The 45,880-nt window shown below is 71.2% G+C and carries 45 protein-coding genes; 18 read left to right on the top strand and 27 right to left on the bottom strand.

Annotation, left to right across the window (positions count from 1 at the left end; genetic code table 11):
- On the top strand, positions 1 to 2,010 hold a 2,010-nt coding region (locus tag JWQ91_RS00735), incomplete at its 5' end, for a vitamin B12 dependent-methionine synthase activation domain-containing protein (protein WP_297779467.1).
- Between the two features lie 165 nt (positions 2,011 to 2,175).
- On the top strand, positions 2,176 to 3,027 hold the full coding sequence (locus JWQ91_RS00730) for a PAC2 family protein (RefSeq protein ID WP_297779466.1): 852 nt from the start codon (positions 2,176 to 2,178) through the stop codon (positions 3,025 to 3,027).
- Positions 3,028 to 3,064: 37 nt separating this feature from the next.
- Here the strand turns inward: JWQ91_RS00730 and mshC are convergent, their stop codons facing one another.
- On the bottom strand, positions 3,065 to 4,291 hold the full coding sequence (mshC, locus tag JWQ91_RS00725; RefSeq protein ID WP_297779465.1) for a cysteine--1-D-myo-inosityl 2-amino-2-deoxy-alpha-D-glucopyranoside ligase: 1,227 nt from the start codon (positions 4,289 to 4,291) through the stop codon (positions 3,065 to 3,067).
- 74 nt (positions 4,292 to 4,365) lie between these two features.
- Between mshC and corA the strand changes: the two genes are divergently transcribed.
- Positions 4,366 to 5,325, top strand: coding sequence for a magnesium/cobalt transporter CorA (corA, locus tag JWQ91_RS00720; RefSeq protein WP_297779464.1), 960 nt, complete (start codon positions 4,366 to 4,368; stop codon positions 5,323 to 5,325).
- A gap of 1 nt (position 5,326) precedes the next feature.
- Here corA and JWQ91_RS00715 read toward each other — a convergent pair whose 3' ends face one another.
- A complete protein-coding gene (locus JWQ91_RS00715; RefSeq protein ID WP_297779462.1) occupies positions 5,327 to 6,163 on the bottom strand; it encodes an undecaprenyl-diphosphate phosphatase in 837 nt (278 codons plus the stop codon).
- Positions 6,164 to 6,211: 48 nt separating this feature from the next.
- Between JWQ91_RS00715 and JWQ91_RS00710 the strand changes: the two genes are divergently transcribed.
- Positions 6,212 to 7,168: an aldo/keto reductase gene (locus JWQ91_RS00710; protein WP_297779460.1), complete on the top strand. Its 957-nt coding sequence runs from the start codon at positions 6,212 to 6,214 to the stop codon at positions 7,166 to 7,168.
- 19 nt (positions 7,169 to 7,187) lie between these two features.
- The gene (locus JWQ91_RS00705) at positions 7,188 to 7,373 is read left to right on the top strand and encodes a DUF5703 family protein (protein WP_129184837.1); all 186 of its coding nucleotides are present in this window, start codon (positions 7,188 to 7,190) and stop codon (positions 7,371 to 7,373) included.
- 107 nt (positions 7,374 to 7,480) lie between these two features.
- On the opposite strand, the gene JWQ91_RS00700 is transcribed toward JWQ91_RS00705, so the two are convergent.
- On the bottom strand, positions 7,481 to 8,773 hold the full coding sequence (locus tag JWQ91_RS00700; RefSeq protein WP_297779455.1) for a M20/M25/M40 family metallo-hydrolase: 1,293 nt from the start codon (positions 8,771 to 8,773) through the stop codon (positions 7,481 to 7,483).
- Between the two features lie 23 nt (positions 8,774 to 8,796).
- Entirely contained in the window at positions 8,797 to 9,192 is a 396-nt protein-coding gene (locus JWQ91_RS00695; protein ID WP_297779453.1) for an SRPBCC family protein, read from the bottom strand.
- Positions 9,193 to 9,207: 15 nt separating this feature from the next.
- Here JWQ91_RS00695 and JWQ91_RS00690 point away from each other — a divergent pair, with 15 nt between their 5' ends.
- From JWQ91_RS00690 to JWQ91_RS00680, 3 genes are all read left to right on the top strand, one after another.
- Entirely contained in the window at positions 9,208 to 10,089 is an 882-nt protein-coding gene (locus JWQ91_RS00690; protein WP_297779450.1) for a MoxR family ATPase, read from the top strand.
- A gap of 7 nt (positions 10,090 to 10,096) precedes the next feature.
- A complete protein-coding gene (locus tag JWQ91_RS00685; RefSeq protein ID WP_297779448.1) occupies positions 10,097 to 11,509 on the top strand; it encodes a VWA domain-containing protein in 1,413 nt (470 codons plus the stop codon).
- Positions 11,510 to 11,620: 111 nt separating this feature from the next.
- Positions 11,621 to 13,120, top strand: a complete 1,500-nt coding sequence (locus JWQ91_RS00680) for a glycoside hydrolase family 16 protein (RefSeq protein ID WP_297779446.1) — start codon at positions 11,621 to 11,623, stop codon at positions 13,118 to 13,120.
- Here the strand turns inward: JWQ91_RS00680 and JWQ91_RS00675 are convergent.
- Positions 13,075 to 13,887 (bottom strand): phosphatase PAP2 family protein, encoded by an 813-nt coding sequence (locus tag JWQ91_RS00675; protein ID WP_297779443.1) that lies wholly within the window; start codon positions 13,885 to 13,887, stop codon positions 13,075 to 13,077. The genes JWQ91_RS00680 and JWQ91_RS00675 overlap by 46 nt on opposite strands.
- Positions 13,888 to 13,968: 81 nt before the next feature.
- Positions 13,969 to 14,748: a CPBP family intramembrane glutamic endopeptidase gene (locus JWQ91_RS00670; RefSeq protein ID WP_297779441.1), complete on the bottom strand. Its 780-nt coding sequence runs from the start codon at positions 14,746 to 14,748 to the stop codon at positions 13,969 to 13,971.
- A 119-nt stretch (positions 14,749 to 14,867) separates the two neighbouring features.
- On the opposite strand from JWQ91_RS00670, the gene JWQ91_RS00665 reads away from it, so the two are divergent.
- A complete protein-coding gene (locus JWQ91_RS00665; protein WP_297779439.1) occupies positions 14,868 to 15,629 on the top strand; it encodes a hypothetical protein in 762 nt (253 codons plus the stop codon).
- 10 nt (positions 15,630 to 15,639) lie between these two features.
- Here JWQ91_RS00665 and JWQ91_RS00660 read toward each other — a convergent pair whose 3' ends face one another.
- Positions 15,640 to 17,157: an MFS transporter gene (locus JWQ91_RS00660; protein ID WP_297779437.1), complete on the bottom strand. Its 1,518-nt coding sequence runs from the start codon at positions 17,155 to 17,157 to the stop codon at positions 15,640 to 15,642.
- Positions 17,158 to 17,279: 122 nt separating this feature from the next.
- Entirely contained in the window at positions 17,280 to 18,002 is a 723-nt protein-coding gene (locus tag JWQ91_RS00655; protein ID WP_297779434.1) for a hypothetical protein, read from the bottom strand.
- A 72-nt stretch (positions 18,003 to 18,074) separates the two neighbouring features.
- Here JWQ91_RS00655 and JWQ91_RS00650 point away from each other — a divergent pair, with 72 nt between their 5' ends.
- The gene (locus tag JWQ91_RS00650) at positions 18,075 to 18,500 is read left to right on the top strand and encodes a hypothetical protein (RefSeq protein WP_297779468.1); all 426 of its coding nucleotides are present in this window, start codon (positions 18,075 to 18,077) and stop codon (positions 18,498 to 18,500) included.
- A 21-nt stretch (positions 18,501 to 18,521) separates the two neighbouring features.
- Here JWQ91_RS00650 and JWQ91_RS00645 read toward each other — a convergent pair whose 3' ends face one another.
- From JWQ91_RS00645 to JWQ91_RS00625, 5 genes are all read right to left on the bottom strand, one after another.
- Complete coding sequence (locus JWQ91_RS00645) at positions 18,522 to 20,117, bottom strand: glycosyltransferase family 39 protein (RefSeq protein ID WP_297779431.1); 1,596 nt, start codon at positions 20,115 to 20,117, stop codon at positions 18,522 to 18,524.
- Positions 20,114 to 21,154 (bottom strand): phosphatase PAP2 family protein, encoded by a 1,041-nt coding sequence (locus JWQ91_RS00640; RefSeq protein WP_297779429.1) that lies wholly within the window; start codon positions 21,152 to 21,154, stop codon positions 20,114 to 20,116. Before JWQ91_RS00640 ends, JWQ91_RS00645 begins: the two co-directional genes overlap by 4 nt.
- Before the next feature lie 143 nt (positions 21,155 to 21,297).
- Complete coding sequence (locus tag JWQ91_RS00635) at positions 21,298 to 21,825, bottom strand: ribonuclease H (RefSeq protein WP_297779426.1); 528 nt, start codon at positions 21,823 to 21,825, stop codon at positions 21,298 to 21,300.
- 87 nt (positions 21,826 to 21,912) lie between these two features.
- On the bottom strand, positions 21,913 to 23,955 hold the full coding sequence (locus JWQ91_RS00630) for a VWA domain-containing protein (RefSeq protein ID WP_297779423.1): 2,043 nt from the start codon (positions 23,953 to 23,955) through the stop codon (positions 21,913 to 21,915).
- Positions 23,948 to 25,333 carry a magnesium chelatase gene (locus JWQ91_RS00625; protein WP_297779420.1) on the bottom strand — a complete coding sequence of 462 codons (1,386 nt, stop codon included), beginning with the start codon at positions 25,331 to 25,333 and terminating at the stop codon, positions 23,948 to 23,950. Before JWQ91_RS00625 ends, JWQ91_RS00630 begins: the two co-directional genes overlap by 8 nt.
- Before the next feature lie 57 nt (positions 25,334 to 25,390).
- Between JWQ91_RS00625 and JWQ91_RS00620 the strand changes: the two genes are divergently transcribed.
- Complete coding sequence (locus JWQ91_RS00620) at positions 25,391 to 26,407, top strand: phosphatase domain-containing protein (protein ID WP_297779417.1); 1,017 nt, start codon at positions 25,391 to 25,393, stop codon at positions 26,405 to 26,407.
- Between the two features lie 33 nt (positions 26,408 to 26,440).
- On the opposite strand, the gene JWQ91_RS00615 is transcribed toward JWQ91_RS00620, so the two are convergent.
- From JWQ91_RS00615 to JWQ91_RS00600, 4 genes are all read right to left on the bottom strand, one after another.
- The gene (locus JWQ91_RS00615) at positions 26,441 to 28,150 is read right to left on the bottom strand and encodes an AMP-binding protein (RefSeq protein WP_297779414.1); all 1,710 of its coding nucleotides are present in this window, start codon (positions 28,148 to 28,150) and stop codon (positions 26,441 to 26,443) included.
- Between the two features lie 100 nt (positions 28,151 to 28,250).
- Positions 28,251 to 29,078: a LuxR C-terminal-related transcriptional regulator gene (locus JWQ91_RS00610; protein WP_297779411.1), complete on the bottom strand. Its 828-nt coding sequence runs from the start codon at positions 29,076 to 29,078 to the stop codon at positions 28,251 to 28,253.
- A gap of 54 nt (positions 29,079 to 29,132) precedes the next feature.
- A complete protein-coding gene (locus JWQ91_RS00605) occupies positions 29,133 to 29,657 on the bottom strand; it encodes a flavodoxin domain-containing protein (RefSeq protein WP_297779408.1) in 525 nt (174 codons plus the stop codon).
- A gap of 1 nt (position 29,658) precedes the next feature.
- Entirely contained in the window at positions 29,659 to 30,504 is an 846-nt protein-coding gene (locus JWQ91_RS00600; RefSeq protein WP_297779406.1) for a universal stress protein, read from the bottom strand.
- A 174-nt stretch (positions 30,505 to 30,678) separates the two neighbouring features.
- Between JWQ91_RS00600 and JWQ91_RS00595 the strand changes: the two genes are divergently transcribed.
- The gene (locus JWQ91_RS00595) at positions 30,679 to 32,364 is read left to right on the top strand and encodes a GAF domain-containing protein (protein WP_297779403.1); all 1,686 of its coding nucleotides are present in this window, start codon (positions 30,679 to 30,681) and stop codon (positions 32,362 to 32,364) included.
- A 65-nt stretch (positions 32,365 to 32,429) separates the two neighbouring features.
- Here JWQ91_RS00595 and JWQ91_RS00590 read toward each other — a convergent pair whose 3' ends face one another.
- Positions 32,430 to 33,068, bottom strand: coding sequence for a response regulator transcription factor (locus JWQ91_RS00590; RefSeq protein ID WP_297779401.1), 639 nt, complete (start codon positions 33,066 to 33,068; stop codon positions 32,430 to 32,432).
- 165 nt (positions 33,069 to 33,233) lie between these two features.
- Here JWQ91_RS00590 and JWQ91_RS00585 point away from each other — a divergent pair, with 165 nt between their 5' ends.
- Entirely contained in the window at positions 33,234 to 33,941 is a 708-nt protein-coding gene (locus JWQ91_RS00585; RefSeq protein WP_297779399.1) for a DUF4389 domain-containing protein, read from the top strand.
- Positions 33,942 to 33,944: 3 nt separating this feature from the next.
- On the opposite strand, the gene JWQ91_RS00580 is transcribed toward JWQ91_RS00585, so the two are convergent.
- From JWQ91_RS00580 to JWQ91_RS00550, 7 genes are all read right to left on the bottom strand, one after another.
- Positions 33,945 to 34,787, bottom strand: coding sequence for a universal stress protein (locus JWQ91_RS00580; RefSeq protein ID WP_297779396.1), 843 nt, complete (start codon positions 34,785 to 34,787; stop codon positions 33,945 to 33,947).
- A gap of 88 nt (positions 34,788 to 34,875) precedes the next feature.
- Positions 34,876 to 36,150, bottom strand: coding sequence for a divalent metal cation transporter (locus tag JWQ91_RS00575; RefSeq protein ID WP_297779395.1), 1,275 nt, complete (start codon positions 36,148 to 36,150; stop codon positions 34,876 to 34,878).
- Complete coding sequence (locus JWQ91_RS00570; RefSeq protein WP_297779392.1) at positions 36,147 to 37,025, bottom strand: PRC-barrel domain-containing protein; 879 nt, start codon at positions 37,023 to 37,025, stop codon at positions 36,147 to 36,149. The genes JWQ91_RS00575 and JWQ91_RS00570 overlap by 4 nt, the downstream gene beginning before the upstream one ends.
- Positions 37,022 to 37,846 (bottom strand): universal stress protein, encoded by an 825-nt coding sequence (locus JWQ91_RS00565; protein WP_297779389.1) that lies wholly within the window; start codon positions 37,844 to 37,846, stop codon positions 37,022 to 37,024. The genes JWQ91_RS00570 and JWQ91_RS00565 overlap by 4 nt, the downstream gene beginning before the upstream one ends.
- Positions 37,847 to 37,989: 143 nt before the next feature.
- Positions 37,990 to 38,469 carry a universal stress protein gene (locus JWQ91_RS00560; RefSeq protein ID WP_297779386.1) on the bottom strand — a complete coding sequence of 160 codons (480 nt, stop codon included), beginning with the start codon at positions 38,467 to 38,469 and terminating at the stop codon, positions 37,990 to 37,992.
- 1 nt (position 38,470) lies between these two features.
- The gene (adhP, locus tag JWQ91_RS00555) at positions 38,471 to 39,481 is read right to left on the bottom strand and encodes an alcohol dehydrogenase AdhP (RefSeq protein WP_297779384.1); all 1,011 of its coding nucleotides are present in this window, start codon (positions 39,479 to 39,481) and stop codon (positions 38,471 to 38,473) included.
- Between the two features lie 25 nt (positions 39,482 to 39,506).
- Positions 39,507 to 40,121: a universal stress protein gene (locus JWQ91_RS00550; RefSeq protein WP_297779382.1), complete on the bottom strand. Its 615-nt coding sequence runs from the start codon at positions 40,119 to 40,121 to the stop codon at positions 39,507 to 39,509.
- A gap of 138 nt (positions 40,122 to 40,259) precedes the next feature.
- Here JWQ91_RS00550 and JWQ91_RS00545 point away from each other — a divergent pair, with 138 nt between their 5' ends.
- The 3 genes from JWQ91_RS00545 (at position 40,260) to JWQ91_RS00535 (ending at position 44,373) form a co-directional block, all read left to right on the top strand.
- Positions 40,260 to 40,475: a hypothetical protein gene (locus JWQ91_RS00545; RefSeq protein WP_297779379.1), complete on the top strand. Its 216-nt coding sequence runs from the start codon at positions 40,260 to 40,262 to the stop codon at positions 40,473 to 40,475.
- A gap of 331 nt (positions 40,476 to 40,806) precedes the next feature.
- Positions 40,807 to 42,909: a LuxR C-terminal-related transcriptional regulator gene (locus JWQ91_RS00540; protein ID WP_297779378.1), complete on the top strand. Its 2,103-nt coding sequence runs from the start codon at positions 40,807 to 40,809 to the stop codon at positions 42,907 to 42,909.
- A 99-nt stretch (positions 42,910 to 43,008) separates the two neighbouring features.
- Positions 43,009 to 44,373: a LuxR family transcriptional regulator gene (locus JWQ91_RS00535; RefSeq protein WP_297779375.1), complete on the top strand. Its 1,365-nt coding sequence runs from the start codon at positions 43,009 to 43,011 to the stop codon at positions 44,371 to 44,373.
- On the opposite strand, the gene JWQ91_RS00530 is transcribed toward JWQ91_RS00535, so the two are convergent.
- A complete protein-coding gene (locus tag JWQ91_RS00530; RefSeq protein WP_297779373.1) occupies positions 44,321 to 44,800 on the bottom strand; it encodes a hypothetical protein in 480 nt (159 codons plus the stop codon). The genes JWQ91_RS00535 and JWQ91_RS00530 overlap by 53 nt on opposite strands.
- A 202-nt stretch (positions 44,801 to 45,002) precedes the next feature.
- Here JWQ91_RS00530 and JWQ91_RS00525 point away from each other — a divergent pair, with 202 nt between their 5' ends.
- Positions 45,003 to 45,389 carry an SHOCT domain-containing protein gene (locus tag JWQ91_RS00525; RefSeq protein ID WP_297779370.1) on the top strand — a complete coding sequence of 129 codons (387 nt, stop codon included), beginning with the start codon at positions 45,003 to 45,005 and terminating at the stop codon, positions 45,387 to 45,389.
- Positions 45,390 to 45,433: 44 nt separating this feature from the next.
- Here JWQ91_RS00525 and JWQ91_RS00520 read toward each other — a convergent pair whose 3' ends face one another.
- Complete coding sequence (locus JWQ91_RS00520; protein ID WP_297779367.1) at positions 45,434 to 45,577, bottom strand: hypothetical protein; 144 nt, start codon at positions 45,575 to 45,577, stop codon at positions 45,434 to 45,436.
- A 116-nt stretch (positions 45,578 to 45,693) separates the two neighbouring features.
- On the opposite strand from JWQ91_RS00520, the gene JWQ91_RS00515 reads away from it, so the two are divergent.
- Positions 45,694 to 45,880, top strand: a 187-nt coding sequence (locus JWQ91_RS00515; protein ID WP_297779365.1) for a hypothetical protein, incomplete at its 3' end; no start/stop codon positions are given.

The raw sequence follows: 45,880 nt of genomic DNA, 5'->3' as shown, positions 1-45,880 counted from the left end.
GGCATGGACATGGGCATCGTCAACGCCGGCGCGCTCGAGGTCTACGACGAGGTGCCCGAGCTGCTGCGCGAGCGCATCGAGGACGTCATCCTCAACCGCCGCCCCGACAGCACCGAGCGGCTGCTCGAGATCGCGGCGGACTTCGCCGGCGACGGCTCGGTCAAGGAGGTCGCGACCGAGGAGTGGCGCTCCCTGCCGGTCGGCGAGCGGATCACGCACGCGCTGGTCAAGGGCATCGACGAGTTCGCCGAGTCCGACACCGAGGAGCTCCGCGCCGAGATCAGCGCGCGCGGCGGCCGGCCGATCGAGGTCATCGAGGGCCCGCTGATGGACGGCATGAACGTCGTCGGCGACCTGTTCGGCGAGGGCAAGATGTTCCTCCCGCAGGTCGTGAAGTCGGCGCGAGTCATGAAGAAGGCCGTGGCCTACCTCATCCCTTTCATCGAGGCCGAGAAGCAGCCCGGTGACAAGGAGCGCAGCAACGGCAAGGTCATCATGGCGACGGTCAAGGGCGACGTCCACGACATCGGCAAGAACATCGTCGGCGTCGTGCTGCAGTGCAACAACTACGACGTCGTCGACCTCGGCGTCATGGTCCCCGCGCAGAAGATCCTCGACGCCGCCAAGGCCGAGGGCGCCGACGTCATCGGACTGTCCGGGCTCATCACGCCCTCGCTCGACGAGATGGTCAACTTCGCCGTCGAGATGGAGCGACAGGGCTTCGACATCCCGCTGATGATCGGCGGCGCCACGACGTCGCGCGCCCACACCGCGGTCAAGGTCGCGCAGAAGTACCACGGCCCCGTGATCTGGGTGAAGGACGCGTCCCGGTCCGTCCCCGTCGTCGCGGCGCTGCTGTCGGACGAGCAGCGGCCCAAGCTGCTGGCCGAGACCGCCGCCGACTACGAGGCCCTCCGGGAGCGGCACGCCGCCCGCCAGGACACCCGGTCGCTGCTGACGATCAAGGCCGCGCGCGAGAAGGCGACGCCGATCGACTGGACCGGCTACCAGCCGCCCCGTCCCCGGCTGCTCGCCCAGCAGGCGCGCGACCTGTGCTCCGGGCCCGGCTGCGACCACCGCCACGGCGCGGCGACGCAGTTCGTCAAGACGTTCACGGACTACTCCCTGGAGGAGCTGCGGCCCTACATCGACTGGCAGCCGTTCTTCAACGCGTGGGAGATGAAGGGCAAGTTCCCCGACATCCTCAACAACCCCACCAGCGGTGAGGCGGCCCGCAAGCTCTACGAGGACGGGCAGGCGATGCTCGACCAGCTCATCGAGGGCAAGTGGATCCGCGCCAACGGTGTGTTCGGCCTGTTCCCGGCGAGCCAGGTCGCGGGCGACGACATCGAGGTCTACGCCGACGAGTCGCGCTCGACGGTCCTGACGACGCTGCACCAGCTGCGCCAGCAGGGCGAGGGGCGCGAGGGCTCGGCCCGCAAGTCGCTGGCCGACTTCGTCGCCCCCAAGGACACCGGCCTGCGGGACTACGTCGGCGCGTTCGCGGTCACTGCGGGCGTCGGCATCGAGGACAAGATCGGCGAGTTCAAGAAGAACCTCGACGACTACAGCGCGATCCTGCTCGAGTCGCTGGCCGACCGGCTGGCCGAGGCCTTCGCCGAGCGCCTGCACGAGCGGGTCCGCAAGGAGTTCTGGGCGTACGTCCCCAACGAGGCCCTCAGCAACGAGGACCTGATCAAGGAGAAGTACGACGGGATCCGTCCCGCGCCGGGCTACCCGGCGTGCCCCGAGCACACCGAGAAGCAGACGATCTGGGAGCTGCTCGACGTCGAGGCCAACACCGGCATCGAGCTGACCGAGAGCATGGCCATGTGGCCCGGTGCCGCCGTCAGCGGGCTCTACTTCTCGCACCCGGAGTCGCAGTACTTCGTCCTCGGGCGCATCGGCCGCGACCAGGTCGAGGACTACGCCGAGCGCAAGGGCTGGAGCGTCGACGAGGCCGAGAAGTGGCTCTCGCCCAACCTCGGCTACCGGACCGAGAACGAATAAGCCGGACGCGGTTCCTTCGTCGCCGCTCACTCCCGCTACTCCCCCGCAGGCGGGAGGTGCCCCCAGCTGGCGCTCGCACCGGGCCGGCCTCGCTCGCTCCGCTCGCGCATGGTCACGTTCGCGTGCTCACGTGGGTCTGGAGCGTTGCGGCTATAGGCTGGTGGAGTGACAGCTTCTTCTGAGATCCCGCAGCTCCGCGACCCATGGATGGTGGCCGCGTTCGAGGGCTGGAACGATGCCGCCGACGCGGCGTCGGGGACGGTCGACCACCTCATCGAGGAGTGGGACGCCGAGCTGCTGATCGAGCTCGACCCGGAGGAGTACTACGACTTCCAGATGCACCGTCCGCACGTGCTCGCGGGCGACGACGGCGAGCGACTCATCACGTGGCCCGCGCCGCAGGTCTTCCACGCCCGTCCGCCCCGCGGTGATCGCGACGTGTTGCTGCTGCGCGCGCCCGAGCCCAACTTCCGCTGGAAGGCCTTCTGCTCGACCGTCATCGGCGTCGCGAAGCTGGCCGGGGTCACCGAGCTGGTGACGCTCGGCGCGCTGCTGGCCGACTCGCCCCACACCCGCCCCGTGCCGGTCACCGGGTCGACCAACGATGCGGCGCTGATGGAGCGCATGTCGCTGCAGCCGTCGCGCTACCACGGCCCCATCGGGATCACCTCGGTGCTCAACGAGATCGCCGTGCAGGAGGGCATCGCCGCGGCCTCGCTGTGGGCCGCCGTGCCGCACTACCTCGCCGAGCCGCCATGCCCCAAGGCGACGCTGGCCCTGCTCCACGCGCTCGAGGACGCCATGGGCATGCCGCTCCCCCAGGGCGTCCTGGCCGAGATGACCGACGCGTGGCAGCGCGGCGCCGAGGACCTCACGTCCCGCGACGACGAGATCGCCGAGTACGTCGAGGCGCTCGAGAACGAGCGGGACACCAGCGAGCTCCCCGAGGCCAGCGGTGACGCGATCGCCCGGGAGTTCGAGCGCTACCTGCGCCGCCGCAACGTCGACCCGGAGTAGCCCCTGCGCTCGCGGACCCAGTGGCCGCGGTGAACTCCTACAGGGCGATGCCGAGCAGCGCGTCCAGCGCGCTGTGGATCGTCCGGTTGGCCTGCGGGTCCTCACCGGAGTCGTCGGCGGCCCAGGCGTCGACCGCCGCGAGGGCGGCCGGTGCGTCCAGGTCGTCGGCCATGGCGGCGCGGATCCGCTCCAGCACGGCATCGCCGGACGGGGCGATCGTGCGGGTCAGGGCGTCGCGCCACCGGGCGAGCCTGGCTTCGGCGGTCGTGATGTCGTCGTGCGTCCACTCCCAGTCGCTGCGGTAGTGGTGGGCCAGCAGCGCCAGCCGGATCGCCATGGGATCGTGCCCGTCCGCGCGCAGGCGGGAGACCAGCACGAGGTTGCCCTTGGACTTGGACATCTTCTCGCCCTGGTAGCCGACCATGCCGGCGTGCACGTAGGACCGGGCGAACGGCTGGTGCGTCGCGACGGTCGCCTCCGAGGCGGACATCTCGTGGTGCGGGAAGACCAGGTCCGAGCCGCCGCCCTGCACGTCGAACGCCGTGCCGAGGTGGTGCAGCGCGATCGCGGCACACTCGACGTGCCAGCCGGGACGCCCACTGCCGAGCCGGGTCTCCCAGGACGGGTCGTCCGGCCGCTCGGCCTGCCACAGCAGGCAGTCGAGCGGGTGCTTCTTGCCCGGCCGGTCGGGGTCTCCCCCGCGCTCCGGGAAGATCGTGAGCATGACGTCCTCGTCCAGGCCGGACACGAGACCGAAGCCCGCGTCGGCGTGGACGTCGAAGTAGAGGTCGTCGTCGACCAGGTAGACCGCGCCGGCCCGCTGGAGCTTCTCGACCAGGTCGACCACCAGGTCGATCGACTCGACCGCCCCGACGTAGTGCGCCGGCGGGATGATGCGCAGCGCCGTCATGTCCTGGCGGAACAGCTCGGTCTCCCGCTCGGCCAGCTCGACCCAGTCCATGCCGGTCGCGAGCGCCCGCTCGAGCAGCGGGTCGTCGACATCGGTCACGTTCTGCGTGTAGGTCACGTCGAGCCCACGGTCGCGCCAGGCGCGCTGCAGCAGGTCGAAGGCGAGGTACGTCGCGGCGTGCCCCATGTGCGTCGCGTCGTACGGCGTGATCCCGCAGACGTACAGGCGGGCCTGGCCCTCCGGGTCGACCGTGCGCACCGCCCCGGCGGACGTGTCGTGGACCGTGACGGCGGGCCCGTTGCCGAGCCCCAGCTCGCCGAGTGACGGGATCTCGGGACCGGACCAGCTGCGCATGGCTCGAGCGTATCTGCTGGCCGGTTGCGGCCTGTCGACGGCCGGGGTTCGTCAGGGGGAGGCAGAATGTCGATGTGATCATCGACTGCGCCGTCTATCGCGACGGCGTCCGCGAGACGACCGAGCACGACACCTCCTCGATCGAGGCCGCGCTGGCGGGGCTCGGCGACGCCGACTTCCTGTGGATCGGCATCGGCAACCCCACGGCGGACGAGCTGCACCGGGTCGCGGACTCGCTGCACCTGCACCCGTTGGCGGTCGAGGACGCCCTGGAGGCCCACCAGCGGCCCAAGGTCGAGCGCTACCGCGACCACACGTTCATCTCGATCCGCACGGTGACATATGACGACGACGACATCACGACCCACGAGATCAACATCTTCCTGGGCGAGAACTACCTCCTGACGGTGCGTCACGGCGGACCGACCCTCACGGGGGCCCGCAAGGCCGCCGAGCGCATGATCGAGCCGCTGTCGCACGGCCCCACCGCGGCGCTGTACGCCGTGGTCGACTCGATCGTGGACCACTACGAGGACGTCGCCGCGGAGCTCGAGGTCGACGTCCAGGAGGTCGAGACCTCGGTGTTCTCGGCCGAGCGCTCGAACGACTCGAGCCGCATCTACCGGCTCAAGCGGGAGACGCTCGAGTTCCGTCGGGCCGTGCTGCCGCTGCGCGAGCCCGTCACCCGGCTGGCGACGTCGGCCCAGCCCGAGGACGCCCGACCGTACTTCCGCGACATCGCCGACCACCTCTCCCGTGCCGCGGAGGCGATCGACTCGATCGATCACCTGCTCGACAACGCCCTGCAGGCGCACCTGGCGCAGCTCAGCGTGCAGCAGAACGAGGACATGCGGAAGCTGACCGCCGGCGCCACGATCTTCGCGGTGCCGACGGCGATCGCCGGGATCTACGGCATGAACTTCGACCACATGCCGGAGCTGTCCTGGACGTACGGCTATCCGGCCTGTCTCGCGGTCATCGGCGGCCTGTGCCTCTACATCTACTGGCGGTTCAAGCGCTCCGGCTGGCTCTGAGTCAGCTGACGGCGACAGTGGACGTGAGCGCCCCGGTGCCGACCAGGACCAGCACGAGCACGCCCAGCGCCACGCGGTAGATCACGAACGGCGCGTACGACTTCTTGCTGACGTACTCCAGCAGCCAGTGGATGATCGCGAGTCCGACGATGAACGACACGACCGTCGCGACGATCGTCGGGCCGGTGCCGTAGGCGTTCTCCCCGCCGGGGATGTCCTTGAGGTTGAAGATGCCGGCGCCCAGCACGGCCGGGATCGCGAGCAGGAAGGCGTAGCGCGTCGCGGCGCGGCGCTCGTAGCCCAGGAACAGGCCCATGCTGATCGTGCCGCCGGAGCGTGACACGCCCGGGAACAGGGCGCAGGCCTGGGCGAGGCCGAACAGGACCGCGTGACGCAGCGTCAGCTCCTCGATCGCGCGCGTCTTGCGGCCGACCCGCTCGGCGAGACCGAGGACCAGGCCGAACACGATCAGCGCGACCGCGATGAGGGCGACCCGGCGGAACTCGTGCTTGATGGTGTCCTGGAACAGCAGCCCGAGGATCACGATCGGCACCGATCCGATGATGACGAACCAGCCCATGCGCCACTCGAGCGCCGTCCGGGCGTCGGCGCTGACGAGCCCGCGGAGCCAGCCCGAGGCGATCGTGACGATGTCCCGCCAGAAGTAGATCAGGACCGCGAGCTCCGTGCCGATCTGGATCACCGCGGTGAACGACGCGCCGGGATCGTCCCAGCCGAAGAACCGCGGGAAGATCGCGAGGTGTGCGCTGCTGGAGATGGGAAGGAACTCAGTCAGGCCCTGGATCACTCCAAGGACGACAGCTCGGAAGAAATCCACCGTGCGAGCCTACCGGGCGGACTTCCCCCGCCCGACTAGCCTTGCCGCATGCAGTATCGCCGGGTCGGTCGCTCAGGGCTCGAGGTCTCCAGGTTGGCGCTCGGCACCATGACCTGGGGCAGTGCCGTGGACTCCTACGACGCCGAGGAGCAGCTCGCGACCTTCCTCGACGCCGGCGGGACGCTCGTCGACACCGCGCCGATCTATGGCGACGGGGCGTGCGAGGAGCTGCTCGGGACGCTGGTCGCCAAGGCCGGGGTCCGCGACCGGATCGTGCTGGCCGGCAAGGCCGGCTTCGGTCGTCGTGGCGGCCACGTCGTCCGGGACGGCTCGCGCCGCGCCCTCCTCGACCAGCTCGACGTGTCGCTGCGTCAGCTCGGCACCGATCACCTCGACCTGTGGCAGATCCACACGCCGGACCCCGACGTGCCCCTCGAGGAGACGCTGGCAGCCCTCGAGCACGCCGTGCGTACGGGCCGGACCCGCTACGTCGGCCTGTCCAACTTCACCGGCTGGCAGACCGGCATCGCCCAGACGTGGCTCGCGGCCCGCGCCGAGGCGGTGCCGCTGGTCAGCACGCAGGTCGAGTACTCGTTGGTCAACCGCGACCCCGAGGCCGAGGTCGTCCCGGCCGCCGCCCACCTGGGCATGGGCGTCCTCGCCTGGTCGCCGCTGGGCCGCGGCGTGCTGTCGGGCAAGTACCGCGGCGGTGGCGTGCCGACCGGGTCGCGCGCCGCGACGCCGGGATGGGACGGCTTCGTCGGTGAGTACCTCACCCCCGCCAAGGCGGGTGTCGTCGAGGCGCTCGCGCGGGCGTCGGAGGGGCTCGGCGTGACGATCGCCCACGTCGCCCTGTCGTGGCTGCTCGGCCGCCCCCAGCTCTCCGCAGCGATCATCGGGGCACGCACGACCGCCCAGCTGCAGGAGAATCTGGCCGCGGAGGACGTCGAGCTGCCGGCCGAGATCGTCCAGGCGCTCGACGACGTGTCGGATGCAGCGCGCTAGTCAGGGAAAGGTGAGTCCGATGTTGGAGTACGAGTTCTGGAACCTCACGATCGACCGGACCAAGTCCCGCTCGGCCGTGTGCCGCATGCTGACCGACGCCGCCGAGTACCAGGGCTGGGAGCTCGACCGCCTGCGCAAGGACGGGACGGGTCAGCGCACCGTGACCCTGCGCCGCAAGATCATCCGCATGCGCAGCACCCTCTGACCCCACCCCAACGCTGACGCGTGGGTTGCACCCGCTGACGAGTGGGTTACGACCGGGCACAACCCGCGCGTCACGGGGCGCAACCCACGCGTCACCGGGTGGGGGGCTCAGGCGAGGTTGAGGAACTCGTCGAAGACCCGGGCGCCGAACTCGAGGGACTCGACCGGGACGCGCTCGTCGACGCCGTGGAACAGCGCCGTGAAGTCCAGGTCGGCGGGCAGCCGGAGCGGGACGAAGCCGTAGGACGTGATGCCCAGCTTGCTCCAGGCCTTGGCGTCGGTGCCGCCTGACATCAGGAACGGGGCGATATGGGCGTCGGGGTCCTGGCTGTGCAGGGCGACCGTCATGGCGTCGACGAGGTCGCCCTCGAAGCCGTACTCCAGCGCGGTCTGGCTCATGTAGGGCTCGACCGCGATCCGGTCGCCGACGATGTCCTGGACGGCCGGGGTGAACGTGTCGGTGTGGCCCGGCAGGAAGCGGCCGTCGACGTACGCGATCGCCTCGCCGGGGATGACGTTGTGCTTGTAGCCGGCCTGCAGCATCGTCGCGTTGGTCGTGTTGCGCATGCCGGCGCCGATCATCCGGATCGCGGGACCGAAGTGGGCCAGCACCTCGTCGGGGGTGCCGTCGGACCCGGTCAGCTCGCGGACCTTGGCCAGCAGGAGCTGCATCGACGGTCCCGGCTCGGCGGGCCACTCGTGCTCACCCAGCGCCAGGAGCCCGCCGGCGAGGTGCGTCAGCGCGTTGTCCTTGTTGCCCATCGATCCGTGGCCCGCCGTGCCGCGGGCCCGGAGCCGCATCCACGAGATGCCCTTCTCGCCGGTCTCGATGAGGTAGAGCCGCTGCCCGCCGACCTCGGTCGAGAAGCCACCGACCTCGCCGATCGCCTCGGTGCACCCCTCGAGCAGGTCGGGGTGGTGCTCGACGAGCCAGTGGGCACCGAGGACTCCCCCGGCTTCCTCGTCCGCGGTGAAGACCAGCGTGATCGGGCGATCGGGGATCGAGCCGGCGCGCTGCCGGGCCCGGACGACCGACAGCAGCATGCCGTCGAAGTCCTTCATGTCGACAGCACCCCGGCCGATCAGGTAGCCGTCGACGACCTCGGCGGCGAAGGGGTCGACCCGCCAGTCCGCGGCTTGTGCGGGCACGACGTCGAGGTGGCCGTGGATCAGCAGTCCCGGGCGGGGAGAGTCCTGGTTGCCCCAGCGGGCCACGACGCTGGCCCGGCCGGGCTCGGACTCCAGGATCTGCGACTCGATGCCGACCTCGGCGAGCAGACCGGCGACGTGCTCGGCGGCCTTGCGCTCCCCCGGCCCCGAGGCGTCACCGAAGTTGCTGGTGTCGATCCGGATCAGGTCGCGGCAGATCTCGAGTGCTTCGGTCTCCGGTGCGTAGCCCATGGGGCGAGCATACGTGCCGGTCGTCAGGCCAGCAGCCCGTCGATGACGCGGGAGAACAGGGCCCGGCTGGAGGCCCGGGTGAGGCCGTCGGCGAGGCGGGGGGTGCCCCGGACGTGGATGTCCTCGCGCCACGTCACGCGGCTGCCGCTCGGGATCGGCTCGACCTGGAGCTCGGCCCACCCGGTGACGACCCGGCCCCGCTTCTCCAGGCGGCAGAACGACTCGTCGTCCCACCGGACGATCTCCATCGGGTCGTGGAAGCCGAGCCGTCCGATCCCGGTGAACGCGTCGAAGCCGGTCGGCGTGACCGTGATCCGGGTCAGCGGCACGAAACGTCCGTGCTGGTCCCAGGCGGTCAGGCGGCGCCAGGACTCGGCGGGGGTCAGACGTACCTCGCGGACGATCTCGATCAGGGCCACGGCATCATCGTAGGCATGCGCACCATGCCGTTCGACTCGATCCACGACGTCAAGATCAAGCTCGCCTCCGCGGGCTACCTCGCGTCGGACGCGATCGCGACCACCGTCTTCCTCGCCAGCGAGCTCGGCAAGCCCCTGCTCGTGGAGGGCCCGGCGGGCGTCGGCAAGACCGCCCTGTCGAGCGCCGTCGCGGAGTCGTGCGGCGCCGAGCTGATCCGCCTGCAGTGCTACGAGGGCGTCGACGAGGCGCGGGCCCTGTACGAGTGGAACCACGCCAAGCAGCTCCTGCGGATCACGGCCGGCCAGGGCGAGTCGTGGGACGAGGCGCGCAATGACATCTTCTCGGAGGAGTTCCTGCTCCCCCGCCCGCTCCTCACGGCGATCCGCAGCGAGGTCCCGACGGTGCTGCTGGTCGACGAGACCGACAAGGCCGACGTCGAGATCGAGGGTCTCCTGCTCGAGGTCCTCGGCGAGTTCCAGGTGACGGTCCCCGAGCTCGGCACGATCACGGCGCGGCACCGCCCGTTCGTCGTCCTCACCTCCAACGCGACGCGCGAGCTGTCGGAGGCCCTGCGACGCCGGTGCCTGTTCCTCCACGTCGACTTCCCCGAGGCCGAGCTCGAGCAGGAGATCGTCCGGCTCAAGGTCCCCGAGCTCGACGCGACACTGGGTGAGTCCCTCGTGCGGGTCATCAACGCGCTGCGGGCCATGCCGCTGCGCAAGGCCCCATCCGTCTCCGAGACGATCGACTGGGCCCGGACGCTCGTGGCGCTGGGCGCCGACATCCTGGACGACGACGTCGTCAAGGAGAGCCTCGGCGTGATCCTCAAGCACCAGGACGACCTGGAGAAGGCTCGCACCCGGCTCGACCTGGACGAGGTCCTGAGCCAGTCATGAGCCCGTCATGAGCCCAGGACCCGCGCCACAGGGGCAGGATCTCGCCGGGCGGCTCGTCGAGCTGGTCACGGCACTGCGCAGCAAGGGCATCCCCGCCGGCACCAGCGAGACCGTGGACGCGGCGGCGGTGATCGAGGTCCTCGGGCTGAGCGACCGCGCGCAGCTGCGGGAGGGCCTGGCCGCGGCGCTGGTACGTCGAGGGGGTCAGCGCGACGTCTTCGACATGACGTTCGACATCTACTTCCCCGCGGGGATCGGCACGCCCCAGTCGGCGCTGGAGACCGACGAGGACTTCGATCTCGAGGATCTGCGAGACCTGCTTGCCATGGCGCTGGCCGAGAACGACCTGCGCACGCTCGACCAGGTCGCCGAGATCGCGGTCGACCTGCTCGGCCAGGTCGGCACGCCGGCCACGGCGTCGGGCGCGTTCTCCGCCTACCAGACGCTGGAGCGCCTGCGCCCGCAGACACTGGTCGTGCAGGCCCTGGAGCAACGGGGCCAGGGCGGCGGTGGCCAGGGCCAGGGCTTCGGCCAGGGCTCCGGTGGCGAGTTCACCGATCGTCTCGAGCGCGACGAGATCCGGCAGAACGTCGAACGGTTCCGGGCGATGGTCGCGAGCGAGGCGAGACGCCGGACCGCCGAGATCCGCGGCCGTGACGTCGTGACCCGGCACGCGGTCCGCACCGGCAGCGACCGGATCGACTTCCTGAGCGCCAGCAAGCAGCAGCTCGAGGAGCTGGCCCGCACCGTCAAGCCCCTGTCGCGCAAGCTCGCGACGCGGCTCGCGGCCCGACGACGCAAGGCGAGCCGTGGACGCATCGACATCCGCCGCACGCTGCGGCGCTCGATGTCCACCGGCGGGGTCCCGATGCACCCCGTCCTCGCCAAGCCCCACCCGTCGCGGCCCGAGCTCGTCCTGCTGTGCGACGTGTCGGGATCGGTCTCGGGGTTCTCGAGCTTCACGATGCACCTGGTGCAGGCGCTCAGCAGCCAGTTCAGCAAGGTGCGTGTCTTCGCCTTCGTCAACGCGATGGACGAGGTGACCGACATGGTCAAGGAGGACAGTGACGACCTGGCCGCCCGCATCGCGAGGGACGCCCACATCACGAAGTGGCACACCAGCAGCGACTACGGCGAGGCGTTCGCCGACTTCCACGCCGACCACATGTCCGCGATCGGTCCGCGCACCGCGGTCCTGATCCTCGGCGACGCCCGCAACAACAATCAGGACCCCAACCTCTCGGCGCTGCACGAGATCAGCCAGCGCGCCCGGCGGACGTTCTGGCTCAACCCCGAGGCGTCGATGCGGTGGGGCCTGGGCGACTCGGTCGCGCCGCTGTACGCCGAGGTCGTCGAGATGCATGAGTGCTGCAACGTCGACCAGCTCACCAGGTTCATCACCCGGCTCCTCCCGGTGTGACGCGGCCCCGGCACACCGCTGCGTCGGGCCACCGTCCCCGGCCTTGACACGCTGTCATGATTTTTTGTGGCCCGTGGGACGACAGAGGTTTCCTGGCCCTACGGTGGACACGTGAAGAGATCGTCGGGCCTGCCGGGCCGCGCCCGAGCCGTCGTGGGCCTCGTGGTGTGCTGCGTCGTCCTCGCGACCGTCTCGGGAGCCGACGCCTCCGACGCACCGAGCACGGCGGGCCCCGGGCCGGAGGTCTTCCAAGCCGCCGCACACACCTGGAAGCCCTCCGCCAACGCGCGCGTCAGCGCCGTGAAGGTCACCGGTGGAAAGCTTGCCGGTCAGGTCACCCCGCGGCGGTCGGGCGGTCGCAAGTCGATCGCGCTGCGCTCCGCCTCCTCGGCGATCAGCGTGCCGGTGGCGGGCTCGACGGCGCTGGTCACGGCCCGGGTCAAGACCTCGCAGCCCGGCCGCCGGCTCCGGCTGCGCGTCGTCGAGGTCAACGACGGACGCACGGTGGCGAGCCGGTCCGCCAGCGTCGTGCCGTCGAGCCGTGCGTGGCGGACCCTCCGGGTGACGATGCGGACCCAGCGACCCGGCAGCCACCTGCGGCTGGAGGCCAGCGCCACGCGGGTCAGCCGCAAGAACTTCCTGCGAGTCAGCTCGGTCGACGTGTCCGTGACCCGGCCCGAGGGCGGAACCGGACCGACCGACCCGCCGACCGGCACCCCGGCCGCGTGCCGCGACCTCGACTACTCCGATCCGGACCAAGGCGTGCTGACGTTCGCCGACGAGTTCGACACCGGCACCCTCGACCCGCGCAGGTGGCGGGTCCGCGACGACACGTTCCTCAACCAGGACCAGGCTTGGATCTCCAGGGACAACGTCTCGGTCCACCCCCAGGAGGGCACCGACGGCGTCCTGGACATCGCCGGGCGCAAGCTGGACCCCGCGGCGTACCGGAGCAACGCGAACGCGCTCTACCCCGGAGAGAACACGATCCGTGACTACTCGACCGGATACGTCGACAGCATCGACACGGCCGGCTACGGCAACGCCGCCGGAGACCGGTTCGGCCAGAAGTACGGATACTTCGAGGTACGCGCGTGGGTGCCGTCGGAGGCGACGATGTCGCGCGGGATCTGGCCGGCGTTCTGGCTGCGCGCGGACCACCGGGCCGGCGAGATCGACCCCATGGAGTCGTACGGCGGACCGACGATCCGGTCGTTCGACCCGTCGAGCTCGTACGAGTGGAACAGCTGGGCCGACACCGCCGAGGGCTCCATGACCGGCATCGAGAAGCAGCAGACGCACGGCCGGGCCGACGTCGGGACCGACAAGATCTGGCAGGGCTGGCACCGATACGCGGTCAACTGGTCGCCGACGTGCCTGCGCTACCTGTACGACGGCAGGACCGTCGGCTTCGTCGACTTCACCGATCCGGCCACCCGGTCGTACTTCACCGGCCCGTCGTTCGACGACACGTTCCACATCCGGCTCAACATGCAGATCGGCTCGAAGTACTGGGGCTGGGCCGACGACGCGCACACCCGCCAGGACTTCCACTACCTGGTCGACTACGTCCGCGTGTACCAGGGCGTCGGGGCGTACTCGCCGAACTGACGGTCCTCGGACGCCGCCGTCGTGCGTCGCCGCAGCCGGCCGTCCAGGACCAGTCCGCCGAGCAGGAGCAGCACCGCGACGACACCGTCGAGCCACCAGTGGTGACCTGTCGCCGCAACGACGAGGACCGTGACCGGCAGGTGCAGCAGGACGATCCAGCGCCACGGGCTCCGCGTCATCGCGAACGTGCCGAGGGCGACGACGGCTGCCCACCCCACGTGGATCGACGGCATCGCCGCGAACTGGTCCGACACCCCGGAGCCGACGGGGCCGTAGACGCCCAGCCCGTACTGCTGCGAGAGGTCGACGAAGTGCAGCTCGCCGAGGAAGCGCGGCGGAGCGACCCGGATGAAGCGGATGACCAGGCAGCCGGCCGTCACCGCCACGAGCCCGTTGCGCCAGTGCGGGTAGGCATCGCGGTGGCGGACGAAGGCCCACACCAGGAACACCAGGAGGGCCGGGACGTGCAGGATCGCGTAGTAGTCGTTGCAGAGCTCGGCCAGCCAGTCGTGCCGGACCACGAGGTGCTGGACCGAGATCTCGCTCGGCAGGTGCAACGCCTGTTGGAAGTCGTTGATCTCCCGAGCCCGGCCGAGCGCGCCCGCCTCGTGGGTGACCGGCAGCATCCGGGCGAGCCGCCACACGCCGTAGAGCCCCGAGATGAGGGCCAGCTCGTGGAACGCCGGCAACAGCGCGTCGCCGATCCGGCTGTGGGGCAGCAGACGGACGACCAACCACGCAGCGATGCTGATGAGACAGGCGGACAAGGCTTGCTCCCAGGTCGGCCACGGCACCGAACCATTGTGTCCGATGCCGCCGACAGGCACTCACCGAACCGTACGCAAGCCTCAGGTCTGCGGGGGCATCCCCTGCTGCACCTCGGTGCTGCCGCGGGTGCGGAACAGTGGCGGCATGAACCGCAGCATCAGGCCTGACCACGTCAGGTGGGTCAGCATCGGCGCCTGGATCCCGCCGGTGGCTCGGCGTTGCAGGCCGAACAACGCCCCCATGACACCGCTGGCGAGCACGAGGGCAGGGTTGCGGGTGGCTGTCGTCGCCAGGGCGTAGACCGCGGTCGACTTCGCGACGGGCTGGTTGGTCCCGGCCGCGGCGTACAGCGCGCCACGGAAGAAGACCTCCTCGGCGGCACCGTTGGCGAAGGTCGTGAGCGTCACCAGCGGCGCCGATCCCTGGTCGGCGTAGGCGAGGATGTCGGTCAGCGCGCGGTTGAGCACCGGGATCCTGCGGGCGACGAGCGCGGCACCGTAGAACAGGCCGAACGCCCCGACACCCATCGCGACCGGCGTCAGGAGCGGGCGGCGAAGTCGGTGCTGCTCGCCCTCCTCCCAGCCCAGGTGCAGCGGCCCGGAGGCGAAGGCGCCCGCAGTGTACGTCCCGGCGACGCCCAACGTCATCCCGTAGAACGCCTTCGAGCCCGGCTCGGTCGACAGCGACGTGCCGAGCATGCCGGCGCCGAGGACGCTGACGCCGCCGACCACGCGGCGCCGACGGCGGAACGCGGCATCGCTCTCCCAGTGGTCGCGCTCGACCTTGTCGCGGAGCGCCCTCGGCACGGCGGCGAGGAGTTCGGACCTGAGGGCGTCGGTGCGCCGGGAGGCGCGCCTCATCGGACGGCTCCGGGCCGAGGGGGACGGGTGGTCTGCAGGATCAGGGACATCACCCACGACGCTACTGGTCTCGCGGCGAGACCGCCGCTCGACGAGGTCCGTCCGGTAGCGTCGCGACCATGGTGGCGACGTTCCGGATCGGGCTCAAGAACGTCCTGGGGTCCAACTGGACCCGCACGCACCACCGTTGGCCCGGCCGGGCGGTCATGCTCGGGCGGGAGATGAACGGGCCCGACGGGATGCTCGCGAGCGTCTACTTCCTCGTGGAGGTCAATCGACGCGCCGAGCGCCGCAGCCTCGCGGAGATCCTCCCGGGCTGGGACGTGGCCCGGTCGCCGCACGGGTGCAACGACGTCTACAGCGACCCGACGGTCCACCGCCTGGTGGACTGGACCGAGGTCGCGCTGGGGACGAGGACCCGCCAGCAGCGGTACGTCACGATCGCCCGCTACGAGCACCTCGCGTCCGGCGTCGAGTGGACCGGCGCGACGACCCACCTGTCGTCGTCGGTGCACACCACGCCGGAGAAGGCCGCCGAGTCGCGCGCCGTGCAGGGCCGCCGCCTCGCCGAGCTCGGTGCCGAGCACGGCATCGACATCCTGACCGGGGACATCAACAACACCGTCGTCCGCGAAGACACTCCGCGGGGGATCCTCGAGGCCGCCGGCTACACCGACTGGCGGGTCGCGACCGAGGTCGAGAACGTCGGCTACGACACGCACCGACCCATCGGGGAGCCGCCGCGCCAGGGCGGCAAGCACCTCGACGCGATCTACCTCGGTCCCCGCGCCAGTGCCCTCGAGGGCCGCGTCCAGATCACCGAGCCGGACAGCTCGGACCACCTCGGCCTGGCCTGCACCGTGGCGATCCGAGCCGACTGAGGCGCGGTCCTCACACGGCGGCGCCGACCCCCGGCTCGCTCGGCACGTCGTCCTTCTTGGCCGTGACCAGCACGATCGCGGCGAGCAGGGCGGCGATCAGCAGCATCGCGCCCCAGAAGAACGCCACGTGGTAGCCGTGGACGAAGGCATCCGCCTGGACCGCCTTCGGATCGGCGCCCCCGCGCAGGTTGTCGGTCAGGTACGCCGTGACGGCACCGGCGTACAGCGTGTTGAGCAGCGCGGTGCCGAGCGATCCGCCGACCTGCTGCGAGGTGTTGAGCAGGGCGCTGGCGACGCCGGCATCGTGCGAGCCGACCCCGATCAGGGCCGTGCTGGACGCCGGGACGAAGACCGCGGCCATGCCGAGGCTCATCAGCACGATCGCCGGCAGCACGTGGGTCCAGTAGGACGTGTCCGCCGTGACCTGGGTCAGCAGCAGCATGCCGATCGAGGCGCTCACCAGGCCGGGCACCATGATCGGCTTGGGACCGATCCTGGGCAACAGCTGCGAGACCACGCCTGCCCCGAGGATGATCCCGATGCTGAACGGCAGGAAGGCGAAGCCCGACTTCAGCGGGCTGTAGCCGAGGGTCAGCTGGAAGTAGAAGGTCAGGAACAGGAACATCGCGAACAGCCCGGCACCGACGAACAGGAAGACCAGGTAGGAGCCGCCGCGGTTGCGGTCGAGCGCCACCCGGAGCGGGAGCAGCGGGTGCTTGGTGCGGCTCTCCCAGACCACGAACGCGATGAGCAGGACGACGGCCACGCCGAGGAAGGTCAGCGTGCTGCTGTCGGTCCACCCCAGCACCTCGGTGCTCTTGCCGGGATCCTTGAGCTTCGCCGCCTCGGTGAAGCCGTAGACCAGCGAGGTCAGGCCCAGCGTCACCAGGACCGCGCCCGGGATGTCGTACTTGGTGTTGCCCTGGGCCTTGCTCTCCCGGACCACCCGGGCGGCGGCCGCCGCCGCGAGCAGCGCGATCGGCACGTTAACCCCGAGGCACCAGCGCCACGAGGCGTACTCGGTCAGCACACCGCCGACGATCAGCCCGATCGCGGCACCGCCGCCCGAGATCGCGCCGAACACGCCGAATGCCGTGGCGCGTTCCTTGCTCTCGGTGAACGTCACCGAGATCAGCGACAGCGCAGCAGGTGCCAGGAGGGCTGCGAACGCGCCCTGGAGACCGCGGGCTGCGAACAACAGGCCGGCGGTCGACGCGACGCCGCCGAGGGCGGATGCGGCGGCGAAGCCGATCAGGCCGACGATGAACATCCGTTTGCGCCCGGCGAAGTCGGCGATGCGGCCGCCCAGCAGGAGCAGGCCACCGAAGGCGAGCGTGTAGGCCGTCACGACCCATTGGCGGTCGGCATCACTGATGCCGAGGTCCTCCTGCGCCGAGGGCAGCGCGATGTTCACGATCGAGGCGTCGAGCACGATCATGAGCTGGGCGACGGCGATGACGCCGAGCGCGAGCCAGCGTCGGGGGTCGGGTGTGGTGGAGCCTGGAGTCGAAGATGGGGCTGTGGTCATGGGAATCGTCCTCAGGACTGGTCAGCGGGTGGCGGCTCTGCAGGCGGACCGGGTGTCCGCGCCGCTCGAAGGGGTCAGCACTACCGACCATGCTCGTATTCCGCACTGACAGAATATGTCGGTCAGCCGGTCAGCGAGCCGACGGCGCGGGCGATGACCAGCAACGAGGTCAGCAGCGCGGCCGTGGCCTCGACGCCCATCAGGATCTTGGCGCGCGACGACAGCGGCATCGTGTCGGTGGGGCTGAACGCGCTCGAGTTGGTCAGTGAGACGTACAGGTAGTCGACGAACGTCGGGACCCAACCGGCCGCCTTGCTCGACGTCATGGCGACCTCGTCGATCGTGTCGTGGTTCTCGTCCTGGGAGAAGCGCCAGTCGGCGGCCTGCATCCTGGTGCGCGGCACGGAGTGACGGGCCACCGGTCCACCGCGGTCGAGCTCCCAGAACAGCAGGCCGAAGCCGATGACGTTCGTGAGCCACACCTGCATCGCGGCGACCAGCAGCGGTCCGCCCGGGGTCGAGGAGTGGGTCAGAGCCTCCACCAGCATGCCCAGCGCGACCAGGTTGGTGCCGATCAGGATCGTGGCGACGGCGATCGACAACTGGCGCGACCAGCGCGTCTGCCGGGTCATCCGCCGCGGGTTGGTCGCGACGAGCGCCAGCAGGAGGGCCACCTCGATCACGGGGATGACGAACCGGGGCACGAACAGGAGCTCGCTGGGCAGCAGGGCGTACGTCAGCACCGCCACCAGCACCGCGGACGCCGGCGGGAGACGGTGCTCGCCCTGGGCGGTCCGCCGGCCACTGACCTCGCGCTTCTCGGGTCCGCTGAGATGGTCACCCATGTCCGGGAACGTACCGCGGATCGATGCCCGCCGCAGTCGGGGCGCGTCTGACAGACTGCGGGCATGTCGCCCATGGAGACGCACCGCTCCCCCGTCGCCCGCACCGCCGGTCGCGTCCTGCTCGGCGCGGGCCTGGTGCTTGCCGGCGTGAGCCACCTGACGTGGGCGCGCCAAGAGTTCCAGGCTCAGGTCCCCGACTGGCTGCCGCTCGGTGAGGATCCCGTTGTCCTGGCCTCGGGTGTCGTCGAGGTCGCGCTGGGCAGCGCCCTGGTCGCGCTACCCCGTCAACGGGTCGCCGTGGGCTGGGTCGTCGCGGCATTCTTCGTCGCAATCTTCCCCGGCAACATCAACCAGACCGTCAACCACATCGACGCCTTCGGTCTCGACACCGACCGAGCCCGGTGGCTGCGCCTGCCGTTCCAGCCGGCTCTGGTGGCTCTCGCCCTCTGGTCGACCGAGGCCTGGCGCCGCCGCGACGAGCTCCGTCCCCACCGCTGACGAGTCTGCACGTCCAGCGGGCTACTGCCAGAGGTAGTCGGCGCTGTCCTCGGGGCTGCGGGAGTTGTTGGGGCCCAGCTTCCTGGGCAGGTTGAGCGTCGCACACTCGACGTCGGGCGCCGGGACGAGGTCGCGGTCGGCCTCGTCCTTGCGGATGAGGATCGGCTTGTCGCAGATCTCACCGGTCTGCACGTAGTGCCGTGCGACCAGCCGCCGAGTCTCCCCCGAGGCGTCCATGCCGAACAGCGTGGCCGGCTGCCACTCCACGATCCACGTGGGCCGCTCGGTGCTCGACCGCAGCATCGTGCGCAGGCGTGCCTCCGCGTCGGGCACCGTACGCACCATCTGGCTCCACGAGTAGGGGTAGGGCGTCCTCATCCGGGCGTAGTAGAGCAGGTTGGCCCGGGCGTACAGGACGTAGAGGCTGTCATCGGTCTCGGCGTTGCTGCGCAGGTAGTCGGCGACCGCGAGCGTGCGCTGCTGGGGCGGGTTGACGCTCTTCATCGTGGCGCCGACGGCGACATTGCCCACCGCGAGGACGGCCAGGAGACCGGCGGTCGCGGCGAAGAGGCGGCGGCGTGTCGTGACCGCGAGGGCGCAGCCGGTCAGCACGGCCAGGGCGGCGAGGGGCTGGATGAAGTAGTGCGGGTAGTAGTTGCCGCCCCCGGCGACGCCCACGAACCCAACCGCGAGCCACGCCGCGAGCGGGAGGACGAGTCGTGGGTCGGCGCGGTGCCGCAGGAGCCACGACACCGACCACGGCACGAGGAACAGGCAGCCCGAGGCGATCGCGATCGGCAGGCCGAGGTGCACCAGCATGTAGCCGGCGCCGTGCGGCGACGCGTGCAGCTGGTTGAGGCTGTCGACGCGGAAGCCCGCGATGGCGTAGACGAAGCGCTGGGCCCCCACCGAGTAGACCTCGAACCAGGCGAACGTGATAGCGACGGGAGCGGCCGTGCCGACGACCCACCAGGTGACCCACCGGCTGCGGAACCCGGACCCGACCCGCGTCACCCAGCTCACGGCGAGGAACACCACGCCGGCGACCAGCGCCTCGCCGAACGACTGCTTGATCAGCAGCGCGCACGTGGCCAGGAAGCCCGAGGCGAACAGCCAGGCGCGGGGGTCGACGGCGTCACGGGCGCGGACGAGCATCAGGATCGACAGCGTCGCCGGCACCGTGGCCAGCAGCTCGTTGTCGGTGAACACCGCGCCGAGCACGACGGACGACGTCATCACGGCGGTGATGACCCCGGCGATCCGCGCCGCGTGGGGCCCGCTGATGCGGTGGGCGATCGCCATCGTGCCCGCCACCAGGACGAGCGCGGCGGCCATGCCCAGCAGGCGTACGCCGAGGTCACCGCCGAGCACCCCCAGCTTGTAGACCATGACCAGCAACGGCGGTCGGTCGAGCCACGAGTTGCCGTACATCGAGCCCTCGGTCGTGCCCCAGGCACGGGCGACGAAGGAGTCTCCGCCCTCGTCGATGCCGAGCGGGACGCCGAGGAAGGGCGCCCGGAGCGCGACCACGATCGTCGCGCACAGGAGCCACCACCGGCCCATGGAACCCCGCAGGCGGGTCGTGAACACCTCGACGCGGTCGTCGAGGAGCGTCATGCTGCTCGCCTGGCGCGGCCGTAGACCGTGAGCCGTCCCAGCTGGACGGCCGCGACGGCCAGGATGATGCCGGCGATGTCGTCAAGCACGAAGTGCCAGCCGAGATAGATCGTCGAGACCATGACCGCCGCGAGATAGACCGTCATGACCCGCACCCACCGGGTGAAGCCGTAGTAGTGCAGCATCAGCAGGATCATGCAGGTGAAGCCGGTGTGCAGGCTCGCGAAGGCGCCGATGCTGGCGAACGAGTCGCCCCACGCCGGATGCTCGAGCAGCTGCTCGCGCTGGGCCATGTACTTGGCCTGCGTCGCGGTCACGCTGGTCGGGTCGAGACCGGCGAAGTCGCTCGGAAAGGAGTGGAACGGGCCGATCGCGGGGATCAGGTAGTAGGACCCGACACCCAGGATCCACACCCACATCGCCGAGGTCAGGAAGACGTAGCCCTCGCGGATGCGGGTCGCGAGCACGAGTGCGGCGACGAACGAGATCGGCACCATGATCGAGAAGGACTCGTAGATCGCTCGGAACACGTGCGGCGCGATGTCCTCCCCGAACATGTCGTGCAGCAGCACGGCGGGGCTGTTGCCGAAGAACAGCCACGAGTCGACGCGCTGCAGGCCGACGTCGTGCTGGTCCCGGAAGGCGTTCCAGCTCTTGAGGTTGCGGTAGCAGCTGTAGACCACGTGGTAGGCCAGCAACCCGGTCACCAGCAGCGCGAGCCGGTGCAACGGCCAGCGTGCGCGCAGCACACCCGACGCCTTGCGTAGCGTCCAGCCACGACGGCCCGTACGGATCGCTGCATCGAGCAGGATCAGCGCGACCGCGATGCCGAACGACAAAGCGATCCTTCCGCTGAAGATCGACCCACGAGGATCCCTCAACGGCAGGTCGACCTGGGCGGCGCGCACCGCCGTGACGACAGCGAACACCGCGACGACGGCCCACGTCGCCGCGACCCAGCCGTACGTCGTGCGGGTGTCGGTCTCACGCCCATCGTGGCCGCGCTCGAACACCTGGGGGGACGGAATGTTTGTCACCTCGATGCAGGTCGGGCGCCCAGTGTCGGGGCGCTCGGTGGATAACGGCCGGGATGCCGGACACCACGATACGGCGTCGGGGTGCGGCGAGGCACGACCGGAGGACCCGGCCGTGGCGGGACGTCGGTCATCCGGCTGGCATTTCAGCCGACGGGGGTGGACCGCCGCGAGGCGACGTCACCACGGGCGGCGCGGGCCGAGGCCCGGCCGGCGAGCTCGTCAGCGGCGACGTTGAGGGGCCAGACCGACACGTCGGCGAGGTGCGCCTTGACCTTCTGGAAGTGCACCGGGACGTCCGCGTCGCGTCGCGCCTGCATCAGGGCGTAGATCGCCTGGACGATCTCGACGTTGGCCACGATCTCCTTCTTGGAGTTCTTCCAGCCGTTGCGGGCCCATCCGGCGGCCCACGTCGTCGCGCACCCGATCGTGTAGGACGAGTCGGCCTGGATCACGAGGGGGCGGTCGGCGAAGTCCCGGAGGGCCTCGAGCACGGCGGTGAGCTCGCCGATGTTGTTGGTGCCCTGCACGAAGCCGCCGCTCGCCGAGCTGCCGTCGTCCCCGACGTACGCCCACCCGGTCGGGCCGGGGTTCGTGATGCAGGAGCCATCCGTGCCGACCACGACGGCCCCGGGCAGGCCGGTGATGTCGGTGTGGTTCCTGACGAGTGTCACGTGTGCTCCCGGTGGTGTGTGCGGCGCGCGTCGCCGCGGGCCGACGATACCTGCCCGCGGCACCGCCCCCGGGCCGCCGGGCCGGGGTCACCCCCAGAAGCCCCGTCCGCCGAACACGTCTCCGTAGTCCCCGCCCGCCCCGCTCGACCCGCGCCGGGATCCCAGGTAGGACCCGACGACGGCGGCCCCGAGGTCGTCGAGCTCGGGGGCCACGACGGTGCCCCCGACCCGTCGCGCCATCGACTCGATGAACCGTGCCAGCCCCGGGTCCTCACCGAGGCGGAAGAACGTCGTCTGGGCGCCGAGGCGCATGGAGCCGTCGAGCTCCCGCACGGCGTGGGCGACCGTCACGGGGTGCGGTGGATAGCTGAAGAACACGTCACCGCTGGACTCCAGGTGAGACGTCGGCTCGCCGTCCGTCACGATCAGCAGCACGGGCTGAGCGGTCGGGTGCTTGCGAAAGTGCCGGTTGGCCAGCAGCAGGGCGTGGTGCAGGTTGGTGCCCTTGTCCCATCTCGCGTCGAGGCCCGTGAGCTGCTCGATGTCCATGACCTCGGCGTGCCGACCGAAGCCGATGAGCTGCAGGTCGTCGCCCCGGAACCGGCTCGTGATCAGGGTGTGCAACGCCAGCGCGGTGCGCTTCATCGGCACCCACCGACCGTCCATCGCCATCGAGAACGACGTGTCGACGAGCAGCGCGACACACGCCTGGGTCCGCGCCTCGGTCTCCTGGACCTCGACGTCGCCGATCTTCATCCGGACCCCGTCAGCGGTCGAGCCGCCCTCGCCGGCCGTGCGGGTCACGGCGTTGGTGATCGTGCGGGTCACGTCCCACGGCTCGGTGTCGCCGAACTCCCACTCGCGGGTCGCGCCGGACCGCTCCCCCGCGGCGCCGGCCTGGCGGAGGTCACGACTGCCCTGCCGGCCCGACATCTTGTCGGCGACATCGCGCAGCAGGGCCTTGCCGAGCTGCCGCATGGCCTTCGGCGTGAGCCTGAGCTGTCCGTCGGTGCCCCGCTTGACCGTCCCGGAGTCGCGGAGGGCCTTCTCGAGCGCCTGCAGCGTGCGGGCGTCGACGGCGGCCTCGTCACCCAGCTGCCGGGTGAGCTTCTCGAGATCCAGGTCGTCCATGCGGGAGCCCGAGTACGACTGCGAGAGCTGCTCGGACAGCTCGTCGAGATCGGCGATGTCCTGGAACACCCCGGTGCCGTCGCCGAGGCCGAGCCCCTCCTCGCCGTCCATCCGCTCCGAGCCGCCCCAGTCCTCCCCGGGCCGCAGGGCCTGCAGGTTGCCGTCCAGCTGCGCGAGCGACTGCATCAGCTCGGGCGAGCCGAACGCCTGCTGGGCCAGGGCGTCGAGCTCGTCACGCTGTGCCTGCGTCATGGAGTTGCGCATCCGCTGCGCCGCGGCGGCCCGTTGGGCCAGGGCGTCGAGCAGCTCGTCGATGTCCTTCGGCTGTTCGGGGAAGAACTCCCCGTGCTGGTCCATGAACGCGTCGAACTGCTCCTGCGTGTCCTCGCCGCGGCGGTGCGAGTCGAGCAGCGTGTTGAGGTCCTCGAGCATCTGGTTGATCGCGGCCCGGTCCTCGTCGGTCGCGTTCTCGAGCGCGTCCTTGATCCCGGCGAACCGCTGGTCGAGCATCTCCCGGCCCAGCAGGTCCTTGATCTTCTCGTAGTCCTCGCGGGCCTCCCGGCTCTGCCAGTCGTAGCCGGCCAGCTCGCTGACCGCGGCGGCCGGGGATGTGGGCAGGTTGTCGAGCTGCATCTCGGCCAGTGCCCGGTCGGCGTCGTCCAGCTCCACGTCACGGGCGAGCTGCTTGCGCTCGGCCAGGACGGCTCGGTCGAGCAGCTCCTTGACTTCCTGCAGGGTGCCGTCGAGGTTGTGCCGCTGCGCGAGCTCCCGTCGGCGCTCGGCGACGCGGCGGGCGAGGTCGTCGAGGCCGGCCTGGTCCCTGCCGCCACGGCGGAGGAACTCGCGCATCGCGCGCTCGGGCGAGTATCCGGCCATGACGTCCTCACCGATCGCGTCGAGCGCCTCGGACAGGTCGACGGGCGGGGCGAGCGGGTCGGGCCCGTCGACGTACCGGCCGTAGCGGGCGTCGTGGGTCAGCCGGCGGTTGGGCCTAGCCATAGATCGTCTCGCCGCCCCCGCTGTCCTTGCTGACCCGGCGGGCCAGGTAGAGGCCCTCCAGCGCGAGCTCGATCGCACCGGCGCGCTGTCCGTCGTTGGTGGCCCCGAGCCGGTCGCACACCTCGTCGTACAGCTCGGACTCGCCCAGGACCGGCAAGCCCGACAGGAAGTCGCGCGCCGTGACCTGCTCCCCCGTCGAGACCATCGCACCGGCCTCGATCGCGTCCACCAGCACCGCGAAGTCGATGCCACGGAAGTGGGCGCGAACTGTCTCGGCCGTCGCGGTCCGAAGCAGGTGGTCCAGGATCTGGTCCTCGCGGCCCTCCTCCCCGGACTCGAACTCGATCTTGCCGCCCAGCACGTCGACCGCGGTCTCGAGGTCGACCGGGCGCGCGACGGCCCGGTCCTCGCCCTGGCGGGTCGCCCGGTGGATCGCCGCGGCGGCGATGGTCTCCGCGCCGGCGATCGCGAAACGGGCGCTGACGCCGCTGCGCTGGTCGACCGCCGACGACTCCCGCAGCGCGCGGGTGAACCGGGCGAGGATCTCCACCAGGTGGTCCGGCACCTCGGCGACCAGCTCGGCCTCCTGGCGGATCACCGCGACCTCGTCGACCAGCTCGGTCGGGTAGTGCGTGCGGATCTCGGCGCCGAAGCGATCCTTCAGCGGGGTGATGATCCGGCCCCGGTTGGTGTAGTCCTCGGGGTTGGCGCTCGCCACGACGAGGACGTCGAGCGGGAGCCGCAGGACGTAGCCGCGGATCTGGATGTCCCGCTCCTCCATGACGTTGAGCATCGCGACCTGGATGCGCTCGGCGAGGTCGGGCAGCTCGTTGATCGCCACGATCCCCCGGTGGCTGCGCGGGATCAGGCCGAAGTGGATCGTCTCCGGATCACCCAGGCTCCGGCCCTCCGCGACCTTCATGGGGTCGACGTCGCCGATCAGGTCCGCGACGCTCGTGTCGGGGGTCGCGAGCTTCTCGGCGTACCGCTCGTCGCGGTGCCGCCACGCGATCGGCAGCGCGTCGCCGAGCTCGGCCGCGCGACGCAGGCTCGTGGTCGTGATGGGCTCGTAGGGGTGCTCGCCGAGCTCGGACCCCGCGACGACCGGGGACCACTCGTCGAGCAGCCCGCTCAACGTGCGGAGCAGACGGGTCTTGCCCTGCCCGCGCTCCCCCAGCAGCACGATGTCGTGGCCCGCGATGAGGGCGCGCTCGAGCTGCGGGATGACGGTCGACTCGAAGCCGTGGAGCCCCGGCCAGGGGTCGCGGCCCTCGCGGAGGGCATCGAGCAGGTTGTCGCGGATCTCGGCGCGCAGCGTCTTCTGGACGTGTCCGGAGGATCGGAGCTCGCCGACGGTTGCCAGGGTGGGAGAGGTCACGTCGTCAACGCTACTGCGGCACGCAACACCCCGCTGGGCCTCGCTACGGTGAGCCACATGGGCATGGGGCGCTGGATCACGAACGTCGAGGCGGCCTTGGAGAAGGCGCATCTGCGCAGCGCCAGGGGCTCCACGCCCACCCGCTTCCGGATCGACTCGTACGGCGGGCACGGTGGCCCGGGGGGCGTCGTGGTCCGCGGACGGGTGCTCGACAACACCCTCCCGACCACGGCCGCCGAGGGCGAGGGCGTCGGCGCGACGGTACGTCGCAGCGTGCGGTCCTTCCTCACCCGCGAGCTCGCCGGTGTCCCGCTGCGGGTCGAGCTCGCCGGCGCCCACGTCGACACGGTCTCGGACGAGGAGGGCTACTTCCGGGTCCGGCTCCCTGCGACGGACGACCTCGAGTCGCCCTGGACGGCCGGGACGGTCGCGCTCGCGGGCGACTACCGCGGCCTGACGGCGCCGCACACGACACCGGTGCTGGCCCGGGTGCCGGCCGGGTCCGCCGCGTTCGGGATCATCTCCGACCTCGACGACACCGTGATCAGGACCGGCGTCCAGCGGGTGGGCCAGATGGTGCTGCACACACTCACCCGGTCCGAGCTCACCCGCTCCCCGTTCCCGGGGGCCGCCGAGCTCTACCGGGACCTCGTCGCCGGGGTGAACCCGGTCTTCTATGTCTCGTCCAGCCCGTGGAACCTCCACACGTTCCTGACCGCCTTCCTCGAGCACCACGGATTCCCCCGCGGGCCCCTGCTGCTGCGCGACCTGCTCGGCACCGCAGCGGGCCGCGAGCAGAAGCACGGGCGGATCCGGGAGATCCTCGACCTGCACCCGGGGCTCCGATTCGTCCTGATCGGCGACTCCGGCGAGAAGGACCCGGAGATCTACGCCGACATCGTCCGCACCCACCCCGACCAGGTCATCGCGGTCTACATCCGCGAGGTCCGGCTCGACCCCGACGACGGCCGCGTCGAGGACGTCGTCAGCACCTGGGCCCGGGACGTGCCGTTCGTGCTGGCCGCCGACAGCCAGGTCGTGCGGCGGCACGCGCAGTCGCTGGGCCTGCTCTGAGCCGCCCGCTACGCCCGGACCGCTGAGCCGCCGCTACGACGTCAGCTCGGGGAACATGTCCACGCGCCACTCGGTGGCGATGTCCTCGTGCGCCAGCTCTTCCTCCCGCTCCCGCAGCTCGACGCGGCGGATCTTGCCCGAGATGGTCTTGGGCAGGTCGTAGAACTCGATCCGCCGGACCCGCAGGTACGGCGCCAGGTTGGCCCGGGCGTGCGCGAGGATCGCCAGGGCCGTCTGCCGCGTCGGCTCGTGCCCCGGGGACAGCTGGATGTACGCCTTGGGGACCGCGAGGCGCACCGGATCGGGTGCCGGCACGACGGCGGACTCGGCCACCGCGGGGTGCTCGATCAGGACGCTCTCGAGCTCGAACGGGCTGATCTTGTAGTCGCTCGCCTTGAACACGTCGTCGGTGCGCCCGATGTAGGTGATGTAGCCCTCGGCGTCGATCGACGCGACGTCCCCGGTGTGGAAGTAGCCGCCCTCCATCGCGGCCGCGTTGCGCTCCGCGTCGTCCTGGTAGCCCGTCATCAGGGTCAGCGGCCGGTCGGCGAGGTCGAGGCAGATCTCCCCCTCCGCGTCGCCCGCGGTCGGGTCGACAGGTCGGCCCGTGGCGACGTCGACCAGCACGACCGGCACGCCGGGCAGGGCGCGACCCATCGAGCCGGCCTTGACCGGCTGACCCGGGGTGTTGGCGATCGTCGCGGTCATCTCGGTCTGCCCGAACCCGTCGCGGATCGTCAGGCCCCAGGCCCGCTCGACCTGGCTGATGACCTCGGGATTGAGGGGCTCACCCGCCGCGATCGCCTCGCGCAGCGACCCCGGGCCGCCGGTGAGGTCGGCGTTGATCAGCATGCGCCACACCGTGGGTGGTGCGCAGAAGCTCGTGACGTGCTCGGCGCGCAGCTGCTCGAGCAGCGCGCCGGCGTCGAACCTGCCGTAGTTGTAGATGAAGATCGTCGCCTCGGCGAGCCATGGCGCGAAGAAGTTGGACCACGCGTGCTTGGCCCAGCCCGGTGACGAGATGTTGAGGTGCACGCCGCCGGGGTGCAGCCCGAGCCAGTACATCGTGGTCAGGTGGCCCACCGGGTAGGACGTGTGCGTGTGCTCGACGAGCTTGGGCCGACTGGTGGTCCCGGACGTGAAGTAGAGGAGCAGCCGATCGGTCGAGGCGTTGCGCGGGTGCTCCGGGCGCACGTCCCCCAGCCCCTCCGCGGCCGCCAGGTCGAGCCAGCCCTCGGGGGCGTTGACGGAGATGCGGGTGTAGTCCCCCGGCACGTCGTCGAACTTGCCGGTGTCGACGGCGTTGCAGATGACGTGCCTGGCGCCGCCCCGGGCGAGCCGGTCGCCCAGCTCGGCGCTGCCGACGGCCATGGTGGTCGGCATCAGGACCGCGCCGATCTTCATCACCGCGAGCATCGAGACCCACAGCTCGACCTGGTTGCCCAGCATCAGGATGACGCTCTCGCCGGGACGCACCCCCTGAAGCTGCAGCCAGACCGCCAACCGGTCCGAACGCTCGACCAGCTCGTCGAACGAGTAGGACCGGCGGGTGCCGTCCTCCTCGACGATGACCAGGGCGTCGGCGGCGTTGCCGCGGGCGAAGGCGTCGAACCAGTCGTGCGCGAAGTTGAAGCTGTCGCCGACGTCGGGCCAGTCGAACCTGTCGACGGCGGACGCGTGCTCGGCGCGCAGGTGGAGCAGCAGGTCGCGAGCCTCGCGGAGCGCAACAGTCGGGTGGGTCATGATCTTCCTCACGGTCGGGTCGGGACCATGATGTGTCGGCCGTCACGCACCGACCATCCCCCGATGGGGGTGTCGCGGTCGCCGCGGTGCCGGCGGTGCGTCAGAGCAGCAGGCCGAGCCGGCGCGCGACCACGACGGCCTCGTGCCGACCACTGACCTGCAGGCGGCCGCAGATGTCACGCATGTACGTCTTGACGGTCTGCGGGCTGAGGCCCAGCCGTCGGCCGACCTCGGCATAGGAGCACCCCAGGGCGACCAGCGCCAGCACGTCGACGTCCCGCGAGGACAGGCGGACGTCGGGGCGGGAAGGGCGGGGCTGCAGGAGGTCGGCGACGGTCCGGAGCCGGCCCTGCAGGAGCGGGTCGGCCACCGCCGACATCACCACGCGGAGCTCGGCCTGGGCCTCCCGCATCCGGTCGATCGCGACGCGTCCGGCGTCGTCGGCCAGGTGCTGGGCCGTGAGCACCGAGGCGTGGCGCTCGATCTCGTCCCACCGGGCGAGATCATCGGCCAGCCGGGCCGCCGCACCGGCGAGCACGTCCTCCGCCCGGGCGCCGAACACCGTGCGCTCGCGCACCGCGACGTACAGGACGCCCCGGGGACGCCCGGCCACGATCACCGGGACCGCCGCGGTCGACGCGATGCCCTCGGTCAGGACCGGCTGGTCGTACTCGTGGCTGATCGAGCGCGCCGAGCGGTAGTCGTCGACCGCGATCATGCGGGCCGTCGCGGCGGCGCGTCCGCCGACGCCCGAGCCGTGCTCGACGGCCAGGCCCTTCAGCAGGTCGGTCGTCGTGCCGGAGAAGTGCTCCAGGGTCAGCACCCCCTGGTCGACGGGGCCGCCGAAGGCGATCGGTGCGCGGGTCGACCGGCGTACGGTCCGCAGTGCGCGGTCCCACGCGGCCCCTCGCGAGTCGGCCGGTCGCATCGTCGCCTCCTGGGACTGCTGGGATCTCGGTGGGACCAGACTAGTCGCGCGCCGTCATGCGACCCTGCTGCGCAGCTCCTCGGCAATGTGCTCGGCCCACGCGTCGACCTGCGACCAGTCCCGGTGATCCCCCGGGAGGACGTGCAGCGCCCTCGCCACGATGCGCTCGACGACGCCCAGGTCGGCGGTCCGCAGGTTGCCGCCGAAGACCATGTGCCCGTCGGCCTCCCCGAGGTCGGCCATGGCGTCCGCCGAGATGACCTGCGCGTTCTCGGTCTCCTCCTCCGAGATCGGGCCGCTGCTGAAGAGCCAGAGCCGCAGCGGAACGGTGTCGCGCAGGAACTCCAGCGCCCGAGCCCCCTGCCTCATCCAGTGGCCGTAGTAGATCGCGCTGCCGAGCACCACGACGTCCGCGTCGTCGAGGACGCGGAGGTCCGTCAGGTCCTCGCGGACGACCGACCACGGGACGGGCAGCTCGACCGCCAGCGTCGTCGCGATCCGGTCGGCGATCTCGCGGGTCGAGCCGTGGCGGCTGGCCGCGGCCACGACCAGCCGCCTGACAGCGGCGGGACGCGACATGTCAGACCCCTCGGTACGTCGGCGGGACGACGGCCACCGGGCAGTGTGCCCGGCGCAGGACGTCGGTCGCGAGCGGACGGGACACCGCGAACGGGATGACGCGCCCGTGCGGCCGGCCGACGACGACCAGCGCGGCGCTCTCGGTGGCATGGGCGACGGCCTTCTTCGGGTCGCCGGTCGTGATGGCGGTCAGGACGAGGACGTCGGGGAACGTGTCACGCCATCCGGCCACGACCTCGGCGAGATTGGCCCGGATCTCCTCGGCGTCGGACACGATCGTCCCGGGCGGGGTGGCGTGCAGGACGTGGAGGACCGCGTCCCGTGCGTCGGCCTCCTCGAACGCGAGCTGGAGGGGACCGTCCGCGGAGGTGTCCCCGTCGAGGGTGAGGACCACGTCGCCGTCCCGGGCCCAGGGGTACGCCTGCTCGGGCACCACCACCACGGGGCACGCGGCGTGCAGCGCCAGGTGGCCCGCCACGTCGGTGCGCATCAGTCGGTCGAACCAGGGGACGTCGTCGGACCCCACGACGAGCAGACGGGCACTCGGCACGGCGTGCTCGAGGGCATGTCTGGGCCCCTCGCTCGTCAGGACGTACTCGACCTCGAGCTCCGGCGCCTCCTCCTCGACGAACCGCCGGGCATCGTCGAGGACGGCCTGTCCGGTGCGGCTGAGCTCGTCGAGCAGGTCGAAGCCGCCGTAGTAGTCGCCGGGCTGGGGTGGCCTGCCGGTCGAGTGGACGACCCACAGCGAGCTGTGGGCGGCGCGTGCCTCGCCGACGGCGAAGCCCAGGACGCTGGGCTGCTTGTCGACGATGCCGACGACGACGGGATGGGAGCTGGTGGTCATGACACCTCCTGGTCAGGGGCTGTCGCTCCACCGTGGGGCATCCCCGAGCGGGTGACCACGGGCGCGTGACCATGATCGGCGGGACCAAGGTCACACGCGTGCGCGACAGGCAGCCTTCGCCCGGCGTCGCAGGCGTATCGTGGACTGATCACCCCGACAAGCACGGGGAGGGACATGGAACCTGGGAGCGGCGACACGGGTGGTCCGACGCTCGAGTCCGAGGTGCTGCTGGCCCAGCTCGTCGAGCGCGCCGAGCAGATGCGCGACTCACAGTCGCGCCTGCGCGAGCTGATCCGCGTCAACAACGAGCTGACCAGCAACCTCGACCTCCCCACCGTCCTGCGGCGGATCGTCGAGATCGGTGTCGAGCTCATCCGGGCGCGCTACGGAGCGATGGGTGTCGTCGGCGAGGAGCGACGCCTCGAGCAGTTCATCCACGTCGGGATGGAGCCCGAGGTCGCCGATCGCATCGACCACCTGCCCGAGGGCAAGGGCCTGCTCGGGGTCCTGATCGACGATCCCCGCCCCGTCCGGCTCAGCACGATCGGGGCGCACCCCCGGTCGAGCGGCTTCCCCGAGCACCATCCGCCGATGCAGAGCTTCATCGGCGTGCCGATCAGGGTCCGCGACGAGATCTTCGGCAATCTCTACCTCACCGACAGCATGGTCGGGGAGTTCTCCCCCGACGACGAGGAGCTGGCCCAGGCGCTGGCGGCCACCGCCGGCATCGTGATCGAGAACGCCCGGCTGTTCGAGGACTCCGAGTACCGCGCACGCTGGTCGACCGCCCTGGTCGACGTCTCCCGTCGGCTCATGACGGTCGACGACTCCGACGAGGTGGACACCCTGATCGGCCGGGTCCTCGAGCTCGCGGCGGCGGACCTGGTGAGTGTCGCGATGATCGACCCGAAGCACGAGGAGGTCACGGTCAACCACGCCGTCGGCACGGGGGCCGAGGAGCTGCTGGGGATGTCGTTCCTGATGAGCGAGACCCTCGCCGGCGGCGCCATCCGGGCAGGGGAACCCATCCTCGTCAGCAGCCTCGGCGAGTACGGCCGTCAGACCTTCGACAAGCAGTCCCTGCTCGGCAATGCGATGCTCGTCCCCTTCGGGGCCGGCGAGAAGACGTCGGGCGTCCTGATGATCGCGCGGGCACGGGGCAAGCCGGCGTTCGCGCCCCGGGACCTCGACATGGGCGTGTCGTTCGCCGGCCACCTGACGGTCCTGCTCGACCGGTTCGAGGCGCGTACGGCCCGGCGCCGGGTGGCCCTGCTGGAGGATCGCAGTCGCATCGCCCGGGACCTGCACGACCACGTGATCCAGCGGCTCTTCGCCACGGGGCTCAACCTGCAGGCCGTCGCGTCGGCGGCCGATCCGGCGCTGGCCGAGCGCATCACGGACCAGATCCGGGAGATCGACTCGGCGATCGCCCAGATCCGGCAGAGCATCTTCGGCATCAAGCGGGACGGCGACAGCACCCACGTCAGCCTCCGGGCCCGCATCCTCGAGATCGTCGACCACGCAGCCGAACACATGCGGGACAAGCCACGGGTCACGTTCCTCGGTCCCGTCGACCTGATGGCCGACGCCGCACTGATCGACGACATCTCCGCGGTCGTGACCGAGGCGCTGACCAACGCGGTCCGTCACGCGCACGCCCGGAGCATCGAGATCACCGTGTCGGCGGTGTCCGGCCAGATCCGCGTCGAGGTCACCGATGACGGGACGGGCCCCGGGGACACACCGCGGCTGAGCGGTCTGGCCAACCTGCGTGACCGCGCGGAAGCGCGCCACGGACAGTTCGAGATCGGGCAGTCGGGATCGGGCGGCACGCGGGTCGAGTGGACGGTCCCCGTCTGAGCCGCGGTGGACGGTCCCCGTCTGAGCCACGACAGTCCCGACACTCCGTCGACGTGGTCCTCGTCCTAGTGGTCCTCGAGCAACCGGGACGCGAACACCGCCGCCTGTGTACGCCGCTCGAGACCCAGCTTCGCGAGGACGTTGGACATGTAGTTCTTGACGGTCTTCTCGGCGAGGAACAGCCGCTCCCCGATCTGCCGGTTGGTGAGGCCCTCGGCGACCAGCTCGAGGATGCGACGCTCCTGTGCCGTCAGCGACTTCAGCTCCTCGGGCTCGCCGGGGGCACCGTCACGCAGGCGGTCCATGACCTTGGCGGTCACGCTGGGGTCCAGCAGCGAGCCCCCGTCCGCGACGTGGTGGACCGCCGCGATCAGGTCCTGACCGGTGACCTGCTTGAGGACGTAGCCGGCGGCACCAGCCATGATCGAGGCGAACAGCGCCTCGTCGTCGTCGAACGACGTCAGGATGATGACCTTGATGTCGGGGTACGACGAACGGATCGCCCGACACACCTCGATGCCGCTGCCGTCGGGAAGGCGGGCGTCCAGGACCGCGACATCGGGCCGCAACGCCGGGATCCGGGCCAGGGCCGCGGACGCGGTGTCCGCGTCGCCCACCACCTCGATGCCACCGCTGCTCTCGAGCAGCTGGCGGAGGCCCGCACGGACGACCTCGTGGTCGTCGAGCAGGAAGACCCGGGTCATGACGGCCCTCCTCCCCATGCACGATGCACCCCAGTGTGATGGCAGGACCCGCCGTGGGGCGAGAGTCCAAGGTCCCTCCGCGCGTGCGGCGACGTTGCTGAAGGTCCCTGCAGGCAGGGACCATCGCATCTGTGACGCCGTGCCCCCGAGCGCGACCGTGACGGCATGACACAAACCGATGGCTCCGCCCCGCTCCGGCCGTACCCGTTGCGTGTCGATGCGTCCCTCGACCCCGGACTCAGCCGATGGATGTGGCTGGTCAAGTGGCTCCTCGCGATCCCGCACTTCATCATCCTGATCTTCCTGTGGATCGCCTTCTTCCTCGTGAGCGTCGCGGCTTTCTTCGCGATCCTGTTCACGGGTCGCTACCCGAAGGGACTCTTCGACTTCAACGTCGGGGTGATGCGGTGGTCCTGGCGTGTCTCGGTGTATGCGCACGGGGTCCTGTCCACCGACCGCTACCCGCCGTTCACCCTGGCCGACGTCCCGGACTATCCCGCCCACCTCGAGGTCGAGCACCCCGGCGAGCTCTCGCGCGGGCTCGTGCTGGTCAAGTGGTGGCTGCTGGCCATCCCGCACTACCTGGTCGTCGGCGTGCTCGTGGCGGGTGGTGGTGTCACCGGCTCGCACGACCGATACGGCGCGCAGTTCAGTGCCGGCCTGATCACGGTGCTGGTGCTGATCGCCGTGGTGGCCCTCCTGTTCACCGGCCGCTATCCACGCACGTTGTTCGACCTGATCGTCGGTCTGCAGCGCTGGGTCATGCGCGTCCTGGCCTACGCGGCGCTCATGACGGACCAGTACCCGCCGTTCCGGCTCGACCAGGGCGGGACGGAGGCGCCTCCCGCCCGCACGCCCGGCGACGTCCGGTAGCGCTCACCGCGCAGACGCCGACGGGACGACCACGACGGGGCAGTCGGACACCGAGATGATGTCCCGCGCCAGCGAGTCCCCCAGCAGGCTGCCCGCCCCGTGGCAGCGGCTCCTGCCCACGACGAGCAGGCCGGCACCGTTGCCGGCGCTGACGGCCTCCGCATGCACGTCCCTCGTCACGATGTGGCTGGACTCCCGGACGTCGGGGAACCGTTCCTGCCAGGTATCGACGATCCACTTCATCGAGGACCACTCGCCGTCGGGCTCGTCCTGCATCTTGGCGGCGACGTGCAGGATCCTGAGCTCGACGTGGCGGAGCTCGGCCGTCCCGAACGCGAACGCCAGCGCGCCCTGGGCCAGGGGCTCGTCGTCGATGATGACGACGACGGGTGACGCGTCGCGCGACGGCTCCCACGTGTCGGAGACGACGGCGACCGGGCACTCGGCGTGGTCCACCAGGTGCCGGGCGACCCGCCCCTCCAGGATCCGGGCGACCCACGGCTTGGACTCGTCGGGCCCGATCACCATCAGTCGGGCCTTGCGCGACTCCGACTCCAGGACCGCGGGCGCGAAACCCCTGACGAGCACGCTGTGCACGGGGCTCGTCGTGGCCATCGCGGTCAGCTCGTGGCGAGCCTCGGTCAGCACCTCGTGGCCTCCGGCCTTGTACGCCTCGGGGACGTCGAGCCCGTAGAGGTTGCCCATCGCCGACGGCGGGACGGTGTAGGCGTGCACCAGCGTGATGGCGCAGCCGGCGCGCTCGGCCTCCTGCCGGGCGTACTGCAGGACCACGACGTGACGCCCGGCCACGCCGACCACGACAGGGCGGGACTCGTCATGGCTCATGCGGACTCCTTCGGTGGCGTCCATCGTGCGCCCGGTGATCCGCGCATGCACCGGCCCGACGACCCCTCGCGGGAGGACCGAGGTCCCGTCATGGGACCGGGACGGACAGCAGGCCGAGCGCGCCGACGCACAGGGCGACCAGGAGGATCGCTGCGACGTGCACGGGCCACCACGACGCCGTGATGACGTGCTCGGCCATCACGTCGGGATCCCGGCCGAGCCCGCACATGATGATCATCAACGGCAGGAGCAGGACCACGTTGAGGACCTGCGTCAGGACCAGGACCGGGATCAGCGAGACGCCCGGCAGCAGCACCAGGCCGGCGGCGAGCCCCATCACGACGAGATAGGTGCCGTAGAACACGGGGGCGCGACGCATCCCGTCGTCCAGGGCGCCCTCGTGGCCCGTGAACTCGCACACCGAGTACGCCGTGGACAGCGGCAGGATCGCGGCCGCCAGCACCGCGGCGCCGACGAGCCCGACCGCGAACAGGAGCCGGGCCTGCCCTCCCGCCAGGGGCTCGAGTGCCGAGGCGGCGTCCGCGGCGGACTCGATCGACGTGCCCCTGACGTGCAGCGTCGCGGCGCACGTCACGATGACGAACAGGCCGATCACGCCGGTCAGCACCGAGCCGAGGACGACATCGATGCGCTCGTAGCGCAGGTCGGCCGGGGTCAGCCGCTTGTCGACGGCGTACGACTGGATGAAGCTCAGGCCCCACGGTGCCAGCGTCGTCCCGACCGTGGCGCTGACCAGGACCGCCGCGTGCTGGGTCATCGGCATCGACGGGGTCACCAGTCCGTGGGCCGCGAGCCCCCAGTCGGGGCCGGCCTCGAGCCCCGCCACGATGTAGCAGACGAAGGCGGCCGCGAGACCCATCAGGACGTGCTCGACCCGGTGGAAGGCACCCCTCAGGACGAGCAGCGACACCGCCACCGCCGCGAGGGGCACGGAGACCCGGCGGTCGACCCCGAACAGCTCGAAGCCGGCCGCGACGCCCGCGAGCTCCGCGCAGGTCGTGCCGAGGTTGGCCACCACCAGCACCAGCAGGGTGAGCGCGCCGACCCGCGGTCCGTGGCGGTCACGGACCAGGCCGATCACGCCCTGCCCGGTCACGACCCCCATGCGGACGGCGAGCGAGTGGAACAGGATCAGCACGAATGTCGCGAGCAGCAGCACCCACGACAGCCGGTAGCCGTAGTCGGTGCCCACCACGGAGTACGTCGTGATGCCCGCGGGGTCGTCGTCCGAGAGCCCGGCCAGGAGACCCGGACCGATGACGGCGGCCAGGGCCATGAGCCGGATCCGCCACCGGCCGCGATCGCTCCGGGCGCGCGGGGGACGATCCGCCAGCTCGCTCACGGCTCCCCCGCTCCCGGCCGGTGGGCGCGCCAGCCGGACGTCCGCCGGAACCGGCGCCGCCGCAGGGCCGGCACCGGCCGCGCAAGATCACGCGCCAGCCACTCAGGCCCGGCCTCGACGACGGCCGCGGCGTCGGCGGACGGCAGGGACCGGAGCAGGCGGTGACGGAGCTGGTCGTGGCTCGCGGCCAGCGCGGTCGCGGCGTGCGCCGGGGCGACCGCCCGGAGCACGTCGGTCGCGTGCTCGGTCCGCAGGCGCGCCACGATCTCGGCGAGGTCGCCGGGGTCGAGGCGTCGCAGATGATCCGCAGGGACCGACATCTGGACCTGGTGACCGCGTGACGAGGCCACATAGACGTCGCTCCACCGGACGACGACCTCGTCCATCCGCCGACCGAGGATGCCGAGTCCCACCCGGGCGAGCAGGGCGCCGAGCCCCAGGTCCAGGCCCAGCACCTCGAGCCCCCCGTCGCCGCGGGGAGCCAGGAGCACCTCCGAGACCCGGGTCAACCGTCGTCCGGTCAGGTCGACGACCTGGGAGTCCAGGACGTCACGTCCCAGCAGCAGCTCGTGGTCGGCAACGACGTCCGGGAGGTGGGCGCTGCCGGGTAGCTCGTGCGCCGCGACCTCCGGCCCGGCGATGGCCAGCCGGAGATCCCTGTCCGTCGCCCGACCCACGACGCTCCACGGCACGAGGTGGCGCGCCCCGCCGTGATCCCCGACGGCGACGTGGTGCACCACCGGGGTCGCCGCCGGGAGCTGCACGGTCAGGTCGACGACCCGGCCCACCCGGGTCCCGTCGCTGCTGAGCACCGGGAGGCCGACGACCCGGCTCAGCAGCAGCACCACGGTGCCGGACGGCTCAGGCCGCGTCATGCACGGCGCTCGTCCAAGGGGACGACACCGACCGGGCACGCCACGTGCCGCAGGACGCTGACGGCGAGGGGGCGGCGGAAGCCGTGGTGCCGCGAACGCCCCACCAGCACCAGCTCGGCACCCTGGGTCGCGGTCCGGCACACCTCGTCGGGAGCCCCGACGACGACGTGCTGCTGGACCCGGACCTCGGGATAGGCCTCCCGCCACCCGGCAAGCACCTCGCCCAGGACGACCCGGGTGTCGTCGATGTCGTCGGGGGTCGAGCCCTCCGGGATGACCGTGAGGGCGTGCGCGGGGCACCGCCGATGCCTGGCCAGGTCGAAGGCGAGCCGCAGCAGCTGGTCCGAGGCGCGGGTGCAGTCGAGCGCGACGACCACTCCCTCGTGCCGCGAACGGTCGTCGCGCACCTGCGGTACCGCGACCATCGGGCACGGGGCCAGACGGGCCAGATGGCCCGCCACCGCGCCACCGAGCACCCGGTCGCACCACGGGATGTCCTCGATCCCGATCACGAGCAGCTGCGCCGTCGCGCCCTCCTCGACGAGCAGGTCGACCGGTGTGCGGGTCGAGAGCTCGTACTCGGTGGGCACGTCGGGGGCCTCCTCCCGCACGAGACCCGCGGCCTCGTCGAGGACGCGCTGGCCCGCGGCCAGCATCTCGCGACAGCTCAGCTCACTGACGTACATCTCCATCTGCTCGAACGGCATCGCGGCGCAGTGCAGGACGCGCAGGGGCGCCCCGCGCCGCCTGGCCTCGTCGATCGCGAACCGCAGCGGTGCGTCGTCCCGCCCGGCGACCCCGACCACGACCGGTCTGGTCACGGCCCCTCATCGCCTCGAGCCACGGCCGGATCGTGACGCATGCCCCACGCCAGCAGTCCCAGGGCCGGCACGGCGTGGGAGCGATCCGGTCCCGGGTGTGGTCGCGACCACGACCACGGGCACCCGATGGCGCTCCCGGGTGGTCATGACGAGACGCGCAGGCGGGGCGTCGACCCGTCCGACCGGTGGGAGGTGTCGGCGCAGACGCGGACGACGGGGCACGGCACTCGTTGGAGCATCCGCTCGAAGGGCTGGGCCCCCCGGCGGCGGCGATCGTCGGTGTCCTGGATCGCGATCAGGCTCGACCCGTCGGCCTCCGCCTCCAGGCACGCAGCCAAGGATCCGCGGACGAGCACCAGCTCCAGGCTGACGTACGGACCCGCGATCTCGTGCACGAGGTCGGCCGCCGCCTCGAGGTCGATCACGGCCCTGGTGCGCAGGACGGCGTGCCTGACGAGGGCGTCGGGGCGGCGCGGACGGATCTGGGGGTGCGTCGCGACGAGACGCACGGCGTACCCCCGGTCCTTGGCCAGCGCGCCGGCGAAGCGGACGGCGTCGTGGGCTCCGGTGAACGGCAGCAACGGGACGGTCACGACGTCCTGGGGGTCTTCGTCGGCGGCCATGTCAGAACTCGAAGACCAGTCGGGCGGGGACATCGCCGCGCAGGAGCTCGGCGACCGCGAGGTTGACCTGGTCCAGCTTGCGTGGCTCCGCGACGACGCGGGTCCGTCCGCGCGCGTGCAGGTCCAACACCTCCCGGAGGTCCTGGCGGGTGCCGACGATCGACCCGATGATCTCGATCCCCTTGAGCACGGTGTCGAAGATCGGGATCGCCATGACGCCGTCCGCGGGGAGCGCGACGCACACCAGCCGACCACCTCGGTTGAGGGATCCGAAGGCCTGCTCGAACGATGCGACCGCGACGGCGTACGCGAGGGCGACGTCCGCGCCGCCCAGCTCCGTGACGGCCCGGACGGGGTCGGTCGTGCTCGCGTTGACGACGTGGTCGGCGCCGAGGGACATCGCGAGCTCGAGCTTGTCGTCGTCGACGTCGATCGCGACCACGCGCGCTCCCACGAGGCGGGCGTACTGCACCGCGAGGTGCCCGAGCCCGCCGATGCCGAACACCGCGACGAGCTCACCGGGCTGCACGTGGGCGACCTTGACGGACTTGTAGGACGTCACGCCGGCGCAGGTCAGCGGTGCCGCCTCGAACGGCTCGATGCCGGCCGGCACGGTGACGGCATAACGGCCGTCGGTGACGGCGTACTCCGCGAGGGCCCCGTCGATCGAGTACCCGCTGTTGACCTGGTGCTCGCACAGGGCCTCGCGCCCGTCGAGGCAGTATCGGCAGTCGCCACAGGCCCGGCCCAGCCAGGCGATCGCGACTCGATCGCCGACCCGGTGGGTCGTGACGTGGTCCCCGACCCGTTCGATGATGCCGACCCCCTCGTGGCCCGGCACGAACGGGGGCGTCGGCTGCACCGGCCAGTCCCCTCGGGCCGCATGGATGTCGGTGTGGCACAACCCGGAGGCCTCCATCCGGACCAGCACCTGGTCGGCGGAGGGCTGCGGCACAGGTCGGTCCTCCAGGGTGAACGGTTGGCCCAGGTGGTGGATGACGGCGGCTTTCATGGCTGCTCCTCGCATCGGCGGTCCCTCAACGCTCACCCGGCGGCCCGTCGTGCAGATAGGGTCCAGCGCCCCCGCTCGCGGGACCATCGTCCTGGGGCGCAGGGTTCGGGTCGCCGAGGCCGAGCTCGCTCAGCAGGGCCAGCTCCATGGCCCGGTGCTCGTCCGGCGTCGTCACGATGTCCCCACGGCCACGATCGACCAGGACGGGACAGCCCGCATGACGAACCACCTGCTCGCTGACCGATCCCAGCAGCAGGCCGGCGAAGCCGCCGTGGCCGCGGCTGCCCACCACGACGAGGTCGACGTGCTCGGAGGCCGCGATGAGGTTCTCGGCGGCATATCCGTGGACGACCTGAGTCTCGATCTCCACGTCGGGGTGGGACGCGCGGACCGGCTCGACGTCCTCGTCGAGCGCCCGCAGCGCGGAGGCCTCGAAATCCTCCATCGGCGGGACGAACCCGGCCCGCCAGGTGTCGGGCCGGGGGGCGCTGAACACGTCCCAGGCCCGGACGACCGTCACCCGGGAATGGAGCGCTGCGGCGCTCCTGACCGCGGTGCGGAGCGCGCGGTCGGCCACCTCGGAGCCGTCGTGACCGACGAGCATCCCGCCGTGGGCCGTGATCTCTCGTCGAATCGTCATGCACGGAGGCTAGGAGGGAGCCGCGACGGTCGGAATGGTCCAAGGTCCTGCGAACGTCACCCGCGAAGGGTGACTCGCCGAGTCCCGTTCGTGACGCATGGTGGCGATCAGCGCGCCTGTCGATGAAGGGGGGTGCCCATGGCGAGGGCCGCCTACGAGATCCGTGCCGTCGGGGCGGTGCCGACCCGCCTCCTCGAGGACTTCCCCGGAGTCACCGTCACGATGGACGTCATGGGGAGCCTGATCCGCGCCGAGCTGGCCGACGAGGCCGAGCTGCACGGGTTACTGGCCGCCCTGCGGCGTGAGGGGTTCCCGCTGGTCGACGTCCGCAAGGATCCGGATGCCGACTCGTGACTCCGCCGGGCTTCCGGAGCTAGCATGGTGGTGTCCCAGGACGGGACAGGCCCAGGTGGCAGGAGCGCCCACGATGTCGTGGACGTTCCCGCAGATGTCATGACACGGTCGAGCGCAACGGCGGGTCCGGCACCACCGGGCCAGCCCCGGCGGTCGGAGGTGCGTGAAGCACATGAGGGATGGCGAAGCGGCACGATCGGTCGATCGAGCGCAGAGCCGGGCATCCCGCGGCTCCTTCCTCGAGGCCAAGCTGCACCGGCCGCCCAGCCGCGACGACTGGATGCGACGTGAGCGACTCATCAGCCGCATGCGTGCTGTGCGCGATCATCCGGTGACCCTCATCGCTGCGCCCGTGGGCTACGGCAAGACGATCCTGACGGCGCAGTGGCTCGAGGAGACGCGTCCTCGAGCGGCCTGGCTGTCGCTGGACCCCGACGAGAACGACCCTCGCCGACTGAGGGCCCATGTCGCGGCGGCGCTCGAGCGGGCCGACAGCGGGCCGGGAACCGAGCTGACCACCCCAGGCATGATCGACGACACCGCCGCACCGGGGCCCACGCTCTCCGCGATCGTGGACTCGCTGGCCGTCACCGACGAGGACATCGTGGTGGTGCTGGACGACTTCCACGTCATCACCGGAGCCGAGGGTCATGCCCAGGTCGAGCACCTCGTCGAGCACCTCCCGCCGCGGGCGCACCTCGTGATCCTGACGCGAGCCGATCCCGGGCTCCGTCTGGGCCGCCTGCGCGCCTCCGGCGACCTGCTGGAGATCCGGGCCGACGACCTGGCGTTCACGTGCGACGAGGCCGAGACGGTGCTGGCCCGCGAGGGCGCGATGCTCGACGAGGACTCGACCCGCCGGCTGATGGGGCGCACCGAGGGATGGCCCGCGGGGCTCTACCTGGCCGGACTGTCCCTGGCCGGTCGCGACGACCCGGATGCCTTCGTGCGGGACTTCAGTGGCGGCAACCGGTTCATCGGCGACTACCTCGTCGAGGAGGTCCTCGCCCGGCACTCCGACGAGCTGCGCACGTTCATCGAGAGCGTGTCGGTGCTCGATCGCTTCTCGGCCGGACTGTGCGACCACGTCACCGGCTCGACCCGGTCGGGGGCGATCCTGCGCGAGCTCGAGCGCACCAACCTGTTCCTCGTCCCCCTGGACGACGCCCGGCACTGGTACCGGTTCCATCGCCTCTTCTCGGCCGTCGCCCGCACCGAGCTCGACCTCCGGCGCCCCGGAGAGGCGCGTGTCCTGCAGGCCCGCGCTGCCGAGTGGTTCAGCCGCCGGGGCAACGTCGACGAGGCCGTCCGGCACTCGATCGCCGCCGGCGACACCGAGACCGCGTCCCTGCTGGTGGAGGTGCACTGGTTGCACTACGTCGACGCCGGCCGCATCGCCACGGTCCTCGCCTGGCTCGACGCCATCGGCCCGCTCAACGAGGCCTCCGGCCCGGCGGCGTCCATGACCGCCGCGTGGCTGGCCGCCCTCGTGGGCGACGAGGCGGCGCTCCACGCCGCGCTCGTGTCGTTGGAGGCCGTCCGGGAGCATGGTCCGTTGCCGGACGGGTCGAGATCGGTCGAGTCCGCGACCGCGATGATCGCTGCGCTCTTCGGCTACGACGGACCGGACGACATGATGCGCGGGGCCGAGCGCGCCGTGGCGCTGGAGACCGACCGCTACTCACCGTTCTATGCCGTCGCGAACGCCGCGATGGGACATGCGGCCTATGTGCAGGGCGACCTCGAACGCGCTCTGACGCCGCTCGTCAACGCCTGGCGCAACGATCGGGCACCCGTCATCATCCAGGTGCTGGCGCTCGCGATCGAGTCGTTGGTCCAGGACGAGCTGGGCGAGACCACACGGGCCGGCGAACGTGCCGACGCCGCCATGGCGCTGCTGGAGTCGCACGGGCTGCGGGGGGTGCCCCAGGCCTCGCTGGCCTTCACGGCGCGAGGACGAGCACTCGCTGTTGCCGGCGACGTCGAGCAGGCACTGGCCGTCCTCGCCAAGGGGCTCTCCCTTCGTCGCGAGAGCCCCGCGCACGGGCCGTGGGGCATGGTCCACCACCTGGTCGTCCACGCCCGGGTCGCCGCCGAAGCCGGACACACCGAGCTGGCTCGTCGACTGCTGGACGAGCTGGACTCGCAGCTGGCCAGGTTCACCGACGGGCTCGGGGCCGTCGACGCGCGGGTGGTCGACATCCGGCGCCTCCTCCACGAGCCCGACGACGTCGGCGCGGGACAGGACCTGACCGACCGGGAGCTCGACGTCTTGCGGATCCTGCAGGGGTCGATGAGCCTCCAGGAGATCTCCGACGAGCTCTACCTGTCCGCCAACACCGTCAAGACCCACGCCCGGGCGATCTACCGCAAGCTCGGGGTACACGCCCGGGAGGAGGCCGTGGTGGCGGGACGACAGCAGGGCCTGATCTGACGACGATCTCACCCGGGTGAGATCGCGGGGAAGGTGAGGCGGCCTCACCTCCCCCAGGACGTCAATGGAGTATCCGCCCCGCGCCGTCAGGACTTCTCGATGAGCATCCCCCCGGTTCCGGTCGACCTCGACCGGGCGAGCCTCGACCCCACGCAGGACCGTCACGACCCCGGGCGGGACTGGGCCGTGCTCGAGATCCGGGCTGACGGCAGTCTCGGCCGCGCGGAGGTCGTGCACTCGACCGGAGCAATGGGAGCCGTCCGGGCCTCGGGCGCGATGGCCACACCGCGACCGTTGCCGATCCGTTCTGCGGCGTTGGCGGCTCGCGTGGGGCTGCTGCAGGCGTCGATGGGACATCTGCCGGAAGCGGCCCGCTCGTTCCATCAGGGCGCCCGCGCGGCATCCGCGGTGCCGCAGCGACAGACCTGCCTCGAGCAGCTGGCACTGGTGGAGGCCGTCCAGGGCGACCTCCGACGCGCCGAGGTCCATGCCGGACTCGCCGCCGGGGCCCGAGGGGTCACCGACGGCCGCGACGGCTCCCCCGTTCGCGTGGCACGCGACTGGATCCGGCTCGAGCGTGCCGAGGTGGTGCGGGGGGCGGACCTCCTGGACCGCGAGATGCTGCTCGCCGGAGACCCGGACCCCGACCCCGAGCCCTGGCCCGCGACCGCCGCGCTCCTCCTGCGGGCCCGCCTGCTCGTCGAGGCTCGTCGCCCCGACGCGGCCGTCCGGCTGCTCACGACGGACGGTGCGGGGTTCGCCCGAACGAGCTGGGCCACGAGCGTGCTGATGGCCGCCAAGGCCGACGCCATGCTCTCGGCGGGCGAGGCCCACCGGGCACTGAGCACCCTCACCGCCCTGCCGGCCGGCGCGGCCGTGGAGGCGGGCGTGACGACCGCGGCGGCGCGACTCACGATCGGCGACGTCCGCGGGGCCGACGCCGCGGTGCGCCAGGTCACGGAGGCCCTCGACGGCGCCCCCCTCGCTCTGCAGATCCGGGCCTGGCTGCTCGAGGCACGCATCGCCGAGGACCGCGGCAGCACGGGCCGCGGACGGAGCCTGGTCGATCGGGCGCTGCGCGCGGCCGAGTGGGAGGGCCTGCGGACGCCCGTGCGCCACGAGTGGCACTGGGTGCGGCCTCTGGTGGACCGCCACCCGGGACTGAGACGCACGCACCGGGACTTCCTGGCGAGCCTTCGCGACGTCAGGTCGGCCAGCACCGGCCACGGACCCCCCATCGGCCCCCCGGACCCGTCGGACCCGGTCGTCGGCGCGCACCTGACCGAGCGGGAGGCACAGGTCCTGGACCTCCTGGCCCAGATGTACTCGACCGACGAGATCGCCGCCGCCCTCTACGTGTCGCCCAACACCGTCAAGACCCACCTCAAGGGCATCTTCGGCAAGCTCTGCGTCAATCGCCGGGTCGACGCCGTGCGCCGGGGACGTCAGCTCGGTCTCTGCTGAGCCGGTGGACGCGCTGGATGCCCGCACCGCTCGCGGTGCAGGCCTGCAGGAAGTGGTGCAGCTCGTCGGCCGAGGCCACGATCCGTACGTGGGTCTGTCCCGGCACCACCCGGTGGGACCAGTTGAGCCATCGCAGCAGCGGCTCCCCCACCTCGCCCTCGACCCGCACCTCGTACGTCGGCCGGTCGTCCCACCCGGTCGGCTCCCGATGGACCTCGAGGAGCCGCGCGCCGACCGAGCACAGCGACTCGAGGAGGGCGTCCAGCTGCGGGGGTCCGCTCCCCCGCCGGGTCAGCGACGTCTGAGCCCGGGTCGCCCACACCGACACGGCCGTGAAGCGCTCGAGCAGCTCCTCCGGGGGCCGGTTCGCGAGCAGGACGTCGTACAGCGCGTCGGACGCGCCGAGGGACGAGGTGCGCTGTTCCATGCGCCCACCGTGCGGCGGGCGGGCCCACGCCACGTCACCCCCCGCGGGTGAGCACGGTCGCGGGATCGGCCCGGTGCCCGGGATTCACCCCGTACGGGTGAGCCCCCCGGCGTCCGGAGCCGACAGGCTGTTCTTCGGACGAGCGAGGCACGTCCCGTCACGAGAGCCAGCTCGGTGACGAAAGCCAAGGGAGAGTTCACTCATGGAAGACTTCAGCTTCTGGGACCTGTTCGTCTCGATCTTCTGGTTCACGTTGCTGCTGGCGTGGATCACGCTTCTCATCCACATCCTCGGCGACCTGTTCCGCGACAACGAGCTGAGCGGTGGCGTCAAGGCGCTGTGGACCCTCTTCATCGTCCTGCTGCCGTGGCTCGGGACGCTCTGCTACCTCATCGTCCGCGGCGGCTCGATGAACGAGCGCTACCGGCAGGCAAGTCAGGAGCGTGACGCCGACATGCGGGCGTACGTGCAGGACGCGGCCGGCGGGTCCAACGTGTCCAGCCAGCTGAAGGAGCTGGCCGAGATGCGTGACCGTGGGACGATCTCGCCGACCGAGTACGAACAGGCCAAGACCAAGGTGCTGACCTGAGGGCGCTCACCCCGTGCTGCGCCGGGGCCCGAGCCCGGCAGCCGCTACTGGAGTTGAGGGCGAACGAGCGCATGTCCATGGTGCTCGAGCCGATGACGGCGACATCGTCGTCGATCGAGGGCGAGGAACGTGATGACGTAGTCGATGACCAGCAGCACCGCTCCTGCCACGACGACGATGTTGTGCACGGGTGGCTCCTCGACGGTGGGTTCCGGTCCGTCCCATCGTCGTCCGGGAATGTGACAGGCGTCCTCATCCGCGAGGGGTGAGGACGACCCCTCCGGGGCCCGATAGACCGGGGCGCATGGCGAACCTGCTCCGACGACTCGGGGGGTTCTGCGCACGACGTGCCCTGGTGGTGGTCGGCATCTGGGCCGCCGTCCTGATCGCCGTCGTGGGCGCCGCGTCGACCGTCGGTGCGCAGACGAGCAACGACCTCGCCCTGCCCGGGACGGGCAGCCAGGACGCCAAGGACCTCCTGACCGAGAAGT

The organism is Aeromicrobium sp. (assembly GCF_025965075.1).
Taxonomy (GTDB): domain Bacteria; phylum Actinomycetota; class Actinomycetes; order Propionibacteriales; family Nocardioidaceae; genus Aeromicrobium.
This window is presented reverse-complemented; position numbering and strand designations above follow the sequence as displayed.

Excerpts from the sequence above, each read along its gene's own strand:
- JWQ91_RS00525 (WP_297779370.1), top strand. The coding sequence starts at position 45,003 with ATGGAAGACTTCAGCTTCTGGGACCTGTTCGTCTCGATCTTCTGGTTC.
- JWQ91_RS00600 (WP_297779406.1), bottom strand. The coding sequence starts at position 30,504 with ATGACCACCAGCTCCCATCCCGTCGTCGTCGGCATCGTCGACAAGCAG.
- JWQ91_RS00705 (WP_129184837.1), top strand. The coding sequence starts at position 7,188 with ATGTTGGAGTACGAGTTCTGGAACCTCACGATCGACCGGACCAAGTCC.
- JWQ91_RS00560 (WP_297779386.1), bottom strand. The coding sequence starts at position 38,469 with ATGGCCGCCGACGAAGACCCCCAGGACGTCGTGACCGTCCCGTTGCTG.
- JWQ91_RS00590 (WP_297779401.1), bottom strand. The coding sequence starts at position 33,068 with ATGACCCGGGTCTTCCTGCTCGACGACCACGAGGTCGTCCGTGCGGGC.
- JWQ91_RS00545 (WP_297779379.1), top strand. The coding sequence starts at position 40,260 with ATGGCGAGGGCCGCCTACGAGATCCGTGCCGTCGGGGCGGTGCCGACC.
- JWQ91_RS00580 (WP_297779396.1), bottom strand. The coding sequence starts at position 34,787 with ATGAGCCATGACGAGTCCCGCCCTGTCGTGGTCGGCGTGGCCGGGCGT.
- JWQ91_RS00630 (WP_297779423.1), bottom strand. The coding sequence starts at position 23,955 with ATGGCTAGGCCCAACCGCCGGCTGACCCACGACGCCCGCTACGGCCGG.
- JWQ91_RS00710 (WP_297779460.1), top strand. The coding sequence starts at position 6,212 with ATGCAGTATCGCCGGGTCGGTCGCTCAGGGCTCGAGGTCTCCAGGTTG.
- JWQ91_RS00665 (WP_297779439.1), top strand. The coding sequence starts at position 14,868 with ATGGTGGCGACGTTCCGGATCGGGCTCAAGAACGTCCTGGGGTCCAAC.
- adhP (WP_297779384.1), bottom strand. The coding sequence starts at position 39,481 with ATGAAAGCCGCCGTCATCCACCACCTGGGCCAACCGTTCACCCTGGAG.
- JWQ91_RS00570 (WP_297779392.1), bottom strand. The coding sequence starts at position 37,025 with ATGACGCGGCCTGAGCCGTCCGGCACCGTGGTGCTGCTGCTGAGCCGG.
- JWQ91_RS00685 (WP_297779448.1), top strand. The coding sequence starts at position 10,097 with ATGAGCCCAGGACCCGCGCCACAGGGGCAGGATCTCGCCGGGCGGCTC.
- JWQ91_RS00690 (WP_297779450.1), top strand. The coding sequence starts at position 9,208 with ATGCGCACCATGCCGTTCGACTCGATCCACGACGTCAAGATCAAGCTC.
- JWQ91_RS00670 (WP_297779441.1), bottom strand. The coding sequence starts at position 14,748 with ATGAGGCGCGCCTCCCGGCGCACCGACGCCCTCAGGTCCGAACTCCTC.
- JWQ91_RS00615 (WP_297779414.1), bottom strand. The coding sequence starts at position 28,150 with ATGACCCACCCGACTGTTGCGCTCCGCGAGGCTCGCGACCTGCTGCTC.
- JWQ91_RS00595 (WP_297779403.1), top strand. The coding sequence starts at position 30,679 with ATGGAACCTGGGAGCGGCGACACGGGTGGTCCGACGCTCGAGTCCGAG.
- JWQ91_RS00700 (WP_297779455.1), bottom strand. The coding sequence starts at position 8,773 with ATGGGCTACGCACCGGAGACCGAAGCACTCGAGATCTGCCGCGACCTG.
- JWQ91_RS00660 (WP_297779437.1), bottom strand. The coding sequence starts at position 17,157 with ATGACCACAGCCCCATCTTCGACTCCAGGCTCCACCACACCCGACCCC.
- JWQ91_RS00650 (WP_297779468.1), top strand. The coding sequence starts at position 18,075 with ATGGAGACGCACCGCTCCCCCGTCGCCCGCACCGCCGGTCGCGTCCTG.
- JWQ91_RS00530 (WP_297779373.1), bottom strand. The coding sequence starts at position 44,800 with ATGGAACAGCGCACCTCGTCCCTCGGCGCGTCCGACGCGCTGTACGAC.
- JWQ91_RS00605 (WP_297779408.1), bottom strand. The coding sequence starts at position 29,657 with ATGTCGCGTCCCGCCGCTGTCAGGCGGCTGGTCGTGGCCGCGGCCAGC.
- JWQ91_RS00610 (WP_297779411.1), bottom strand. The coding sequence starts at position 29,078 with ATGCGACCGGCCGACTCGCGAGGGGCCGCGTGGGACCGCGCACTGCGG.
- JWQ91_RS00655 (WP_297779434.1), bottom strand. The coding sequence starts at position 18,002 with ATGGGTGACCATCTCAGCGGACCCGAGAAGCGCGAGGTCAGTGGCCGG.
- JWQ91_RS00645 (WP_297779431.1), bottom strand. The coding sequence starts at position 20,117 with ATGACGCTCCTCGACGACCGCGTCGAGGTGTTCACGACCCGCCTGCGG.
- JWQ91_RS00620 (WP_297779417.1), top strand. The coding sequence starts at position 25,391 with ATGGGCATGGGGCGCTGGATCACGAACGTCGAGGCGGCCTTGGAGAAG.
- JWQ91_RS00535 (WP_297779375.1), top strand. The coding sequence starts at position 43,009 with ATGAGCATCCCCCCGGTTCCGGTCGACCTCGACCGGGCGAGCCTCGAC.
- JWQ91_RS00550 (WP_297779382.1), bottom strand. The coding sequence starts at position 40,121 with ATGACGATTCGACGAGAGATCACGGCCCACGGCGGGATGCTCGTCGGT.
- mshC (WP_297779465.1), bottom strand. The coding sequence starts at position 4,291 with ATGCGCAGCTGGTCCGGTCCCGAGATCCCGTCACTCGGCGAGCTGGGG.
- JWQ91_RS00585 (WP_297779399.1), top strand. The coding sequence starts at position 33,234 with ATGACACAAACCGATGGCTCCGCCCCGCTCCGGCCGTACCCGTTGCGT.